Below are 57,671 nucleotides of genomic sequence, written 5' to 3'. Positions count from 1 at the left end.
AGCGCCACGTGGCGGCACGGCGTGAGCGACAACCTGACCTTGGAGACTCACGCCGAGGCGGGCGACGGACGCGGTACGGCCGGCGTGGGCGCCGTATGGAATCCCGCAGGGGCCAGCGTACTCAATGCGTCGCTTGCGGCTGCCCGGGGTGGCGGTTCACAGTACGGGTTCGGCTACGCGTGGACCGGCCGTTACGTGAATGCGTCGCTGGACACCTTGCGCGGCGACGCGAGCTACCGTGACGTCGCATCCAACTATGGGTCGCCGCCACCCCGTGCCAGCGATCGCGCGTTGATCGGCTTCAACGTGCGTGAATCCAGTTTCGGGGCGAACTTCGTCCGGCTGCGCTATGCGGGGCAGTCCTCCTCGCGGTATGCGGGGTTGTACGTGCTGCGAAATCTTGGGCGCGGCGTAACGGTCAACCTCAGCTACAACCAGAACCTCGACCAATCCAGTGACCGAAGCATCTTCCTCGGTGTCACCGTGTCGCTCGATCCGCGCACGACGTGGAGTGTCGCGGTCCAGCGCGATCGTGACCAGACCTTTGCCACCGTGGACGCGAGCCGGCCGATCGACGGCGATGGTGGTTTCGGCTGGCACGTGCAGGGACGCAGCGGGAGTGATGGAGGGGGTCTTGGCGAACTGGGCTGGCTCGGAAATCGCGGGCAGCTGACCGTGGGCGCAAGCAACGTCGGGCCCTCGTCGTATGCGTATGCGGACGCGAACGGCGCCGTCGTGCTGATGGGTGGCCACGCCTTTGCCGCGCGTCGCATCGACGACGCCTTCGCCCTGGTCAGCACCGAAGGGTCGGCGGATATCCCGGTGCTGCTGGAGAACCGGCGCACGGGAGTCACCGACAGCAACGGACTACTCCTGGTGTCGCGGCTCAACGCCTATCAGGACAACCGTCTCGCCATCGATCCGCTCGATCTGCCCGCCGACGATCGCGTGCAGCGCGTGGAGAGCATCGTCGCGCCTTCCGACCGCTCGGGCGTGGTCGTACGCTTTCCGGTGAAGCGCGTGCAAGCGGCTTCCGCGATCCTGGTCGACGAGAAAGGCGCACCGTTGCCCGTGGGCTCGCTGGTCGACACCGGTAACGGTCCGCCCGCCTATGTCGGTTACGACGGCATGGTCTACCTCGACAATCTCCATGGGAGCACGGCGCTGCAGGTCAGTCTCCCCGACGGCCGTCACTGCGGCACGTCGCTCACCTACCCTGCCAGCGCGCGCAATCTTCCGCAGATCGGTCCCCTGGTCTGCCGGACGACGGAACCATGAAATGGCTGGCACTCTTGTTCATGACCCTGGCCGCGCTGTGCGGAGCGCCACGCGCGCAAGCAACAACGACGTGCACGGTGACCAGCATCACCAACGTGGCCTTCGGCACCGTCGACCCGACGGGAACCTTTGTCGATACCACGGCGACGCTCAACTACAGCTGCACGTACAACGGGCTGCTGGGTGCGCTCTTCGGAACGTATGTCACCGCCTGCGCGAGTCTTGGCGCGGACGATCTCGGCAGTCTCTCGCCGCGCACGATGATCGACCCAAGTGGCGATCGCATGCAGTACCAGCTCTACAAGGACTCGACGCACACGACAGCCTGGGGCACGATTGCCAATGCCACGTATACCGCGCGAACCTTCAACATGACCATTGGCATTCTCTCCAACGGCGCGGCGGTATCCGGCAACCTGACCATTTATGGCCGCGTACCGGCCCTGCAATCCAACCTCTCGCCCGGCAGCTACGCCGCGACCCTGGCAAGTTCACTCACGAGTAACGCGCTGACCTACAGCTACAACGAGGCCTTGCTGAGCATTGGCGTAGCGCCGGCGACCTGCCAGTCCGGTGGCACAGGGGGCCCGATCACGGTGGCCGCGTCCTCCGTGGGCGTCACAGCCTCCGTGGCCGCGAAGTGCACGGTGGGCACGGCGACCGACCTGGACTTTGGCAGCGTGCCCGGGTTACTGAAGACAGCCACCGATAAGACGTCCCTTGTGCGCATGACCTGCACCAACCGCGCGGCGTATCAGGTCGGGCTGGATGACGGACAGAACGCATCGGGCGGCACACGACGAATGTCGTCCGGTACCGGGTTTGTCTCCTACGACCTCTATCGTGACTCTCAGCGCACGCTTCACTGGGGAAGCACGCTGAACACCGACACGGCAACAGGCACCGGCTCCGGTAGCGAACAGACGATGACGGTCTACGGCCGCGTTCCGGCGCAGGCCGCCGTCAAGGCGGCCACCTATAGCGATATCATCATGGTGACCGTCACCTACTGACCGGTCACCTCCCCTAGCCCCTCCTCAGAACTGGTAGATCACGCCGGCGCGGGCGCCCGTGCCGGACTCGCCGCCGCGGCCGAGGCGCGTACGCGCCGTGACATCGATGTACGCCGTGAGGTCGTGGCGAAACTGCAGCGCGGCGCCCGCAGCGAGCTCCGCGGCCCTGCCCGCCTTGCCTGTGGCCAGGCGGACGCCGGACACGTCAATCGATTCGCCCGACCCGCGGGTCACGACGTAGCGCGTGTCCATGTATGGAGACCAGGCGGTGATCACATCGCCACGAGGCTCGAATCGCATGGATGCTCGCGCGCCACCGCGGAAGGTCAGGCGGGCGGGTGCACCCGGGCGAACAAGGAGGCCATCGCGGTCCGTGGCGCTGACGAAGCGCAGGCGCTGCCACAACAGCGAGGCCACGGGTTCGAGAGTGAAACGCTCGACCGGATCCCAGCGAAAGCCGCCACCGACCGAGGCTTCATGGGCATTCGCACGAAACCGACCGAGCACCTCGCCGTGCAGGAGCGTGTTCACGTCGATGCGATAGTGCGTGTAGCCATACGACACATTCGCATGCCAGCCGCCTCCGGTATTCAACACGTAGGTCGCCGCCACGCCGCGTGCGTCGGCCTTTGCGCGACTCACGCCATCGATGGCGCGCGGTGCGACGCGCATCGAGCCGGTGGATAGACCCAGCCCCGCACGCATGGTCGTCGCGCCCGAGGACCAGGCCAGCAGGTCGCCAGCCACCTGCAGGCCACGGTCCGATCGTGTGTAATCCACGGCGTAGCGCTGGAAAGGCAGGTCGCTTCGGTAGATCGCGTTGCCACCGAACGTGCGGACACGCCATGCGGGATCCCGCGCAGCGGCCGGTTCCAGCGGATGCCACGCGTCCATCGACGCTCGCCCATAACCGAACAGTGCATTGGCAAGTACGAGGTAGGCAGGCGCCTGAGGCACCAGCCGGGCCCGCGTCGGTGCCGCCCGTTCACGCGTCGCAACATCGTCGTTCACGCGCTTGCCGGATGCATCGGTGCGATTGCTCTGCAGGCGATAGTCCCAGTGGTCGTTGCCTTCGCCGTCGAGCAATCGCTGCCCGGCGTCGGACGAGCCCGGTGCGTAGGCGACCAGGCTGTACTGCCACGGACCTGCGGCCAGATACCCGCCCGCAAGATGGAACGAGTCAGCGTGTGCACTCCCACCGACCTGCACGACGCTGATACCGTCGCCTGCCTGCGGTTCGCGCGTGAGGGGCGAGGTGTCCGCACCCGCACCACCGGTGTTGACGATGTCCAGGCGGGTGGATCCGATGACGTCGCCAGCAACAAGCAGTCGGTCCGTGGACTGGCTGTTGGGCGGTCCACCGGCATCCAGCCGGCTCCTCAACGTTATGCCGCCCTCTCCGCCCGGGTTGACGAATGTACCGACGTGGAAGCTGCCGGGGAGCGCGTTTTCATCGAAGGCAATCTGACCACGCCCGAGCAATGTGAGGTGTTGCACCGAACTGTCACCCATTGCCTTCCAGGAGCCATCGGCGACGACGAGCTCGGTAACGCGCTCGCCACGGCCGCGCCAGGACGCGTTATCCAGCCGGATGCGCAGCGGGCCGCTTCCGGTGCTCACGATATCTCCATGCACGCTGCTGTTCTGCGCGGAGAAGGTCAGGAGCTGATCCGCGTTCTCGATGCGACCGGTGATCGTCGCGCCACCGCTCACCTTTACCGCGACGTCTCCCGGGCTCCCCTTCACGGCGCGGATCGCGTGGCCGGCACCACGTACTTCACCGCCGTCGATGCTCACAACGCCACCGGCAAGGGCGATAGCAGATGCACCGTCGCCTTGGGCAACGATGCGCGTGTCGCCTGCGGTGAATGTCGAGGTGACACCCTGGATCGATACCGCATCTACGCCGGGCTGCTCCGACAGCAGAGAGCTTTTGTTAAGCTCGACATTCGCGCCGCCACTGATGGCCATGGCTTCGGCGACATCAAATGCCGCACCCACATCGCTGTGCTTTCCCGCATGGACGATCGAGAGTTCCGAACCGACGATGCGACTGTCCGTGCCTGCGGCAATGACACCGATGGAGTTCTCGCCGTCCACGCGCAAGGTGACGTTGTTCGTTGTGACCCGGCTGCCCGATCGCGAAGAGATGCCGATGCTGTCGGCCGCACTCATACCCAGCGTGACGTTCTGGAGGGTGACCCTGGAAACGTCCTGGGCATGTACACCGATTGACCTCGCGCCACTGCCGACGATGCGGCTGTCGCCGACGAGGGCACTCGCCTCGCCAAAGGCGAGCAGCCCGTAGGCGTGGCGCGTCCGGTTGCCCGAACTGCGATTGACGATGTCCACGCCGTATGCGTCGAACGAACCGCGCTTCCTTACCTCGACAGCGCGCCCGACACCGGGCCCGGCGATCGTGATCCTGTCGCCACGGTCCAGCGAGAAGGCGCCACCGGCATCGACGAGGATGCTATGGGGATAATCGGTGCCCTGCGCCGGAACGGCCAGGGTGCCGAACAACGCCAGGGCGAGCGCGCTGCGCCCGTACGAACACACAGCCATGATGCCTTCCTCGTTTCGTCGATGAGGAACGCACGTTAGTTATCGGCTGGGGCTACGTATGTCGGGACTCGTCGCGCCGGGAGTCAGCTGTCGCCGCGACGCCACTCGCCACGCTTCGGCTTGGCGACGGGCTTCGGCCCCGCCTTGCGTTTCAGGCGTGCTTCCAGCGTGGCGGCCTGCTCTTCGCGCTCGTCGTGCAGCTTGAGGTAGTTGCGCCAGCGCTGCGGCGAAAGTTCACCGGAAGACAACGCGGCCTGGATGGCGCATCCGGGTTCGTTGCTGTGTCCGCAATCGGCGAATCGACACTGCGAGGCCAGTGTTTCGATGTCGGCGAACAGATCGAGGTTCTCTTCGCCGGTGAGTTTCAGCTCGCGCATTCCCGGCGTATCGATCAGACATCCGCCCGTTGGCAAGCTGAGCAATGCCCGGTGTGTCGTTGTATGCCTGCCGCGGCTGTCGTGCGTGCGCACCGCGGCGGTGGCCATGCGATCTTCGCCAAGCAGGGTATTGGTCAGCGTCGACTTGCCCGCGCCGGACGAACCCACCAGCACGGCGCTCGATCCTGGCCCGAGGTATCCGGCCAGGAGGGCGACCGTGCTCGGGTCTTTTGCGTTGATCGCATGCACCGCCGCCTCATCGGGCAGCCTTGCGCGCAGGGCGTTGACGGCTCCCTCGACATCCACTTCAGTGTCGGCCTTGCTCAACAACACGACCGGCCGCGCGCCAGAGCCTTCGACAAGCGTGAGGTAGCGTTCGATTCGCGACGGGTTGAAGTCACCGTCCAGGCCGGTGATCACCAGCACGTAGTCGATGTTGGTGGCGATGATCTGGCGCTCGTAACGCTCACCGGCCGCGGCGCGCGTCAGGACGGAACGCCGCGGCAGCACCTCTTCGATCACCGGATGGTTGGCATGGTCGAGGAGGACGAAGTCGCCCACCGATGGCCGCAGCGAAGGATCGAGGCCACGCTTGAGGAAGTGTCCGGCGGGCTGCGCATTGAACGCGACCGAGCCGTCGTGCACCTCGTAGCCGGCACGATGCTGTGCCACGACGCGGGCGAGGCGGCGTGGATCGTCGGGCAGGGCGGGGTCGCGCCAGCCGATATGGCGCAGGCGCGCCAGGTCCGATGAGTCGGTCATGGCCGCGATTATGCCCGCTTCCGTGCCGCTTTCCGCCTCGCGAGGCCCTTCGTACGCTGTTACGATCGGATGACGACCGCCGGGAACGCGCCCGGCGGCATGCACCGGAAGTCCTGCACGTGTCCTCGATCAAGCCCAGCGCGCACCTGGCGGAAGTGCGCTACGAAATCCGCGGCGCCCTCACCCGGCGTGCCCGCGACATGGAAGCGGCCGGCCAGCCGATCATCAAGCTCAACATCGGCAACCCGGGCCGCTACGGCTTCGCCACCCCATCGCACCTGCGCGAGGCGATCGGCGCCCACCTGACCGATAGCGAGGCTTACGGCCACGAACAGGGCCTGGAAGAGGCCCGCGAGACCATCGTCGCCCAGCAGAAAGCCCGTGGTTCGGTCGGCATCGACGTGGAGCGCGTGTTCATCGGCAACGGCGTGAGCGAGCTCATCGACATTTCCCTGCGCGCCCTGCTCCAGCCCGGTGACGAGGTGCTGCTGCCCAGCCCGGACTACCCGCTGTGGAGCGCCGCGACCATCCTCAACGACGGCAGCCCACGCTACTACCGCTGCCTGGCCGAGAACGCTCACCTGCCCGACCCGGACGAAATCGAGGCCCTGATCGGCTCGCGCACCCGCGCCCTGGTGTTGATCAATCCGAACAACCCCACGGGTGCCGTCTATCCGAAGGCCCTCCTGGAACGCATCGTCGACGTGGCCCGGCGCCACGGCCTGCTACTGCTCTGCGACGAGATCTACGACGAGATCCTGTACGACGACACCCCGTTCCAGCCGCTGGCGGCCATCGCCGGTGACCATCCTTGCGTGAGCTTTGGCGGACTGTCGAAAGTGCACCGGGCCTGCGGCTATCGCGTTGGCTGGATGAGCCTCTCGGGCGACCCGCGTCGCACCGCGGAGTATCGCGATGCCCTCCAGCTGCTCGCCGCCTTGCGCCTGTGCGCCAACGTGACCGCGCAGTGGGCCGTGCGCCCCGCCTTGCTCGACAAACCGACCATCGGCGCCCTTACCTCGCCTGGCGGGCGGCTATACCAGGCGCGGCAGACGGTGCTCGACTGTGTCGCCGCCAGCCCCTTCCTCGACGTGGTCGCCCCCGGCGGTGCGATCTACGCCTTCCCGCAGATCCGTGCGGATGCGATCGCGCATTTCGACGACACCGCCTTCGCCCTCCGCCTGCTCGAGGAAGAGAGCGTGCTCGTCGTTCCCGGCACCAGCTTCAATCTCTCGGCAAGTCGTCACCTGCGCCTGACGCTCTTGCCCGAACCGGCCCAGCTCGCCGAAGTGTTCGTCCGCATGGACCGCGTACTCACCCGGATGGCCGACGAGGCCGCTCCCGCGACCAGCGCGGTCGCCTGAGCCATGGCGGAAGCCACCTACCTCGCCCTCGGCGACTCGTACACCATCGGCGAAGGCGTGCCGGTGGAGGGACGGTGGCCTGTGCAACTGGTCGCGCGCCTGCGCGAGCGCGGGGTCACGGTCGGCGATCCGCGGATCATCGCCACCACCGGCTGGACGACCGACGAATTGTCCGCCGCGATGGACGAGGCGCGCCTGCACGGCAACTTCGGCCTGGTGACCCTGCTGATCGGGGTGAACAACCAGTATCGCGGCCGTTCCGCCAGCGAGTATCGCGAGCAGTTCCTCGCGCTGCTCGAGCGCGCTATCGCGCTGGCCGGCGATTCACGCCGGGTCATCGTGGTGTCGATTCCCGACTGGGGGATCACCGCCTTTGCCAAGGGTCGTGACCACGCGGCGATCGGCAGCGAAATCGACACCTTCAACGCCGTTGCGCATGACGAAGCGGTCCGCGCCCATGCGCGATGGGCTGACGTGACGCCGGCCTCGCGGGTAGCTGGTGCGCGGCCTGAGATGCTGGTCGATGACGGGCTGCACCCGTCCGCCGCACAGTATGCGATGTGGGTGGACGTGATCTTGCCTGAGGCACAGGCGGCGTTGAGGGAACTTCATCGCTGATCGCCGATGAATCGGCTCCCACAAAGAGCCCGCCGCCTCGCCCTGCTTTGTGTGGGAGCCGATTCATCGGCGATCCGGTGCGCCAGCACCGGCCAACCCGGCCCCGGACCGCAACACACCTGAAACACCCCCGCCACGGCCCGGTTACCTGCCAGGCCGACACTGACATCCCGGGACAACCCGGGAAACCGACGTCATGGCCAAGCTCTCGTGCCGCAGCGCTTTCATCTCCGACGTGCATCTGGGCACGCCGGACTGCAAGGCCGCCTATCTCCTCGACTTCCTCAAGCACCTGGATTGCGAGCGGCTTTACCTGGTCGGCGATATCGTCGACCTGGAGGCGCTCGCCAAACGCCACTGGTGGCATGCCGACCACAGTGCGGTCATCGCTGAGCTCATCGCGATGGCTGCGAAAGGCATCGAGGTGATCTACCTTCCGGGCAACCACGACTTTCAGATGCGCGGCCTCGCCGGCTCGACCATCGCGGGCATCCGGGTCGAGCTGGACGCGGTCCACGAAGGTGCCGACGGCCGCCGCTACCGGGTAAGCCACGGCGACGAATACGATCCCGAGCACATCGGCCGCAGTTGGATAGCCTGGCTGGGCGACAACCTGCATCGCTTCATCTGCTGGGCGAACCGTCGTGTGCATGCCGTGCGCAAGCGCCTCGAGCTACCGTACATGCCGCTGTCGATCATCCTGAAGTCGCACGTAGGCGCCGCTCTGGCATACATCCGGGACTACGAACAGCGGGTGGCTTCCGACGCCCGTGAGCGCGGCTTCGATGGGCACATCTGCGGTCACATCCATTTCGGCCACATCCGTTCGCTGGACGGCATCCTGTACATGAACGACGGTGACTGGGTAGAGCACTGCACCGCACTGGTCGAGGATGCCAGCGGCGCCATGGAGCTGATCCACTGGACCGAACGCTGCACCCACCTGGGTCGCGCCAGCCGTGAGACCGTGATGCCCTCGCCAGAAGCCGTACTGGGCTTCGCTCCACTGGCCGATTGCCGGGCCGATCTCACGGAATTGACGGCGGAAGTGTCGCTAGCGGGTTGAAACGGACTCAAGGGGGGCCCATGTGCCACGGATGCCGGTAAAATGGCCCCCTCTCTTTCCGCGGTGACCCCATGGCCCTCGACACACCCACCCGCGAGCGCATCGAAACCCTCCTCGCCGAGCACCAGGTGGTGCTCTTCATGAAGGGCACGCGCCAGCAGCCGATGTGCGGCTTCTCGGCCGCGGCGACGAACACGCTCAACGACATCATCCCGACCTACCACACGGTCAACGTGCTGGAAGATCCGGAAATCCGCGAGGGCATCAAGGAATACGGCCAGTGGCCGACCATTCCGCAGCTCTACGTGAAGGGCGAGCTGGTCGGTGGTTCGGACATCATTCGCCAGATGTACACCAGCGGTGAGCTCTACACCCTGTTCGGCGCCAGCGCGCCGGATCGCACGCCGCCGGAAATCACCATTACCGAGAAGGCTGCCGAAGCCATTCGCGGCGGCATGGCCAATGCCCAGGGCATGGCGCTGCACCTCGAGATCGGCCCGGATCACAGCGCCGGATTCCAGCTTGCCCCCGCCGGCGATTTCGACATCGTCGTGGTTGCCAGCGGCATCGAAGTCCACTTCGATCCGGGTAGCGCCGCGCGCGCCAAGGGCGTGGTCATCGACTGGGTCACCACGGTGCAGGGCGAAGGCCTCAGCCTGAAGTTTCCCGGTGCCGTCGACATCGGCACGCTCAACGTCCATCAGCTGAAGGACCGCCTCGCCGCTGGCGACATCACCCTGGTCGACGTGCGCCCGGCACACGCTCGCGCCATCGCCGCACCGCTCGCCGGTGCGCGCATCCTCGAAGAGGAAGGCTACGAAGCACTGGCCCAGCTGCCGAAGGACGCCCCCATCGCCTTCATCTGCCACCACGGCGTTTCCAGCCGCGCCGCCGCCGATCGCTTCGCCGCACACGGCTTCACGCAGCTGTTCAATGTCGAAGGCGGCATGGACGCATGGTCGCGCGAAGTAGATCCCACCGTACCGCGTTACTGATAACTGCTTTATGTAGGAGCCGCTTCAGCGGCGATAACCAGGTTGCCTCAACCCCATCACCGGCATAGCCGGCTCCCACACCATGCTCAGGTTTCCAATCAGTTCGACAAGACGGCGCCTTCGGGCGCCGTCTTCGTTTGCGAGTCCCGCCAACGCAGGAAAGGTCGCTCCACGGCGTAGTGGAGGACTGCCCCACCCGCCAGCGTCGCTGCGGCGTAAATGGCGAAGCGCAACAGCCCATGCTCCGCCAACCGCCCGACGAGCGCCGCCTGCACCAGCATGAACACGCCCTTGTGGCTGAGATAAATGCTGTACGACGCCGATGCCAGCCAGCCCGCACCGGGGACCTTCAGGCGGGCAAACCACGTGCCACCGCTACCGGCGGCGACGAAGGCCATCATCGCCAGGGCGACCAGCGGGTAGCCGACCACGCAGGGCCAGAAGTCGCTGCGCGCGCCGTCCATGAAGAAAACGATGGCAACAGCCAATAGCGTGACGCCCGAGGCCAGCAGCAGGTTCGCCCGCGCGCGGACCCACGCAAACCACGCGGGACGATAAACGCTACAGGCGGCCAGCGTGACGCCTGCAACGAGACCATCGAGCCGCGCCCAGGTCGGATAGTACAAATAGCGCAGGTACCTCAGGCCCCTGTCGTCGTCGGGACCGCCGACCGAGCCACCGTTGGGGCCTACCAGATGGGTCCACAGCCATGCGCGCAACAGCACGCCGCCTACGACGACGGACAACGCCACCGCGGTGAACTTCCACGCGGCCGGCTTGCGCGTCAGCGCGAAGGCGAGGAAGGGGAACACGAGATAGAAATGTTCCTCAACGCAGAGCGACCACACATGCGAGAACGCGTAGTTGTCGTCGTTGTCGTACTGGAGGTTGAACGTGAAGGTGAGGAACTGCCACAGCGGCTGCATGCCTTTCGACTCGGACCATGCGGGCCACAGCTCGTACAGCGCCAGCACGACGAAGAATGCCGGCAGGATACGAATAAAGCGGCGCTGGTAGAACGCAGTGAAGTCGAGCGTCCCCGTCCGGCTCAGGGCCTTGAACACTTGCGTACCGATCAGGTATCCGCTGAGCACGAAGAACAGGTCCACGCCCATCCAGCCGGACCACTGCAGCACGCCATAGCCATCCCCCAGGCCACCGATAAGATAGCTATGGAAAAGGAGCACCCATGAGATGGCGGCGGCGCGGAGGGTGTCGAGTCCGGGGAGGCGGGTCATGCGCGGTCCTTGCGTGGTTCTGCGTGAATGTGCGCGATGGGTGAGCGCCGTGGGAGGCAAGAAGATGGCGAATCGGAGGCACGCTGTTGCCGTGAGCTAGCCGTGCCCGTGGCGCAATGCTGCGAGCAACGCATCGACATAGGTGCGGCTTGCACGCAAGGTGGTGCCGTCACGCAGACGAAGCACCGCATCGCGGTTGGGACGGGGCTGGAACTCGGCCACCTGGTCCACGCGGACGATGGCCGACCGGTGCACCCGGAGAAAGCGCGACGGGTCGAGCTTGCGCGACAGCACCGTCAGGGTTTCGCGCAGCAGATGGCGCTGCCCGTTTACATGCAAGGCAGCGTAATCTCCATCGGCTTCTATCCAGGTGACTTCCGCCGCCTCGACAAAACTCAGGCGCGCACCGATGCGGATACTGAAGCGTTCAGGCCAATGGCTCGCCACCGAACGCCCGAGTTGCCGGCGAGCGCGTTCGATGGACTCGGCGAGACGTTCGTCGTCGATGGGTTTCAGCAGATAGTCGATGGCGTTCAGTTCGAAGGCGCGCAGGGCGAAGCTGTCGTGCGCGGTGAGGAGGATCGCGAGCGGACGCTCTGCCACGGGGATCGTCGCCAGCGCGTCGAGCCCACTCATGCCCGGCATCTGTACGTCGACGAAGGCCACATCGACGGCGTCGTTGCGTAGCGTCGCCAGGGCGTGACCATCGCAGCATTCGGCGACGACGGTGACGTCGGGCTCGGCGCGCAGGCGCGTAAGCACGCCGCTGCGCGCCAGCGGCTCATCATCGACCACGGCTACGCGAATCATTCTTTCCCCTTCGCCTGCGACGCTAACCGCCAGGGCAGCTCGACCGTCACGCGCCATTGCGCATCGACAGGCCCGGCGTCGAACCGGTGGGCTTCCGGATACAACGCATGCAGGCGAGCGCGAACATTGGCCAGACCCACGCCCTGGCCTTCGCTCATGACACCATCGATCCTGTCGTTCACGACCTCGACACGCAGGGTATCGGTTTCACGCTGCACGCGGATCGACACCGTACCGCCCTCCCCACGCGGCGCGATGCCATGGCGAATCGCATTCTCCACCAACGGTTGAAGCAGCAGGTGGGGCACGAGCGCGTCGAGCGTTTCCGGCCCGGTATGGATGTCGATACGCAGGCGGTCGCCGAGCCTCGCCTTCTCGATGTCCAGGTAGGCGGAGGTGAACACCACCTCGTCGCCGACGGTTACTTCATGACCGCGCGTCTCTTCCAGCGTGGTGCGAAGAAAGTCGCCAAGGCGCGCGATCATGCGACTGGCATCGCGCTTGCGATCGTCGTTGACCAGCGCGGAGATCGCATTGAGCGTGTTGAACAGAAAATGAGGCTGCAACTGGTATTTCAGCGCGCGCAACTCGGCATCGCGCGTCGCCTGCGCGGCAAGCACGAGGCGCGCGCCCTCGGCACGCAAAGCGGCGCGATGCAACACCATGGCCTGTAGCCCGCAGAACGCAATGAGGGCCAGCCAGCAGCCGTCAAGACCACCGAAGATCCAGACCCATGTGACCTTCGCACGCATCTCAGGGCTGGCCAGGTTCTCCAGCGCGATGACCGCATTGAGCACCGACATGGCGTAACTCACCGGCAGGAGCACCGCCGCCATCGTCCACCAGCTGGCGCCGCTTCGCCACAGCAGGCGTTGCAGCCAGCCCAACGGGACGATCCACGCAAGATACGACAAGGTGTAGAACAGGCGGAACACCAGCGCCTTCGGGTCGGTGAACGAGGGAAACCCCATCACCAGCATGCAACCGAAAATCGGCAGGCCCGCGACCCAGGCCATGCCCGGCGACACCGTGACGCTACGATCTTCCCGCATGAGAACCCTTCGTCAAAGTCAGCCGATGCTATCGGTCAGAAATTCGACGAGTAGAGCATGGCGGCGATCTTCCAGCCATTGTCCGTGCGGACGAGACGACATCGGCATGCGGTGAACCGGTTGCAGGAGCCGCCGGCTGGTTGTGGGAGCCGCTTCAGCGGCGAAGAGGTAAATGTAGGAGCCGCTTCAGCGGCGAAAAGCCAACGGAGGGGTGAAGCCGCGAGGCCCATCGCCGATAAATCGGCTCCTACAGAAACAAAAGAAGCCCCGCCGCGAATCCACTCGCGGCGGGGCGTCCATCTATCGCGCGTCGCGGGTTACAGGCAGGCGTTGAGGCCGTCGAAGACGGTCTTGCGGGTCATCGGGAGCTTCACCTCAAGCGGCTCCTTCGAAGACATCAGCGCCTCGTAGAACGATTCCACCGGCGTGTCCTTGGCGAGGGCAAGCTTGCACTTGAACAGCTTGGCATTGACCTGCACGGCCCCGGACTTACCGTTGATCTGCGTATAGCTACCGGCGAAGGTCCACAGGCACTGTTTCATCGTGCCCTTGGTGGAATCCACCGAGCAGCGCAGCTGCATCGGGCGGAGGTTGCCGTAGTCGCCTTCGCAGAAGGTGTCGCCGCAGATGTTGTTGAACGCGCCCGAGAGGTGCTCCGTGAGCTTTTCGAAGCGTTCCATGCCGGCTTCATTCGCCGGCCAGTGGATGGCGTCGACGTAGCGCTCGGCGGCAGGCGCCGGCGCCGGTTTTGGAGTGGTCTCGGTCTGCGCCATGGCGACGGCGGGAACGAACAGCAGGGCGGCGACAAGGGTGTTTCGAAGCATCGTGGTGTCTCCTTGGTTGGGGAGCACACATGACACCGTGTTTGCGCATGGGCGTCTGTCCATCGACGCCCATGCCGTTTCGTAGTCTTACAACCAACGTCCGTAGCGGCGGATGTAGATCGTCTTCATCAGCTGCGTGAGTATGCAGTAGCTCACCAGGGTCACCGCCAGCCAGGCGAAGTAGATGCCGGGCAGCGGCACCATGCCGATGCGTTGGCCCAGGCCCGAGTAGGGAATCAACATGCCGATGATCATGATCGCGCCGGTGAGCGCCAGCACCGGTGCGGAGGCTACGCTCTGCAGGAACGGGACACGCCGCGTGCGGATCATGTGCACGACGAGGGTCTGCGACAGCAGCCCTTCGATGAACCAGCCCGACTGGAACAGCGACTGGTGGGCGACATCGTTGGCACCGAAGTAATGCCACATCAGCCAGAACGTGGTGATGTCGAACACCGAGCTGACCGGTCCGATCCAGACCATGAAGCGACCGATATCGCCCGCATCCCATTTGCGCGGCTGGCGCAGGTATTCCTCGTCCATGCGGTCGAACGGGATCGATAGCTGGGACAGGTCGTACAACAGGTTCTGCACGAGGATCTGCAGCGGCAGCATTGGCAGGAACGGCAGGAAGGCACTGGCTACCAGCACACTGAACACGTTGCCGAAGTTCGAACTGGCGGTCATCTTGATGTACTTCATGATGTTGCCGAAGGTGACGCGACCCTCGAGCACACCCTCCTCCAGCACCATCAGGTTCTTCTCGAGCAGGATGATATCCGCCGATTCCTTGGCGATATCCGTCGCCGTATCGACCGAAATACCGACATCCGCCTCGCGCAGCGCGGGTGCGTCGTTGATGCCGTCGCCGAGGAACCCAACGGTGTGGCCACGACGCTGCAGTGCCTTGACCACGCGGGCCTTCTGCACCGGCGACATCTTCGCGAACACCGTGGTCTTCTCGACCATCGCGTCGAGTGCGTCGTCGTCGAGCTGCTCGATGTCACGACCCAGGGCTGACGCGGTGACGTCGAGACCGACCTCGGTGCAGATCTTGCGTGTGACGGCTTCGTTGTCGCCCGTGATGACCTTCACCGCCACTCCGTGGTGATGCAGCGCACGAATAGCCGTGGCAGCGGAGTCCTTCGGCGGATCGAGGAAGGCCAGGCAACCGACCGCGGTCAGGCCGGTTTCGTCGGCCACACCGTAAGCCCGCTCGCCCGCCGGATCGCGACGAATCGCGACGACGAGCACGCGCAGACCATCTTCGTTGAGCTCGCGCGTCATGGCGCGGATCTCGGCACGCTTCTCCGCCGTCATGGGCTCGACCACGTCACCAATGCGCGCCTCGCTGCAGATCTGCAGCATTTCCTCCACGGCGCCCTTGCAGACCAGCAGCTGCTCGCCACGACCATCCGATACCACCACCGACATGCGCCGACGCTGGAAGTCGAACGGAATCTCGTCGACCACGTGGAAGCGCGAAGCAATCGGCTCGAGATCGCGATGCGTGAGTACCGCCTTGTCCATCAGGTTGCGCAGGCCGGTCTGGAAGCGGCTGTTGAGGTAGCCGTATTCCAGGGCGTCGTCCGAGTCGTCACCGTTGAGGTCTACGTGGCGCTCGAGCACGATCTTGTCCAGCGTGAGCGTGCCGGTTTTGTCCGTGCAAAGCACGTCCATCGCGCCGAAGTTCTGGATCGCGTTGAGCCGCTTCACCACCACCTTGCGCTTCGACATGGCGATGGCGCCCTTGCCGAGGTTGGCGGTGACGATCAGCGGCAACATTTCCGGCGTCAGTCCCACGGCGACCGACAGGCCGAACATGAAGGCTTCGAGCCAATCGTGCTTGTCGAACCCGTTGATCACAAAAACGATCGGCACCATCACCGCCATGAAGCGGATCAGCAGCCAGCTCACCGAGGAAATGCCGCGGTCGAAGCTGGTCTGCACGCGCTCACCCGACAGTGTGTGCGCGAGCGAGCCGAGGTAGGTGCGCGAGCCGGTGGACAGCACCACGGCCGTCGCCGTACCGGAGACCACGTTGGTGCCCATGTAGCAGACGGTGGGCAGGTCCAGCGGACCGTCGGCGGAACCGGGGCCGGTGGTCGCGTTCGGTGCGGCCTTCTCCACCGGCAAGGACTCGCCCGTGAGGATGGCCTGGCTGATGAACAGGTCCTTGGCCGCGAGCAGGCGCAAGTCGGCCGGCACCATGTCGCCGGCGCCGAGGTGGACGATGTCGCCCACCACCAGCTCCTCGACCGGTACTTCGATGCGCTCGGCGTGGCCATCCTCGGCACGGCGGGTCACCGTGGAGGTATTCCGGACCATGGCCTTGAGCTTCTCGGCCGCGCGCGACGAGCGGAACTCCTGGGTGAACGAGAGCAGGACACTGATGCCGACCATCACGGCGATGATCACCGGGCCGGTGAAGTCATCCGGCTCGGTGACGATCTGGACCACCGCAAGCACCAGCAACACGATGATGAAGGGGTTGCGGAACGCGTGCAGCAGCTGGATGGACCAGTGCGGCGGCTTCTCGTGACCAACTTCGTTGATACCGTCGCGGTCAAGCCGCTCGGCGATGGCAGCCTCGTCCAGGCCATCGAGTCGCGCGTCCAGCGAGCGCAGGAGCTCATCGGCCGGACGGTAGGCGTCGGCGCTGGCGTTGTTGAAGGCTTTGGCGGCGACGGCCGCCTGCGCGATGTGCTTCTTCATGGCTCACTGCCTTTCCGGACGACCTCTCCGGGGCGGGCGCGAGCGGCTCTCAGCTGGCAGCTGAAGGCGTGCGCGCCGGCGCGGAGCCGACGTTCGGTTTCCGGGTAATCGTGACGGCGGACGGCGAAAGCCGCGCCGTAGAGTCTATGTCGCTGTTCATGCTTGCGGCAGTTTGCCGTCAACCCGTTTCAAATTGCTTTCAGTCGCGTCGAGCGAGCGCGGAACGGTAATCGTGCGCTTGGCCGGGGAGACCTCGTTGGCACGACGACGGGCAAGAGCGAAAGCGAGACGGCGGCCGAACATCAGCGGACCGGTCTTTTCGAGCTGGATGTACATGGCTCAATCCTCGAATAACGGAAGCTCGCGAGCTTCCGACGAGGAGAGCCGGACTTTCCCTAGCGGAGGAAAGCGCCGGCCGACCGGGTACGGTCGCCGCGGGCGATGAGTTTTGCCAGCGCCGGGCTCCGATGCAAGCGGAAGCCGGCGCGTCGACTAGGGTAGACGTCCATAAGCCTGGATAAGCTAAGAAGGGTGCCACCGCACGAGAAGTGCTGAGCGGTAGCCCGGGAATTGTCGCGCCGCAGCGAGCGCCGGTCAAGCACCCAGTAGGAGCCGATTCATCGGCGATAACCAGGTTGCCGCGAATCCTATCGCCGATGAATCGGCTCCTACAGAAGGTTCAGGCGACGCCGGCCGTGATCCCTGCCTCGTATTCCCGGGCCTCGCCCAGCAACCAGTCACGGAAGCGAGCCACTCCACTGTGCGATTCCGACCGCTTGGGATACACCAGGTAATACGCCTCGGCAACCCGCAGCCGCTCCTTGCACAGCACCGTAAGCGCCCCGCATTCGATCAGCGAGCGGGCCATGACGAGGCGGCCCAGGGCCACGCCCATGCCTTCCAGCACGGCGCGTTGCAGGTGCTCGGTGTTGTCGAAGCGGGCGACGTAGCGCGACGGCAACGGCATGCCGAAGGCTTCGGCCCAGTCGTTCCAGCGGCCGGACGGATCGCCGAGCAGCGGCCAGCCAGCGAGCGAAGTGTCGGGCAAGCCACCCATCTTGCGCACCAGCGAAGGACTGGCGATGGGGACGATGTATTCGCCGAACAGTCGATCGGCCTTGGTCCGTGGCCAGGACCCCAGTCCATAGCGGAAAGCAACGTCGATGGTCGGCTCGCGGTCGAAGTCGACTACGGAGACCGACGAAGACAGGCTGAGCTCTAGGTCCGGATGAGCGCCGACCAGTCGGGGCAGACGCGGGACCAGCCAGCTCGACGCGACCGAGGGCAGCACGCTCAGGGTCACGGTGTCCTGGTGACGGCTCGCATAGCGATTGAGAGCGTGCTCGATGCCGTCGAAGTGATGGCCGATCGAATCCAGCAGGTTGTTGCCGTCGGCGGTGAGCGTGACACCGCGCGGACCGCGCTCGAACAGCGAGCGATCAAGCCGTTCCTCGAGGTTACGGATCTGATGACTGAGGGCGCTGACCGTGAGGTTGAGCTGCTCGGCGGCGAGCGACAGCTTGCCGGTCCGGGCGACCAGGACAAACCCCTGAAGCTGACCGAGCGGCAGGCGAGACATGTGAAAAATCCTCAAGTCCAGGTTGCAAACATATCGCTTTTTGGCGGGCTGCGGAACAGGCACCCTTAACTACACCGATAGTCGCAAGGGGTTGCGGCTTCACACGCAAGGAGTACGTCATGGCTTCGATCTTTACCGGCCTCGCCTTCATGCACGGGCACATCGTCGACCGCGAACTCATCTTCCGCCTTGGCCGCGAGGAACTCGCAGCCGACCATGGCGCGGGCTCAGCGAAAGCCGCGCCGACGCCCCGCATGGTAGAGCGCAAGGCATCGCACGAGGTTCCCGCCCGCCCGGCCTGCGCCACCTGCTGACGGATACATTGCCTGAACTTCGTGTGCCTCAAAATGGGGGTTTCCGCCCTCCCCGGAGAGACGCATGAAGCTTCGCCCCCTCGGTCGTTCGCCTTTGCAGATCGCCCCGCTCGCCTTTGGCGGCAACGTGTTCGGGTGGAGCGCGGACGAGCCACGCTCGTTCGAGCTCCTTGACGCATTTGTCGATCACGGCTTCAACCTGATCGACACGGCAGACGTATACGAAGCCTGGGTACCGGGTAACGAAGGTGGCGAATCCGAAACCATCATCGGTAACTGGCTGAAGAAGGGCGGCAAGCGTGACCGCGTCGTCATCGCGACCAAGGTCGGCAAGTGGGCGCGTTACCCGGGTCTGGCGCCCACCAACATCAAGGAGGCGGTGGACGATTCGCTGCGCCGCCTGAAAACCGACTACATCGACCTTTACCAGTCGCACGAGGACGACGCAAGGGTACCGCTCGAAGAGACACTGCGTGCGTTCGACGACCTGGTGAAAGCAGGCAAGGTGCGCGTGATCGGCGCCTCCAACTACAGCACCAATCGCCTCGCCGACGCGCTCACCACGAGCGCATCGAAATCGTTGTCGCGCTACGAATCGTTGCAGCCCGAATACAACCTGATGGACCGCGCAGGCTTCGAAGAAAGCATGCAGTCGCTGTGCGCGAAGGAGGGTGTTGGCGTCATCAGCTACTACTCCCTGGCTAGTGGCTTCCTCAGCGGCAAGTACCGTAGCGAAACGGACCTGGACAAGAGCAAGGCACGCGGTGGCAAGGTGAAGAAGTATCTCGATGCGCGTGGCTATCGAGTGCTCGATGCGCTGGACGTGGTTGCCCGGACGCATGGCGCAAAGCCCGCGCAGGTGGCGCTGGCGTGGGTAATGGCGCAGCCTGCCATCAGCGCAGCGATCGCCAGCGCAACCACCGTGGCGCAACTTGACGAACTCGCGAAGTCGGTGTCGCTCACACTCAGCGACGATGAGCTAACGACGCTCAGCGATGCCAGCGCCGCGTGATCCGCGAGTAAGGACGGCACCGCCGATCTTCGACCGATAGCGTCTAGGATTAGAGACTAGAAAAGCGAAGGAGAACGCCGACGCTTTCGTCAGCTATGGCCGACATTCAGGGAAATGGCGTAGGGGCACGATGTCGTTGTTGGAAGCAGCGCTTCCGGCATCCCACCCCTACAGGAGTTCCCCATGTCCCCGATTGGACGCGCCTTTGCTTACGCAGCCAGTTGCGCTCTTGCCGGCTTTGCCCTTGTATCGCACGCCGCACCGTCGGCATCCGCCGTACAGGGCGGCCCTTTCAGCGAGATCAATACTGGCGTACGTTGCCACTATCGCCTGAAGTCGGATCCCACCGGCGTGGCAACCGGCTTCGTCGCCGCCGACCACATCCTTCGCGGTCAGTGGCACAACGCATCGATCCTGAAGTCACGCAGCATGTTCTTCACCGACGCAGCACCCGCGACATTGCGCGCCGCTTGCATGAAGAAGATTTCCACGGTGCCCGACTCGAACGGTCTCGCCATGATCGGCGCCGCGGACAACGCGCAAAGTTACAACTACGAAATCTGGTACAACGGCGACCTCGCAAAGGGCAAGCCGATCGAGCGTATCGTGTCGTTCGGCGACAGCCTTAGCGACACCGGCAACATGTTCAATGAATCGCAGTGGAAGCTGCCCGGCGCCTCCTGGTACCTGGGTCGCTTCAGCAACGGCCCGACGTGGATCGAGCACCTGGCCGCTCGCACCGGCCTCGCCCTGAACAACTGGGCGATCGGCGGCGCACAGACGAAGGATGCGAAGTTCGGCATCATTCACGGTGTCGGCCGGCAGATCGACGGCTTCTTCAACTACGCGGCCAAGGCGAAGGGCTATGACCCCTCGCGAACGTTATTCACCTTCCTGATCAGCGGCAACGACTTCGTCAACGACACCAAGACCGCTCCGAAGATCGTAGAAGATCAGGAGCTCGCCTTGCGCCGCCTCGTCGACCATGGAGCCCGCAAGATCCTTGTCGTCAATCTTCCCGACATATCCGTGGCCCCGGTCTTCCGCCTGGGTCGAACCGATGCGGGTACCATCCTCGGCAAGGTGGAGTATTACAACCATCACATCGCACAGGTTGTCGAGCGCGTGAACGCCACCACGCCCGCCGAAGTGCGCCTGGTCAACGCACGGGCCTACTTCGACGATGTATTGAAGGCGCCTGGACGCTTCGGCATCGCCAACACGAAGGACTCCTGTCTGGCGATCGACTCGCCGAGTTCAACGTCGTATATCAAGGCACAAAAGCGTCGACCGGACTGCACCGACCCATCGAAGTACGTGTTCTGGGATACGCTGCATCCCACCACGCGGGTGCATGAGCTGATGGCCCAGTGGGCGATCGAGGCTGCACCGGTGGCGTGGGGGCTGCGTAAGTAGGCTGTCTTGCCCTGTGGGAGCCGGCTACGCCGGCGAAGGAGTCGCCGCCATCGGGCTATCGCCGCTGAAGCGGCTCCCACAGTCAGCTTGCATCAACGCGATGCAAGCAGCGTTGCGATGGCCTCGTTGAACGTGGCGCTGGGACGCATCGCTGCGCTGACCAGGGCCATGTCCGGATGGTAATAGCCACCGATTTCCACGGCCTTGCCCTGCGCGCCATTGAGTTCGCCGATGATCTTCTCTTCGTTGCCGGCCAGTTCCTTCGCGACCGCCGTGAACCTTGCCTTCAGGTCGGCATCGTCGTCCTGCGCAGCGAGTGCCTCGGCCCAGTACATCGCCAGGTAGAAGTGGCTGCCACGATTGTCGATTTCACCCACCTTGCGGGCCGGCGACTTGTTGCTGTCGAGGAAGCGGCCGTTGGCGATGTCCAGGGTTTTCGCCAGCACGCGGGCGTGCTTGTTGTCGTAGCGCTCGCCGAGATGCTCGAGCGATGCTGCCAGCGCAAGGAACTCGCCGAGCGAATCCCAGCGCAGGTAATCCTCTTCGACGAACTGCTGCACGTGCTTCGGTGCCGAACCGCCGGCACCGGTTTCGAAAAGGCCACCGCCCGCCATCAGCGGCACGATGGAGAGCATCTTCGCCGAAGTGCCCAGTTCCATGATCGGGAACAGGTCGGTCAGGTAGTCGCGCAGCACGTTGCCGGTGACCGAGATGGTGTCTTCGCCCTTGCGAATGCGATCGAGCGACAGCTTCGTCGCAGCGACAGGATCGAGAATGCGGATGTCCAGGCCACTGGTGTCGTGGTCCTTGAGATAGCGTTCGACCTTGGCGATCACCTGCGCGTCATGGGCGCGATTCTTGTCCAGCCAGAACACGGCCGGCGTGGCCGAGAGGCGCGCGCGCTGCACGGCGAGCTTCACCCAATCCTGGATCGGGGCATCCTTGGTCTGGCACATGCGCCAGATATCACCGGCTTCGACGGCGTGCTCGAAGACGACACTACCGTCGTCGGCGAGGACGCGTACCTTGCCGTCTGCCGGGATCTGGAAGGTCTTGTCGTGCGAACCGTACTCTTCGGCCTTCTGCGCCATCAGGCCGACATTGGGGACGCTGCCCATGGTCGCCGGATCGAAGGCACCATGCGCGATGCAGTCCTCGATTACCACCTGATAGACACCGGCGTAGGAGCGATCCGGGATCACCGCCTTGGCATCCTGCAGTTTGCCTTCGCCGTTCCACATGCCGCCCGAATCACGGATCATCGCCGGCATGGAGGCATCAACGATGATATCGCTGGGCACATGCAGGTTGGTGATGCCCTTGTCGGAGTTGACCATGGCCAGCGCCGGACGGTGGGCGTACTCGGCCTTGAGGTCGGCTTCGATGGCCGAGCGCGTGGCCGCGTCGAGTTTGTCGAGGCGGGCGTAGAGGTCGCCGATACCGTTGTTGGCATCGAAACCGACCTGCTTCAGCGCATCGGCATGCTTGCCCAGTACGTCCTTGTAGAACTCGCGCACGACGATACCGAACATGATCGGGTCGGACACCTTCATCATGGTGGCCTTCAGGTGCAGCGAGAAGAGCACGCCCCTGGCCTTCGCGTCCGCGATCTGCGCGTCGATGAAGCTGGCGAGCGCTTTCTTGCTCATCACGGCGGCGTCGACGATCTCGCCGGCCTTCACGGCAACCTTGTCCTTGAGCACCTTCACGCTGCCATCGGCGGCGGTGAATTCGATGCGCAGGCTACCGGCCTTATCAAGCGTGGCCGACTTCTCGCTGCCGTAGAAATCGCCGCCGTCCATATGCGACACGTGCGACTTCGATTCGCTCGACCACTTGCCCATGCGGTGCGGGTGCTTGCGAGCGAAGTTCTTCACCGAAAGCGGCGCGCGACGATCGGAATTGCCCTCGCGCAACACCGGGTTCACGGCGCTGCCCATGGCCTTGCCGTAGCGTGCGTTGGTGTCTTTCTGTTCGTCAGTGGCGGGCGCGTCGACGTAGTCGGGCAGTTTGTAGCCCTGCGCCTGGAGCTCACGGATGACGGCCTTCATCTGCGGCACGGAGGCGCTGATGTTCGGCAGCTTGATGATGTTCGCGTCCGGCGTGGTCGCCAGGGTGCCGAGCTCGGCCAGGTGGTCGCCGATCTTCTGCGCATCGGTGAGGTAATCCGGAAACTGCGAGAGGACGCGGCCGGCGAGCGAAATGTCGCGGGTCTCGACAGCTACACCGGCGGTGCCGGCAAAGGCCTCGATGATCGGCAGGAACGAAGCGGTCGCGAGGAAGGGCGCCTCGTCGGTGAGCGTGTAGATGATCTTGGGCGAGCTGGACATGATTCGGCGAGCCTTATGCTTGAGTGGGCCAGGTCATGGGGCCCGCCGGCGCAAGCCTCAAGGGCGCGCCGGCGAACGGGAAACCGGTCCATTGTGGCGCGGCGGCCTCAAACGGGAAAGCCGCCTTGCAGCAAGGCAGTTATGCCCTGTGAGCACAAGGCTTGCTCAGGCCTTTTGTGGGAGGCCTTTTGTGGGCGGCTTTGTGTGGGAGGCTTTGTCTGAGAGGCTTTGTGTGGGAGCCGATTTATCGGCGATTGGCCTTCCGGCTTCCCCGCCCCGTTGGCTTTTCGCCGCTGAAGCGGCTCCCACATTTCCTTTTTTGCCGATGAATCGGCTCCTACCGGGTGCTCAGTCGCAGTAGGCGGGCCTCGCGGCGGCGGGCCTTGCGCGCCTTCCAGCGCTCCGACAGGCAGGCGAAGATCACATATAGCGCGGGGGTGGAAAGCAGGGTCAGGCTCTGCGAGATGAGCAGGCCACCGATCATCGCGATACCCAGGGGGCGGCGCAGTTCGGAGCCTTCGCCCAGGCCGATGGCCAGCGGCAGGGCGGCGAGGATCGCCACCATGGTGGTCATCATGATCGGGCGGAAACGGACCAGGCAGGCCTCGCGGATCGCTTCCTTCGAGCTCAGGTGATGTTCGCGCTCGGCGACCAGCGCGAAGTCGATCATCATGATCGCGTTCTTCTTCACGATGCCGATGAGCAGGACCAGGGCGATCATCGCCACCACGGACAGTTCGGTATCGGTGATGACCAGCGCCGCCAGCGCGCCGACACCGGCCGCGGGCAGCGTGGAAAGAATCGTCACCGGATGGATCAGGCTCTCGTAAAGCATGCCCATGAGCAGGTAGACGACGATAATGGCGGCCAGGATCAACAGCGGCATGTCGCTCTGCGACTGCTGGAAGCGCCGGAAATCACTGCCGGCGTCGAGACGGATGTCACCCGGCATGCGCATGCCGCTGATGGTTTTCTGGATGATTTCCATCGCCTCGCCCATGCTTACGCCGGGCGCGAGGTTGAAGCTCACACCCATGCTCGTGTACTGGTCCTCATGCACGATCTGGGTCGGCGCCAGGCCAGGCACCTGCTTGGTCACCGCCGACATCGGCACCATCGCACCGGAATCCGCTTTCACATAGATCTGGTTCAACGACTCCGGTGTGGCCGCCATCTGCGGCAGGGCATTGACGATGACGCGGTATTGGTTGATATCGGAGTAGATCGTGGACACCGCGCGCTGGCCGAAGGCGTTGTAGAGCGCACCGTCGATATTGCCGATGGACACGCCCAGGCGCCCGGCCGTGTCGCGGTCGATCACGATGTTCTGGCGCAGGCCAGCGGCATCGATATCGCTGCCGACGTCCTTGAGCATCTTGTTCTTCTTCAGCGCATCGACCAGCTTGGGCAGCCATTCCTGCAGTTCGGCGACGTCGTTGCCCTTGAGCGACACCGAGTACTGGCCGCCCTGCGAGCTACCGCCACCGCCTCCGGTGGGCAGGTCCTGGATGGGACGCAGGCGCAGGTTGAGATCGGGATACTTGTTGGCCTTGGCGGAAATACGGTCGAGTGCGTCGAAGGTGGTGTCCTCGCGGCCATCCGCCACGGTCTTCAGCTCGATATTGAACGAGCCGGTCGAGCCGGTACGGCTGGTGCCGAGGCGGGAACCGACGGACTTCACGTCCGGGTCGGCGAGCAGCATCTCGGTGAGGCGTGCCTGGCGGATTTTCATCTCACCGAACGAAACAGTGGAACTGGCCGTGGCACGCGCGGCCATCAGTCCGGTGTCCTGCGGCGGGAAGAAGCCGCCCTTGACCATGCCGGCCAGCACGAAGGTGATGCCCACCAGCACCAACGGCGTAAGCGCCATCAGCAGCGCGTGGCGCAGCGACCAGTCCAGCGCACGGCGATAGACGCCGACCAGGCGTTCCTGCCCGCGCTCCAGCGCGCGGCCGAACTTCGACTCCGGCTTGTCGTTCTTGTGCGCGGTGAGGAAGTGGCCGCAAAGCGACGGGGTGAGGGTCAGCGAGACCAGGGCCGACACGACGATCGCGGCGACCAGGGTGACGGTGAACTCCTTGAAGAACATGCCGGTGATGCCACCGGCGAACAGCAACGGGATGAACACCGCGATCAACGAGGCGGTAATCGAGACGATGGTGAAACCGATCTCGCGTGCACCGAGCAGGGCCGCCTCGAATCGGGAAATACCTTCATCCATATGCCGGATAACGTTCTCGATAACCACGATGGCATCGTCGACGACGAAGCCGATGGCGATCACCAGCGCCAGCAGGGTCAGGTTGTTCAGCGTGTATCCGAAGCAATACATGACCACGAACGCGCCGGCCAGCGACAGCGGCACGGCAAGGCCGGCGATCAGGGTGGGCGCGAGGCGGCGCAGGAACAGCGCCATCGTCATGATCACCATGCCCAGGCTGATCAACAAAGTCGCCTGCACTTCGTGCAACGAGGCACGAATGGTCGGTGTGCCGTCGAAGAACGAATGCAGTTTGACGCCCGCCGGCAACCAGGCCTGCATGGTCGGGATCTGTGCCTTGATACGATCGACGGTTTCGATGACGTTCGCGTCCGACTTGCGGTACACGTACATCAGGATGCCGGGCCTGCCGTTGAACCAGGCTGCCTGGTAGGCGTCCTGCTGGCCATCGTACACATGCGCGATATCCGACAGGCGAATCGGCACGCTGTTCTTGACGGCGATGACCAGCCTGCCGAACTCTTCGGCCGTATGCAGGGAATCAGTCGCCGTGACGGCGATATTGCTGTAACCGTCGGTGAGGAAGCCCTGGGGCGAGGTGACGTTGGCCGCGGTGAGCGCGTTGCGCAGCTGGTCGGGCGACAGGCCCATCGCGTTGAGCGCGCGCAGGTTCACGTCCACGCGGATGGCCGGCGTGGCGCTACCGGCGATGTCGACCGAAGCGATGCCTTCCTGCTGACGCAGGCGCTGCGCGAGGATCGAGTCGGCGACGTTGTAGAGCTCGGTGGGCGCGACCGTGTCCGAGGTCAGCGCCAGCACGATCACCGGGTCGTCGTTGGGGTTGGCCTTCTGGTACGAGGGCGCGTTGAGCAGCCCGGCAGGGAGATCGGGTTGCGCCGCGTTGATCGCCGACTGCACGTCGCGCGCGGCGGCGTCGATATTCGTCCCGTTCTGGAAGAACAGCAGCACGAAGGTACTGCCTTCGGAACTGTTCGAGCGCATCGACTCCACGCCGGGCACCTGGCCGAGGTGGCGCTCCAGCGGTGCGGCCACGGTAGAGGCCATCGTGCTCGCGTCGGCACCGGACTGCTGCGCCTGGACGAAGATCGCGGGGAACTGGATGTTCGGCAACGCGGCGACACCGAGCAGCGCGTAACAGATCATGCCGATGACGAAAAGGCCAATGGCAAGCAACGACGTGCCGATGGGTCGGCGAATAAACGGGCCGGAAATATTCATGCAGTGGGACGGCTTTTCTCGTGCTGGATCGCGCGGATCATCCGTGTACTAACGCGTATCCCGGAAAAAGGTTTCGCCGGGCGGCGAACCGTCCGGCGAATGAGGGTGGTGCGATCTCCCCCGGCGGCGCTTCCCATCAGGAAGCGGGCCGGGCATCGGCTAGCAATAGTTCTCGTCGCGCCTTGCGCTCGGCAAGCCAGTCGGAGAATCGCTCCATGTAGAGATAGATCACCGGTGTCGTGTAGAGGGTGACCAGCTGCGAGAGCAGCAGGCCGCCAACGATGGATACGCCAAGCGGCTTGCGCAGCTCCGAGCCGATGCCATTGCCGAGCGCCAGGGGCAAGGCACCGAGCAAGGCGGCCGCGGTGGTCATCATGATCGGGCGGAAGCGCAACAGGCACGCACGGCGGATCGCTTCCTGCGCGTTCAGCCCGGTACGTTTCGCCTCGATCGCAAAGTCGATCATCATGATCGCGTTCTTCTTCACGATACCGATCAGCAGCACGATGCCGACGATGCCATCCACCGACAGGGTCATGCCGCACATCAGCAGCGCAAGCAATGCGCCCACGCCGGCCGGAGGCAAGGTGGAGATGATCGTCAGCGGGTGGATGTAGCTCTCATAGAGCACGCCCAGCACGATATAGATCACGATGATCGAGGCCAGCAGCAGAAGCACTTCGTCGCCGACCGACGAGGAGAACTCCGCGGCCTTGCCGATGAACTGCCCACGTACCTGCGGCGGGAAGTTGAGCTGCTGTTCCACTTCGTGGATGGCCGAGACCGCCTCGGAAAGCGACTTGCCCTGGGCCAGGTTGAACGAGATCGTTACCGCCGGAAGCTGCTGCAGATGAGTGACCACGAGTGGTGCGCTGGTGACCACGGAGCTGGCCAGCGCGGCGATGGGAATCGTGCCACCCCCACCCACCTGGAAGCCGACGTTACCGGTGTTGCCGATACCGGCCGGGGTTGCCGAATTGCTCGAGGCCAGCTGGCCGAAGCTGGTGGCGTTCGAGCCGGTGAGCGCGCCGTTGCCGTTGCCGCGCACGGTCAGCTTGTTCAGCAGGTCGGAGCTGGTGCGGAACTCAGGCGCTACCTCCATCACCACGCGGTACTGGTTCAACTGCGTGAAGATGGTCGAGATCTGACGCTGGCCGAACGCGTCGTACAAGGTGTCGTCGATGGTCTGCACCGGCACGCCGAGGCGGCTGGCACTGTCACGGTCGATGGTGAGCTTCAGCGCCGTGCCCTGGTCGGCCAGGTTGTTGTCCACGTCCGACAGTTCCTTGCGCTTGCGCAGCGCGGAGGTCATCTGCTGGGCGTAGCCGGCGAGCTCGGCGGAGTTCACGTCGGACAGCGAGTACTGGTATTCGGTCGCCGAGACCTGGCTGTCGAGCGTGACGTCCTGCACGGGCTTCAGGTACAGCGCGACGCCGGCGATGTTCGCCACAGCCTTCTGCAGGCGCGGCAGGAGGTCGTCGAGCGAGGCGCGGTCGCTGCGATCCTTCAGAACGAGCGAAAGCTGGCCCTGGTTGAGCGTGGGATTGATCGCGCCCGCACCGATGAAGGCGGCGACGCCGGCGACGGCCGGATCCTTCGCCAGCGCATCGGCTACGGCCTTGGTGCGCTGTTCCATCTGCGGAAAGGCTACGTTCTGGTCGGCCTGCACGACAGCCGTGATCAGGCCCGTGTCCTGCTCGGGCAGCAGGCCCTTGGGGATGACGATGTAGAGCACCACGGTCAATGCCACGGTGAGTGCGGCGACGACCATGGTCAGCGGACGGTGGTCGAGCACCCAGTCCAGGCTGCTGCCGTAGCCATCGACGATGCGCGACCAGGTGGTGTGCTTGCCCGAGGCCGAAGCGTGCTCGTGCGCGTCGTCCGCGTCCGGCAGCTCGTCAGCCTTAAGCAGATAGGCGCACATCATCGGCGTGAGGGTCAGCGAGACCAGCATGGAAATGGCGACGGCGATCGTCAGCACCCAGGCGAACTCGTGGAACAGGCGGCCGGTCACGCCGGGCATCAGCAGCAGCGGCAGGAACACCGCGATCAGCGACACGGTCAGCGACAGGACGGTGAAGCCGATTTCCTTTGCGCCGATTTCCGCGGCGGTCTTGGCGTCGTGACCCTGCTCGATGTAGCGGACGATGTTCTCGATCATCACGATCGCGTCGTCGACGACGAAGCCCGTGGCGACCGCGAGCGCCATCAACGAGAGGTTATCCAGCGACATGCCGGCGAAGGCCATGACGCCGAAGGTGCCGACCAGCGACAGCGGCACGGCGACCGACGGAATCACCGTGGCCCACAGGCGGCGCAGGAAGACGAAGATCACCGCGACGACGAGGAAGATCGTCAGGATCAGGGTGAACTGGACGTCTTCGACCGAGGCGCGGATGGTGATCGTGCGGTCCGAGAACACCTTCAGGTGGACGTCGGCCGGGAGTACCTTCTGCAGGTCGGGAATGGTCTGGCGGATCTGCTGCACCGTCTGCACGATGTTCGCGCCGGGCTGGCGGCGGATGTCGAGCAGCACGGCGGGCTTGCCATTCGCCCAGGCGGCGAGCTGATCGTTCTCGACACCGTCGATCACATTGGCCACATCGGAAAGACGCACGGGTGCGCCGTTCTTGTAGGCGATGATGGTGCCTTTGTACTCGGCGGCGTCGACCAGCTGGTCGTTGGTGCCGATGCTGTAGGACTGGGTCTTGCCGTTGAGCGTGCCCTTGGGCGCGTTGACGTTGGCCTGCGTGAGCGAGCTGCGCACGTCTTCCATGGTCAGGCCGAGGTTGGCCAGCTGCGCGGGATTGATCTGGATGCGCACGGCCGGACGCACGTTGCCGGCAATCGACACAAGGCCCACGCCCTGCACCTGCGCCAGCTTCTGCGCGATGATCGAGTCGGCGAAGTTGTTCACGTCGCGCAGCGGCAGGCTGTCCGAGGTGAGCATCAGCGTCATGATCGGCGCGTCCGCCGGGTTCACGCGGTTATAGACGGGCGGATAAGGCAGGTTGTTCGGCAGCGTGCCGCGTGCCTGGTTGATCTCCGCTTGCACGTCCTGCGCGGCGATGTCGATATCGCGATCCATGGCGAACTGCAGCACGATCGTCGAAAGGCCTGCCGAGGAGTCCGAGCTCATCGAGGTCAGGCCGGAAATCTGGCCGAAGTTACGCTCCAGCGGCGTCGTGACCAGGGCTGCCATCGTCGTGGCGCTGGCACCCGGGTACTGCGTGGTGACGACCATGCTCGGCGCACTGATCTCCGGCAGCGCCGACACCGGTAGCTGGCGGTAGCCGAGGATACCGAGCAACAGCACCGCCACCATCAGCAGCGAGGTCGCGATCGGTCGGCGAATGAAGAGTGTCGAAAAACCCACGTTTGTGTCCTGGTGTCGGGACCTTGCGGTCCGTGGTCGGCGCGTCCGTCATGGACGCGCCACGCGCTCTGTCAACCGCCGCGCTTGCCGCCCTGGCGACCCTGCTTGCCAGCCTGCTGCGATTTCTGCAGCTCGTCGGCCGTGGGTGCGGCAGGCACCTGGCCCGGCGCCAGCGGCTGGATTTTCGAACCCGGCTTGAGACGGAACTGGCCCTCGGTGACGACCTTGTCGCCGACCTTCACGCCCTTGGTGAGCATGACGTGGCTGTCGCCGACCTCGGTGGCGGTTTCCACCGCCTGCATCTTGACCGTGTTGTCGCCCTGCACGAGGTACACGTAGTCGCCGTCCGGACCGCGCTGCACCGCCTGCGCGGGCACCACGAGACCGTTCTTCACCGTGCGCACCTTGAGCTGCACGTTGACGAACTGGCCCGGCCACAGCTGGGTCTTCTCGTTGTCGAACAGCGAGCGCAGGCGGAACGTGCCGGTGCTGGTGTCGATGGTGTTGTCGAGCACGTCCAGGTGGCCCGTGGCGATGGCGTGCGAATCGACCCGGTCGAGTGCGGAAACTTCCAGGGCGGACAGCGAGCCATCCGTCGTCGAGCCGCGGACCAGGTCGAGGTTTTTTTCCGGCAGGAAGAACATGACGTAGATCGGGTGCAGCTCGGTGAGCGTCACGATCGCATCGGTGGTGGCGACGATGTTGCCGGCGTCCACCGAGCGGATGCCGGCGAGGCCGTCGATCGGCGCGATGACCTTGGTGAAGCCCAGCTGCACCTGCGCCGCACGGATCGCGGCCTGGTCGGCGTTGGCGGTGGCCACGGCCTGGTCGAGGCTGTTCTTCAGGTTGTCCAGGTCCTGCTTGGACACGTACTGCTGGCCACCCTTGCTGACCAGGTTCGTCGAACGGTCGAGGTTGTTCTTCGCCGTGGCCGCGAGGGCCTGGTCCTGCTTGAGCTTGGCGACAGACTGGTCGTACTGGGACTGGATCGTGCGGGGATCGATTTCCGCGATGACGTCGCCCTTCTTCACTTCCTGGCCTTCCTGGAAGTTCAGCTTCATCAGCTGGCCGCCCACCTGCGGGCGCACGGTGACCGTGTTACGTGCCTGCACGGTGCCGAGGGCCGTGAGATAGACCGGCACGTCCTGGCTGGCCACGGGAACGACCGTGACCGGCACCGGCGGCTGGTCCTTGCCCTGCCCCTCTCCATTGGCCTGAGCGCCCGCCGCAGCGTCGCCTGCTTTGCCATGGTGCCTGACGATGAAGAAGCCCGCGACCAGCACGACAACAATGACGGCCAGCGCGATTTTCCAGAAACGCGACATGTAAAACTCCTAGATGGATAACCGCTCGGAGGCCCCGCTCCGACCGGGCGCGCCGTGCGCCAAGGGGGTTATACCCCCAGAAGGTTAAGGATCGACGGCGCCAATGTTAGGTGTTGGGGAACGGAATTGAACAATGCCGGTTGACAGGGGTACACCATGACTGACGACATGTCTCCCCTGCCACCCGACCCTTTGCGACGCCGATCTCAAGACCGCTGACTCGCGCGAGGGTTCCGTTATACTCGCCCGGTTCGACGCCGCATCGCGGCCGCAGGCACGCCGGATCCCGGGGAGGGGACGGCACACCCAATTTCAGTGGAGTCAATGCGTGAGCGGTTCTCCGAGCAAGTCCGACCAGAACTTCCTGCGTCAGTTCTCAATGCTGAGCGCCGGTCTCAGTGTCCTGACCGTCCTGTTGATGGTCCTGGCCTACGTCATCTACAGCAACATCCCGAAAGACCAGGACCCCGCCGTCGCCAAGCGGACCGAGGCCCGGATCGCCCCCGTCGGCGCCGTGTACGCCGGTGACACCGGGCGCGCCGCCATGCTGGCCGCCCAGGAAGCCGCGGCCAAGCTCGCTGCTTCACAGGTGGCTTACGGCGGCAGCACCGACGGCAAGACCATCTACGACAACCTCTGCCACAGCTGCCACACCGCTGGCGTGGCCGGCGCACCGAAGGTCGGCGACAAATCCGCCTGGGGTGCCCGTATCGCCGAAGGCATCGCCACGCTGACCAAGCACGCGATCGAGGGCTATACCGGCCCGGACGGCAATCACATGCCGCCCAAGGGTGGCAATCCCTCCCTGACCGACGAGCAGGTCGGCAATACGGTGAAGTGGATGGTTGATCAGGCGAAGTAAGCCCGGTCCGCCTGGTTCATCGAAACGCCGCCCCGGGGCGGCGTTTTTTGTGGCTCTGTGGGGGCCGGCTATGCCGGCGACGGGGCTGAGGGAGCCGGGCTATCGCCGCTGAAGCGGCTCCCACACCACTCGCGGGCGAATTCCCTCAGCTGCGGGAAGAACCGCTCGAAGGTGCCACGGAGCATCGTGTCCTCCGAGAGCAGCAATGGCATGGCGTCGGCGACGGGATTGGCGCGCGACAACCGCTGGGAAATCCCGCGCAGGGCCTTGCCGATCGCCTCGGACTGGAGGTAGCCGGCCGGCAGGTCGTTGGCGTCCATGTAGCCGAGGAAGCGCTTGAGCGTGTCGGGAAGGATCGGCATGGCCGCATGCATCTCGTCGCGCAATCCGGTCGAAAAATCAGCCAGGGGTCGAGCAGACCAGTTGCCAAAATCCCTTGCCAGGCAATGGTCGAACCACATGTCCAGCAGGATCCCCGCGTAACGGCGGAAGGGTGCCGGGAGGCGCTCACGAGCGGCGCGCACTTCATCATGGCTGTCGGTGAAGACATCGATCGCCCGATGCAGGTAAATCCCGTCGCGTACTCGTGGCGGCAAGGCCACATCGGGCGTGCCACGGACGAAATCGCCCATCACACCGCCCAGCCGCAGGGCCGCGTCATCGCCCGCCAGCAGGGCGTGGGCCAGGATGTTCATGGCGCGGGTATCATGAAGGGCATGAGCGAACATTTATCTGAAGCGCCGGAGCATTTTCCGGACGAGACCGCCAGCTTCGCGCTCGCGGGCCCCGCGGGCAAGCTGGAATGCGAGGCCCGCGCAGCCAGCCCCGATGTCGCCCGTGACGCTATCGCCGTCATCTGTCATCCCCTGTCCACCGACGGCGGCAGCATGCGCAACAAGGTGGTGACGATGATCGAGCGCTCGCTGCGCGAAGCCGGTGTCGACACGATCATCTTCAACTTCCGCAGCGTCGGTGGCTCCGAAGGCGAGTTCGACAGCGGCAACGGCGAAAGCGACGACCTCGCCGCCGTGGTGGCCTGGGCGCGCAGGACCCGCCCCGGCGCGGCGCTTTGGCTCGCCGGCTTCTCGTTCGGCAGCTACGTGACGCTGCGTAACGCCGTGAGCCTCCATGCCGACGCGCTCATCAGCGTTGCCCCGCCCGCGGCGGGTCGCGGCTGGGACTTCGGTCCGCTGGACCTTCCCACCTGCCCATGGCTGGTGGTGATGGGCGACGCCGACGAGATCGTCGAACCCAAGGCCGTCTACGACTGGATCGAGAGCCTGCCAGAAGAGCGGCGGCCGCAGCTGGTCCGGATGGAAGACACCAGCCACTTCTTCCATCGCCGCCTGATGGACCTGCGCGGGGCGATCAAGAACGCCGTGAAGGGGTGGCTGCCGGGACCGCGTGCCGCATGAACTGCACGGAATCGACACCGGGCGAACGCTACCAGGACGGCATCGCGGGCCACCGCTGGGAATCCGATCCCGCGCAGTTGCCCGTCATCGCGGAATTCGACCGCCTCCACGCGGCGCTCTGCGCACCGGAGCCCGCGGCCAGCGGCCTTTTCGGGCGCCTGCGCAACATCCTCGGCAGCGAGCCGCGCAAGGCCGTGCGCGGCCTGTACCTGTGGGGAAGCGTCGGTCGTGGCAAGACCTTCCTGATGGACCTGTTCGTGTCCAGTCTCGCACCGGGGCTGGCACTGCGCCGCCACTTCCATCGCTTCATGCTCGAGGTTCACGCGATGATGCGCGAGCTCGGTGAGCGGCAGAACCCGCTCGACGAAGTCGCCGAGCGCCTCGCCGCCAAGTGCCGCGTGCTCTGCCTGGACGAGTTCCTCGTTTCCGACATCGGCGACGCGATGATCCTCGCCGGCCTGCTCGATGGGTTGTTCGCCCGCGGGGTGACCCTGGTCACCACGTCCAACACGCCGCCGTCGGGCCTTTACAAGGGCGGCCTGCAGCGCGCCCGTTTCCTGCCGGCGATCGCCGCGATCGAAGCGCAGTGCGTGGTGCACGAGATGATCTCGCCCCGCGACTGGCGCCTGCGCGCGCTCAGCCAGGCCTCGGTGTACATGGTCCCCCCGGGTGCGGAAGCCGAGCGCTCGCTTGCCCGCATATTCACCGGCCAGGCCCAGGGCGAGACCATGGATGGCGGCTCGATCCTGCTGAACAACCGCGAGATTCCGGTGCGCAAGCGCGCCGAGAACATCGTCTGGTTCGACTTCGCCGCCCTGTGCGAAGGTCCGCGTGCCGTCGCCGACTACATCGCACTGGCGCGGATGTATCCCGCCGTCATCGTTTCCAACGTGCCGCAGTTCACCGTTTACTCCGAGAACGAGGCCAAGCGGTTCGTGCTGCTGGTGGATGAATTCTACGATCGTCACGTCAAGCTCGTGCTTTCCGCCGCCGCGCCGATCACCGACCTGTACGATGGCAACAAAGTCCGCGCCGAGTTCGGACGCACCGAATCTCGTCTCATCGAGATGCAGAGTGAGGACTACCTTGGCCGTGACCATAAACCCTGATTCGGCGCGGACGCGGACGGCTGTTCGCTCGCGGTGCGCCACCTTCATGCTTTGCGGGCGGGTCTCCCGCGCCACCTGACGAGGACAGCCATGGAACATTGCGAACTGGTTCCCGGTCGCGGCATCCGCCGCGACACCACCGATATCTTCTTCGGCATGCCACGCAAGAAGCTTCGCGACGCGCTCGGCTGGAAGGCCGGCGGCGAGAACATGTGGGACGACGAAGACGAGTACAGCACGCCCGCCGGCGACGACTGGCTCCGCCTGCGCTTCCTCGACGACAAGCTCTGCGACATCGAAGTCATGGGCGGCAACCTCGTCCATGAAGGCGTCGAGCTGGTCGCCACCACCCTGCCCGCATTGCGTGTTGCCCTGAAGAAGGCCGGCATGGCACTGGAGAAAACCCAGTGGCTGTCCGAAGGACACGATTGCGTCGACCTGCAGATTGTCGTCGCGTCGAAGGAAGACGCCGGCGATGTCGGTGAGGAAATCGAGTGGGTCATCACCAGTTCCGACTTCCGCGTCGAATGAAACACCAGGCTGCCACCGTCGCCAGGCCACCGCGCCTCGCGGTGGTGGCCCTGTTCCTCCTGCTACTGGCAGGTTGCGCCACGACGCCCGCCGTCGCGCCGCAACGCAGCGCGCTCGCGCACTGGACACCATCGCCCAATTTCAACGTACGCAAGGCGCAGCTGATCGTGCTGCATCACACCTCCATCGGTGACGCCACGGCGGCACTGCGGGTGCTGAGCACACGCAACAGCGAAGGCCCGGTCAGCGCGCATTACCTGGTCGAAGCGGACGGCCGCATCGACCAGCTCGTGGACGACAACGCACGCGCCTGGCACGCCGGCGCCTCGCGTTGGGCTGGCATGACCGACATCAACTCCTCATCCATCGGCATCGAGATCGACAACGACGGCAACTCGCCGTTCACCCAGCCGCAGATCCAGGCGTTGGTGAACCTTCTCGCGGATATCACCTCGCGACTGGGCATTCCGCGCGAAGCGGTGGTCGGCCATGGCGATATCGCGCCGGGGCGAAAGAACGATCCCAGCGTGCAGTTCCCCTGGGCAACGCTGGCCCGTTATGGATTCGGGCTGTGGCCGGATGCCGTGCTCATACCTGCGCCGCCGAGCTTTGACAGCCTCGCGGCGATGCGTCTGGTGGGTTACGACGTGAGCGATCCGCGTAACGCGATCATCGCCTTCCATCGGCACTACCGCGCGATGGAAAGCGATGCCCTCGATGCAACCGACGCCGCGATCCTGTATTCGCTGCAACGTAAGCTGATGGCGCCGCGGTAGTACAGCGCCGCACTGATTCCTTTGACCCTTCGAGTATTCCGGGGCGGGCTCGCCAGTAATGCAAGACGAACTTCTCTTTCGTCAGAACGAGAACGACGAAAACGCGGCGATCGTTTTCTCGACGGCGGCATCGTCGATATCCAGGTGCGTCACCAACCGGATCGACGGCAGGTAACCGATGCTCAAGCGCACGCCGGCCTTTGTCATGTGCGCGGCGAGGTCCTTCAGGCGCGCCGCCGGCGCATCGAGGAACACCATGTTGGTGTGGCAGGCCGTCACGTTCAGCCCATCGATCCGACGAAGGCCTTCGGCCAGACGGCTTGCGCGCGCATGGTCGTCGGCGAGCCGTTCCACGTGATGATCCAGCGCGTGCATCGCCGCGGCGGCGAGCATGCCTGCCTGGCGCCAGCCGCCGCCGGTGACTTTCTTCCAGCGACGGGCCCGTTCAATGAAAGGAGAAGAGCCGAGCAACACCGAGCCCACGGGCGCACCCAACCCCTTCGAAAGGCAAACCGAGACGCTGTCGAAGCCGGCGGCGACCTCGCGCGCCGGGCGACCGTAGGCGATGGCGGCGTTGTAAAGGCGAGCGCCATCGAGATGCAACCCAAGGCCACGACGAGTCGCCAATTCACGGGCCTTCGCCATATAGCCAAATTCCAGCGTACGGCCGTGCCAGGTGTTCTCGAGTGCAAGCAGTCGTGACCGGGCGAAATGGGGATCGACCGGCTTGATCGCGGCCTCGACCTTGTCCAGCGGCAGGCTGCCGTCGGCATCCTGCGGAATCGGCTGCGGCTGGATGGAACCGAGGACGGCAGCGCCACCGCCTTCGAAGCGATAGGTGTGCGCATCCGCGCCGACGATGTACTCGTCGCCACGTTCGCAATGGGCCATCAGACCGATCAGATTGCTTTGCGTGCCTGTCGGAACGAAGAGCGCGGCGGCAAAACCCAACTCGCCGGCGAGACGCTCCTGTAATGCATTGACCGTCGGGTCTTCGCCATAGACATCGTCGCCGACCGGCGCGCGCAGCATCGCTTCGCGCATGGCGTCGGTGGGCTGGGTGACGGTGTCGCTGCGCAGGTCGATCGTTTCCATGGGGGCATGTCGTTGGGGAACCAGCGTCGGATAGTACGCCTTGTGGGAGCCGCTTCAGCGGCGATGCGGGTGCTCGCCGGAGCTTCGCCGCTGAAGCGGCTCCCACACCTGGCTTCCATACCTGGCTCCCACACTTCACGAATCCTCAGCCAGAACTGCGGCATCATGGGCGCCATGATCACCATCGTCATGGGCGTTTCCGGTAGCGGCAAGAGCACGATCGGCGAAGGCCTGGCGACCCGGCTGGGCCAGCACTTCATCGACGGCGACAGCCTGCATCCCCCTGCAAACCGCGAGAAAATGGCGCACGGCATTCCTCTTGACGATGCGGATCGCCAGCCCTGGCTGGAAGCGATCGTGGCGGAGATGGATCGGCACCGCGAGCGCGGCGAGTCGCTGGTACTGGCATGTTCGGCGCTGAAGCAGCGGTACCGCGATTTTTTGCGAGGCGGACACGATGACGTGCGCTTTGTCTATCTCCATGCGTCACGCGACCTTCTTGCCGAACGTCTCGGCCATCGAAGCGGACACTTCTTCGACCCACACCTCCTCGACAGTCAGCTTGCGACGCTGGAGGAACCGTCGCCGGACGAGGCGCAGCGCGTTGACGTTGGCCTTGCACCTGCGGAAGCCATCGAGTGCATCATCCGGGCGGATTGCCCGCAGGGGACGGCCGCGACGAACGCGCCGGGAGTCTGAGGTCACGAAGCGGCCTCACGGCCGATAATGACTCGGCGACTTTCCGAGGACACGGCGGAACATCGTCGAGAAACTCGTCGGGCTTTCATAGCCGAGGTCCAGTGCCACGGTGGTCACTGCTTCACCGGCAGCCAGCCGCGGTAGTGCGACGAGCAGGCAGGCCTGTTGCCGCCACTGCGCGAAGCTCGTGCCCGTTTCACGGCGGAACAGTCGGGTGAAACGACGGCGATGCATGCCGAGCCCGGCCGCCCAGTCGTCGATGGTCTCGCTCATGCGCGGTTGCTCGAGAAAGGCGGCACAACGCGCGGCGAGCGGCGGGTATGTGGGCAAGGGCAACGCCAGGGGAATCGTCGGCGCGCGGGCGATCTCCTCGACCACCAGGGACATCAGCAGCCCATCGCGTCCTTCCTGGTCATATTCACGCGGCACGTCTACGGCGGCGACGAGCAAGGCGCGTAGCAAGGGTGCCACCGCCAGCACGCGGCAATGCTCGCCGAGCGCGGCGCTGGCAGCCTGTTCGATATAGACGCTACGCGTGCTTACGCTTCCGACCATGCGCACCGAATGCGGCGTGCCGCCGGGTATCCACACCGCTCGCTCGGGCGGCGCGATCCACGCACCTTCCGGCGTCGTCACCGCGACCGTTCCGGACGCCGCGTATAACAGCTGACCACGACGGTGCTGGTGCGTGGCCAGTTCGAAGGAGGTGGGGTATTCGTGGCCGCGCGACACCACGGGCCGGGGCACGGCTTCGAACGCCACGGGGTCATACTTCACGATCATTGTCCCGATCTCGAACGTGTGTGACCCATATCCTAGCGCGGGACGCATGAAGGCGTGGTCTCATAGGCCTCCCCCGATCCCCAGGACGACTCCATGCAAGCGCCAGCCAGCGTGACGGTGGATGCACCGCGCGCGGACCCGACAGTATTCGGTGTGATCTTCGCGATCAGCTTCTGCCACCTGCTCAACGACATGATGCAATCGCTGCTGCCTGCGATTTATCCGGGCTTGAAAGAAGGCTTTCATCTCGACTTCGGCCAGATCGGCCTGATCACGCTGACCTACCAGATCACCGCCTCGATCCTGCAACCGCTGGTCGGTCTGTACGCGGATCGCCGGCCGACGCCGCTGGCCCTTCCCGGTGGCACGCTGTTCTCGCTGGCGGGCCTGCTGGTGCTGTCCATCGCGCACACCTATCCGATGTTGCTCGTCGGCGCCTCGCTGCTCGGCATGGGTTCGTCGGTGTTTCATCCGGAATCCTCGCGCGTGGCACGCATGGCCTCAGGCGGCCGGCACGGTCTGGCGCAGTCGTTATTCCAGGTAGGTGGCAATGCGGGCCAGGCACTCGGACCGCTGGCCGCCGCTGTCGTCGTCGTGCGCTGGGGCCAGTCGAGCCTGGCCTTCTTTGCCTTGCTGGCCTTGCTCTCCGGCGCCATCCTCTGGAACGTCGGCCAGTGGTACAAGCACCACGGCCTGCCGCGACTGACAGCAAGCGCCGCGAAGCAACCCGCCGTGACGCATACCAGCGCCGAGGCCAAGCGCGGCATCGCCGTGCTGCTCGCGCTGATCTTCTCCAAGTACGTTTACCTGGCCAGCCTGACCAGCTACTTCACGTTCTACCTGATCCACCGCTTCAACGTGTCGGTGGAGAGCGCGCAGTTGCATCTGTTCGTGTTCCTTGGCGCGGTCGCAGTCGGCACGATCCTCGGCGGGCCCGTTGGCGATCGATTCGGCCGCAAGCGGGTGATCTGGTTCTCGATCCTCGGCACCCTGCCCTTCACCCTGCTGTTGCCATATGCCAGCCTTTTCTGGACCGCGCCGCTCACGGTGGCGATCGGCCTGATCCTGGCATCGGCGTTTCCCGCCATCGTGGTGTTTGCGCAGGAACTGGTGCCCGGCAAGGTCGGCATGATCTCCGGCCTGTTCTTCGGCTTCTCGTTCGGCATGGGCGGACTGGGTGCGGCCATTCTTGGCGAGCTCGCCGATCACATCGGGATCGAGGCGGTTTACCAGATATGCGCGTTCTTGCCGCTGATCGGGTTGCTGGCGGCGTTGTTGCCTGATACCAAGAAGAGCCGGTGAGGCATCGCCGCTGAAGCGGCTCCCACAGGGGTCAAGAGCATCGCCGCTGAAGCGGCTCCCACAGGGGGGCAAGGGCATCGCCGCTGAAGCGGCTCCCACATTGGCCGTGCATCTGCGCAGGCTTTGTGTGGGAGCCGATTCATCGGCGATGCTTCCACTTCGCGCTAGATCAGCCGGGCGACCACGTCGTCGACGCCGGTGGCACCTTTCACCGAGGTCCCTTCGAAGTCGATCCAGCCTTCGTTGAAGCCATCGAGCATCCGCATCCGCGGAGTGGGATTCTTCATACCCTGGGCGACGAAACGCGATTCCCACTCGGCGCGCGGCACGATGCGCGCGGTGACATCGCGCCCCAACGCCCTGGCGAAGGCGGCGGCGATGTCGTTCGGGCTGGTTCGCTGTGAGCTTTCCAGTTCCACCACGCGCACACCGGTGGAGGTCTCGCCGAGCAGTTTCGCGGCCAGCTCGCCGATGTCCTTCGTGGCGACCATGGGAACCTTGCGATCGAGCGGGTAGAGATAGCTGTCGATGACACCCGTGTCGCGGGCCGAGGAGACATCCCACTGGGCGTTCTCGAAAAACCAGCCGGCGCGCAGGAAGGTCACGGGCATGGGCAACTGGCCGAGCACCTCTTCCATCCGGCCCAGCTGCGAGAGCAGGTTTTCCTCGGCGGCGTGAGCACCGACGGTCGACAGCACGACTACGCGGTCCGGCCGGGCGGCGAGCAGGGCATCGCGGATAGACGCAATGCTGCGGTTGGATTCCGGGTAGCCAGGTGAGGGATCGAACAGCGGCGGCAACAGGATGAAGATGGCCTCCGCGCCTTCGAAGGCGCGGGTCAGTGCCGGTGTGTCGTCGATCTCAGCGATGGCAAGCTCGGCACCGCGATCGGCAAAGTTCTTGCCCTTCGCGGCATCGCGAACGACAGCTCGCAGTGGTTTGCCCGCGGCGAACAGGGCGTTGGCCAGGGCGGTACCGACCTGGCCGGTGATTCCCGTGATGGCGTACATGGTGCTTTCTCCTCGTTTCGATAGGGACGAGGAGAACGATAGGCCGGCGCCACTAATGACTGAAGCGACTTATTTGCAGGTCTTTAGTGATCTTTTGTCACCTCAGGCGAACTCCGCCCAGGCGTCGGCGCCCTTCTTCACCGTGGCGGACTGACCGAAGGTAACGTCGTGGGCAGCCCGTTCCGCAGCGGAGGCGCGCGCCATCGGCTCGGCACGACCGCCGCCGTCGACGATGAAAAACGCTACCTGGTCGGTGAGCGAGTGAGCCTGGTCCTGCATCGACTTGGCCGCGGCGGCCGCCTCTTCCACCAGCGCGGCATTCTCCTGAGTTACCTGGTCGATCTGCGCGATCGCCAGGTTGACCTGGTCGACACCCGCCGACTGCTCGGCGCTGGCCGCCGCGATTTCGGCAACGATGTCGGTCACCTTCTTCACGCTGGCGACGATGTCCCGCAGAGCGACCGAGGACTGCTCGACCAGGGACGCGCCGACTTCCACGCGCTCGCCACTTTCGGCGATCAGGCCCTTGATCTCGCGCGACGCCGCGGCGCTGGACTGGGCCAGTCGACGCACTTCCGCGGCGACGACCGCGAAGCCCCTGCCCTGTTCACCGGCGCGCGCCGCTTCCACGGCGGCATTGAGGGCGAGCAGGTTAGTCTGGAACGCAATTTCGTCGATCAGGCCGACGATGTCACCGATGCGCCGGCTGGAATCACCGATGGCACGCATCGCTTCCATGGCCTCGCCGACGACAGCGCCGCCTTTCTCCGCTTCGCCACTCGCATGACGAGAGAGACGATCGGCGGCCGTGGCGTTCTCTGCATTCTGTTTCACCGTGGCGGTCATCTCTTCCATCGACGCCGCGGTTTCCTCGAGGCTGGATGCCTGCTCTTGCGTACGCTGGGAAAGATCGTCGTTGCCGCGAGCGATCTCGGCAGACGTCGTCGAGACCACGTGCGCACCTTCCTGCACTTCGGACACGATGGAAGACAGCGTGCTACGCATGCGCTCAAGCGCGCCGAGCAGGCTGGCCGACGCATACTCGCCGCCGTCGCTGCGCAGGTCGCCACCGGCAATGCGGCCGGCAATGTGCACGGCGTCGCGCGGCTCGCCACCGACGGTGGTGCGGATGCTGCTCATCGAAAGCCAGACCATCAGCAGCGCCAGCGCAGCGATGGCCCCGGACCTGAGCAGGTCCCGTCCGAGCTGGGCGCGGAACGCCGCGTCGATGTCATCGAAATAGGCACCCGAGATGAAATGCAGATCCCAGGGCTTGTACCAGCTGGAGTAGCTGATCTTGTCCTTGAGTTCGTTGGTCTTGGGCATGATCTGCGTGTAGCGCGTCATGCCGTGGCCATCTTTCGTATCGGCCTCGAGCATGGCCACGTACTGGTGGAAGCCCTTGCCGTCGGCATCGTCACGGATGTTCTTGCCAATATCGGCCGAGCGCAACGGATGCATGCGCATGGTCAGCGCCGAATCGAAGGCGAAGACGTAGCCGGTGTTGTTCGACCAACGCATCGCCTGGATGTCGTCGAGCGCGGCGACGCGTGCCTCGAGATCGCTCGTCAGGCCTTTGGCGGCGCGCGCGTGATATGCGTCCGCAATCGCGATCGCGGCCGTTACGTGCTGCTCCAGCGTGTTGGCCAGTACCGCCATCTGCACACGACGGCTTTCAATGCCTGACATGACGGTCTGACCGATCAGGCCGAGCACCACCACGGTCATGACCATCCAGACACGCGTATTCAGTGTCGTGCGGCCGAACCAGTTCTTCAATGCGGACATTTACCGTCACCCTGTTTCTACTACCCCGTGTATGAATTAACGGCCGGGGATCGCGAGGCTTTACGACGGTTTTGTGAAGAAGAGCATCGCCGCTGAAGCGGCTCCCACAGAAGACCTTTCCTGTGTGAGAGGGCCCCAAGCCCAGTGTGGGAGGCCCCCAAGCCCAGTGTGGGAAGGCCCCAAGCCCTGCGTGGGAGCCGCTTCAGCCCTGTGTGGGAGCCGCTTCAGCGGCGATGCTTCTGTCTGGCAGGAGCCGATGCATCGGCGATAGCTAAGGAGCGCTCAAATGATGATCGCCCGGCCCAATGACCGTATCGGAGTGCCCGGGCAGCCCCACCACCGCCTCCGCCCCCACCGGCACATGCACATCAAGCTCAACCCGCCCGCCCGTCTTGCGCCAGGCGACCGAAGCCTTCCCATAAGGCGTCATCACCGCAGCCGAAGCGTGATCAAGCCACGCGGTCACCGCGGGCCGTACCTCGATACGCTGCCAGCCGGGCGCCAGGGGACGCAGACCTGCCACATCGCCGAACAGCCAGTCGTCCACCGTGCCGAGGAAGTAATGGCCGCGCGAGCGCGATGCCAGCTTCCAGTGTTCCCACAAGCTGGTCGCGCCGTTCTCGCGCCAGAAGCCCCAGCTCGGGAAGGTAATCTGCGTGGCGATACGCCACGCCTCGTCGGCATGGCCGGTACCGGTGAGCACGGGCAGGATGACCTTGGTGGCCAGGGCACCGGTGTCGAGATGGTCACCGCGAGCTTTCGCATCGGCCGCCACGCCAGCGGCCACTCGATCGCGCAGGTCGTCGGGCACCAGGCCGAAGGCCAGCGCCAGCAGGTTGTGCGCCTGTCGGTAACCCTGGTCGCCGTCGCCTCGATAGCGACCCGCCGCGCGGTCGAGGAAGTGCGCATTGAAGGCATCGCGTACGGCGTCCGCCTGGGCATCGAAGACCGCTGCCCGCGTCGTGTCGCCAACCAGGCGCAGCATGTCCGCGGTCACGCGCTGCATGCGGTACAGATAAGCCGTGGCAGCGACATGTTTGTCCTCGGGCGCATTCTCCCCGCCCGGATCGGTTTCCGGACTCACCCAATCGCCCAGTTCGGTGTCGGCGATACCACCGGGAGAACGCGCATTCTCCATCGTCACGTAACGCGCGATGCCATCGATGTGTTCGTCGATGGGACGACGGTCGCCGGCGTTCATCCATAGCGACCAGGGAACCAGCACATAGGCGGCGTGCCAGGTCGGCGCGCGGACGTCGCCCCAACCCGGGTTCGGAGCGATCAGCAAGGGCGAACCATCCGCTTTGCGTGTGTCGGCGATATCGCGGACCCACTTCGCCAGCAGCCGATCGGCGTCGACGTTGCGCAGGAACATGTCGGCGCCGAGCATACCGTCACCGGTCCAGCCGTTCTTTTCATACATCGGCGTGTCGGTAGGGATGCCGTACAAGTTATTGAGCATGGTGTCGACCGCGGCACGGTGAATCCAGTCGAGCAGCGGGTTGGCGCTCTCGAAGCGGCCGGTCACGGCGGCGTCGGTGTGAACGACCTGCGCGGTGACGGCATCGAGCGCGGGCTTTCCACCGGGCCAGCCTTCCACCTGCACGTAGCGAAATCCCTTGTACGAAAACCGCGGATGCCAACGTTCGTGCCCGCCGGCGAGCGTCAGCCGATCGGTCTGGAATCCCGCCTTGAAATAGTGGTGTTCGTCGCGCGCGTCCACCGTGCCGTCGGGCATGAGCTTCTCGCCGTAATGCGCCGTGATCGTCGTTCCCGCCGGGCCCGTGGTGTCGAACGTGGCCCAGCCTGCGATGACACGCGCGAACGCGAAAACGAAGACACCGGGCTTCGGCTCGGTCACCGAGGTGGCATGCAGCGTATCGAGCACGCGAATCGGTTGTTCCGTCTGTGCAACGAGCTTGCCTCGCGGCGCGGGTAGCACGGACGCTGGCATCCATGTAGCCGGCGTCGCGTCGCGGGCATCGTAGCTTTCGCCACCGTAGAGATCGTCAAGACGCGTGGGGCCGTCCGCGATGCGCCAGCTGCTGTCGCTGACGATGTCCTGCACGTGTCCATCGTCGTAGCGAATGCGCAGCATGGCGCGCAGACGCGGCTGTCCGTGCCAGGGCGCGCGCTCCCAATGCCATACGTTGGGATTGGTCATGCCGTAGAAGCCACGGCCGAGTTCGGCGCCGAGGAGGTGATCGCCCGGCGTCAGCACCATGTCTGTCGCGACCACTTCCACGCGCTTGTCGTAGTCGGTGAAGCCGGGTGAGAGCACCGCGTCGCTCACGGGCCGCCCATCGATAGAAAGATCCGCGTAGCCACCGGCCGCCACGTAAAGCGTCGCGCACGCGGCGTGTGCATCGACATGAAAGGTCTTGCGCAGCAGCGGTGCGGGCAAGCTTGCCGCATCGGCCTTGCCGATCCATTGCGCGCCATGCCAGCCGGTTTCGTCGAGCGCGGTATCGAAGTGCGATGCCACGCTGCCGTCGCCGTTCGAGGTATGCACGGCCGCGAGCCATTCGTAGCGTTGGCCCGGTTGCAGTGCGGGGCCCGCATAGTCGATATCGAAGGAACGCGATGAGTGCACCTCGCCGGTGTCCCATAGCGTCTTGCCGTCGTGGGTTACGACGATGCGGTAGCCGGTCTGTCGTGTTTCGTTGACGGTGGAGTTGATGAGCCAGGAGAAGCGGGGGGTTTCGGTATCGACGTAAGTCGGTGTGTCGGTGCGTTCTACCTGTGGGGTGTGAATGGTGATGCCATCGCGAGCACCCATCGCCGCTGAAGCGGCTCCCACAGGATCCTTCACCGCTGAAGCGGCTCCTACGGGGGTGGTGAACGCCGGGGTGGTGAGGAACAGGGTGGCTAGGACGAGGGGGCGGATGCGTGGCAAGGCCAGGACCTGTCGGGGGATGAAACGTCCGAGCATAACCGGCAGAAAGGCGGTGTGGTCGTTGCCGCATACATCCATCTAACGTACGAAGGTTTATCCCTTGCGGACCTCGAAACCCCGGAGCCAACGTCATGAAGACCGTCCTCGCCGGTATAGCCCTCACCCTCGCCCTGGCATCTGGCGTCACGTCCGCCATGCAACTCGACAGCCTGAAGGGCCTGGCGGGCGGATCGAGCAGCAGCTCACTCATGTCCGGCAGCATGGGAAATGCGGCCGGCATCCTGCAGTACTGCGTCACCAACAACTACCTTGGCGGCGCTAGCGGTGCCTCCGGCGTGAAGGATCAGCTGCTGGGCAAGCTGGGCGGACAGTCCTCTTCGACCGCCGCCGCTCCCACGCAGGACCCGGGCTACCTCGATGGCGCCAAGGGCCTGCTCAAGTCCAAGGACGGCAAAACCCTGGACCTCGGCGGCGCCGCCGGCGCCGACAGCTCGCCCATGGGCGACATGAAGGCCAAGATGACGAAGAAGGCCTGCGACGTCGTACTCAAGCAGGGCAAGGGCATGCTCGGCGGCATGGGCAAATGACATGACGTGGACGGGACATGGACGTCCCTGCCCGTAAACCGGGAGACCTCTCCACCGCGAGGATCTCCCCATGGCGAAGCACGCCGCGTTCGACCCCTATGCCATGCGCGATCCGCGCACGCAGTATCCGCAGCCGGACTTTTCCAAGCAGCCGCAGCCTGCTCCCGGCCTGGCCAGGGAGATGGTGCCGAAACCCGATCACGGCGAGACCAGCTATCGGGGCAACGGCCGGCTGAAGGATCGCAAGGCGCTGGTCACCGGCGGCGACTCCGGCATCGGCCGTGCGGCAGCGATCGCTTTCGCGCGTGAAGGCGCCAGCGTGATAATCAATTACCTGCCCTCGGAACAGAAAGACGCCGACGAGGTGATCGCACTGCTCACCGGCGAAGGCCATACCGTGATCGGCATGCCCGGCGACCTGAAAGACGAAGCCTTCTGCAAGCAACTGGTCGCGAAGGCCGTGAAGGAATTGGGTGGCCTGGACATCCTCGCCAATGTCGCCGGACGCCAGCAGTTTGCCAAGTCCATCGACAAACTGGACAGCGCGGCGTTCCAGCAGACCTTCCAGACCAACGTATTCGCACTGTTCTGGCTGTGCAAGGCGGCCCTGCCGCACATGCCGCCGGGTGCAGCGATCGTGAACACGGCTTCGATCCAGGCCTACGAGCCGTCGGACATCCTGCTCGATTACGCCCCCACGAAGGCGGCGATCGTCGCCTTCACTAAGGCGCTGGCCAAACAGGCAGCGCAGAAAGGCATCCGCGTGAACGCGGTCGCGCCGGGTCCGGTGTGGACGCCGTTGCAGCCAAGCGGTGGCCAGCCGCAGGAGAAGCTGGTGGAGTTCGGCAAGAACGTGCCGTTGAAGCGACCGGGACAGCCGGTGGAGTGCGCGCCGGTTTATGTGTTGCTGGCTTCGCAGGAGGCTAGCTTCATTACCGGCGAGACGTATGGGGTGACCGGGGGGCATATGTTGCCGTGAGGTTTGGGCTGGCACCCATCGCCGATGAATCAGCTCCCACATAGAGCTCTTTGTGGGAGCTCTTTGTGGGAGCTCTTTCTGGGAGCTCTTTGTGGGAGCCGCTTCAGCGGCGATGCTCTCGCGACGGCCGCGTAATCCGCCCGATCGCGTCAACCAGGTCCGCCACCCCATACGGCTTCACGATAACCGCCGTGCGTGCGTCGCGTTGCACGCCGTTGGCGTTCTGGTCGCCCGTGGCGAAGAGCACCGGCAGCGACGGCTGCGACTCACGCATGCGCTCGGCCACCTCAACGCCGTTCATCCCGGGCAGCCCGACATCGGTAAGCAGGATGTCGATGTTCTCGGCGCCATGCCAGCGCATCGCCTTCTCGCCGTCGCCGGCTTCGAAGACGATGTGTCCACGGCTCTCCAGCATCTCGGCGATGGACATGCGGATGAGCGCATCGTCCTCGACCACCAGCACACGCAACGACGCCGGCACACCATTCGGCGGCGGCAACGAGGGTGCCGGTGCAGCAGCCGGACTAACAGGCGTGCGCGGCACGCGGCCGGCGAGCACGTGGCGGATCTTCCGCGCCAGCGCCTCACGCGAGTACGGTTTGCTCAGCAGTTCCACACCTTCGTCCAACCGTCCGCCGTGCACGATGGCGTTCTCGGTGTAGCCGGAGGTGAACAGCACACCGATGCCGGGCTGACGCTCGACCGCCTTGCGCGCCAGCTCCGGGCTGCGCAGGGAACCCGGCATGACCACATCGGTAAACAGCAGGTCGATCGCGATGCCGCTTTCGATGATCGACAACGCGCTTTCCGCGTCGCGTGCCTTCAACACGCGGTATCCCAGGTCGGCGAGCAGGCCGACCACGGTCTCGCGTACGGCCTCATCGTCCTCGGCCACTAGAATGGTTTCATCGCCGCCGCGCACGATATCTTCATCAAGATCGACCACACGATCCTCACCCTGCGTCGAGCGCGGCAGGTAGATCTTCACCGTGGTGCCCTCACCCGGTTCGCTGTAGATCTTCACGTGCCCACCGGACTGCTTCACGAAGCCGTAGACCATGGACAGGCCAAGGCCTGTGCCACGGCCCTCCGGCTTGGTGGTGAAGAAGGGCTCGAACACCTGGTCAAGGATCTCCTGGTCCATGCCGATGCCGGTATCGGTCACCGCAAGCATCACGTACTGGCCCGGGCGTAAATCGCCGTGCGCCTTGGCGTAGGTATCGTCCAGCAGTGCGTTCCCGGCTTCCACCGTAAGACGGCCCTGGCCATTCATGGCATCGCGCGCGTTGATCGCGAGGTTGAGCAGTGCGTTCTCCACGTTCGAGGGATCCACCAGCGTGTTCCACAATCCGCCAGCGATGACGGTTTCCACTTCGATCGCTTCGCCCAGGGCGCGTCGCAGCAGTTCGTCCATGTCACGGACGAAGCGGCCGATGTTGACGACCTTGGGTGCCAGTGGCTGGCGGCGACCGAAGGCGAGCAGCTGGGCAGCGAGTTTGGAACCGCGAGTAACACCGGCCATCGCATTCGCGACGCGGCGCTCCGCCCGCTCGTTGCCGGATACATCGGCGCCAAGCAGTTGCAGGTTGCCGCTGATCACCTGGAGCAGGTTGTTAAAGTCGTGGGCCACGCCACCGGTGAGATTGCCGATCGCGTCCATCTTCTGCGCCTGGCGCAATTGTTCTTGCGCCACATCCAGCGCCGCTTCGCGCTCACGCTCCACCGAGACATCCCGCGCCACGGCGAAAATCAGGCCATCGCTCGGCACCGCGCGCCATGAAAGCGTGCGCAGGCCGCCACCGGAAGTGCGATAGCGGTTCTCGAAGCGGAGCGTCGCCTCGCCGTCGGCGAGATGGCCGGTTTCGTCCTGCGTACGGGACACATCGTCCGGATGGACGAAGTCGAGGTAGGAGCGGCCGACCGTGTCGCGCTCGCTCCAGCCCAGGATGGCCGTCCACGCCGGATTGACTGAGAGCAGGCGCGTGTCGGTGTCGGCCACGACCAGGATGTCGCTGGACAGGGTCCAGACCCGGTCACGCTCGTAGGTCCGCTCGACCACCTGGCGCTCAAGGTCCCTGGCGAGCAACCGGAGCTCGTGTTCCGCCCGGCGCCGTTCGACGGCAACTCGCGTGCGGCTGGCCACTTCACTCACGAAGCTGATTTCTTCCTCGGTCCACTCGCGAGGGTATCGGTGGTTGAGGTACAGGAGGGCGACGAAGCCGCCGCGCTCGGTCACCGGCATGTTGATGAAGGATAAAGCGGTGATCCCGGCCAGGGCATCGGCGGTGTCCGCCGTCCGTGGATCCGTCCTGGCGTCCGAGATTACCGTGGTCACGCCGCGCTTGAGTTCATCGATATAACTGCCGTAGTCGCGAAAACGCAGCACGCCGGCGAGCGTCTCGATGCCCGGCGCATTCCAGTCCCGCTCCACCGTGATCGTTTCAGCCACCGGGTCGATCGTGCCGTAGCCGGCCCGGCTCACCTTCAGCGTGCGGCCGAGTACTTCGGCGACCCGGTAAGCGATTTCGGCCGGATCTTCCAGGTCACGCACCAGGTTGCCCACTTCGATCAGGGCCAGGCGGCGATCTTCGGCGGCGTCCAGATCGTTACCCTCCGAGCGGATCGTCACCACCACTGCCGCCGGAAGGCCCGGGCGAGCTTCGAGCGATACCCGTACATGGGTGCCGCCTACCATGCCCAGAGCGAGCTCGCGCACGCCGTTGCCCGGGACAGCCAGCGGCAGGGCGACGGCCAGGCGCTCCCGGCTGTCGGCATCCCACAGGCCGAGGAAGCCCGATGGCTCGTGCTCGCGCAGGTGCGCCGTCACCCAGGCATTCGCGTAAAGCAGCTCACCGGAAGCCGACACCGCGGCGAAGCCGAACGGCAGGGCATCGAGCGCATGGGAAAGGAGGGCTTGGTCCTGCAATGCGAACGATGAGGGCATCTGTCGAGCAAACGTGGATGGGAGTGGGGCGCGATCTTATCGGTTCCGCGTGGTCCGCTTTGTGTAGAGGGCCTTCACACGATCGTCATGCGTGAGGTCCCGAAAACACCTTGACAAACCAGAGCTCCCAGCCGATCAACGACCTAGGTCAAACACCCTACATCTTGTGTTGACGCACCCCGCCACCAGCTATATCGTGTGTCCCGTTGGTGTCCGGAGAGGCGCGACTGCCCGTCGGACTTAATAGGGAATACCGGTGTGAATCCGGAACTGCCCCGCAGCGGTAAGTGGAAACGATCCCGTTCAATGCACTGGCCCTCCGGGGGCTGGGAAGCGACGGGTAGGCGGGCCGCAAGGTCCACGTCCACGAGTCCGAAGACCTGCCAGCGATCGGAGCCCGAGCGGCCTCGATAGTGGTGACGGCTTCCGCGGGGAAGCACGTCGCGGACCGGAGCCCTTCGGAGGCGCTCCGTCCCCGGCATTTCCGCGTTTTGCCCCCATCGCGTCGAGCCTGGCCCTCGGGACGGAGGTTTGACCAAGGCCATGGGGCTAGCCAAGACAATGACGACGATGGATTCCGCAGCGCGCGAGCGCACCGAGACGGCCGACGCGGCCGCCACCCCCTCCGCAGCAACCGACAAGGCGCCCGCCGCCGGTTACAAGAACGACGCGCCGCCGGCCTTCACGCTGACGCCGCCGCACAACCCCGGGCAGATGCGCGTGACCAAGCGCAACGGCGGCCACGAAGTGGTCGACGTGAACAAGATCGTGCGCGCGGTGACGCGCAGCGCCGATGGCCTGTTTGCGGTCGATCCGATGCGCGTGGCGCTGAAGACGATCGGCGGCCTCTACGACGGCGCCACCACCCAGGAGCTCGACCAGCTGTCGATCCGCACCTCGGCGGCGCTGACCGCCGAAGAACCGGAATACGGCCAGCTCGCCGCGCGCCTGCTCGCCGCCTTCGTCGACAAGGAAGTGTCCGGCCAGGACATCCAGTCGTTCTCGCAGTCGATCTCCACCGGCTTCGACCTCGGCATCCTTAACGAGCGCCTGCGCGACTTCGTGCAGATCAACGCGCGCAAGCTCAACGACGCGATCGACACCGCCGGCTCGCGCCGCTTCGAATACTTCGGCCTGCGCACGGTGTACGACCGTTACCTGCTGCGCCACCCGACCAAGCGCTTCGTCATCGAAACGCCGCAGTACTTCTTCATGCGCATCGCCTGCGCGCTCGGTGGCAACGATGTCGCCGAGACGCTCGAGCTGTACCGCATGCTCTCGTCGCTGGAGTACCTGGCCAGCTCGCCGACCCTGTTCAACGCTGGTACGGCGCATGAGCAGCTGTCGTCGTGCTTCCTGCTCGACTCCCCGCAGGACGCGCTGGAGTCTATTTACGCCAAGTACGGCGACGTGGCCCAATTGTCGAAGTTCGCCGGCGGTATCGGCCTTGCCTACTCACGCATCCGCTCGCGCGGCTCGCTGATCAAGGGCACCAACGGCCATTCGAACGGCCTCGTGCCCTGGCTGAAGACGCTCGACGCCTCGGTCGCCGCGGTCAACCAGGGTGGCAAGCGCAAGGGCGCGGCCTGCGTGTACCTGGAATCCTGGCACGCGGATATCGAGGAGTTCCTCGAGCTGCGAGAGAACACCGGCGACGACGCGCGCCGCACACACAACCTCAACCTGGCCAACTGGGTGCCGGACCTCTTCATGCGCCGCGTGGAGATCGACGGTGACTGGTCGCTGTTCGACCCGAAGATCGTCCCGCACTTCGTCGACACCTGGGGTGCCACGTTCGACGCCGCCTATGAAAAGGCCGAAGCCGAAGGCCTCGCGTCGAAGTCGATCAAGGCACGCGAGCTCTATGCCCGCATGCTGCGTTCGCTGGCTCAGACCGGCAACGGCTGGATGACCTTCAAGGATCGCTCCAACGCGACCAGCAACCAGACCGCGTTGCCCCAGAACGTCATCCACCTGTCGAACCTGTGCACCGAAATCCTCGAAGTCACCTCGGAAGGTGAGACGGCCGTGTGCAACCTCGGCTCGGTGAACCTCTCCCGCCACGTGGTGGACGGCCATTTCGACTACGACAAGCTCGCCACCACGGTGCGCACCGCCGTACGCCAGCTCAACCGCGTCATTGACCTCAACTTCTACCCGATCGCCACGGCGAAGACGGCGAACGTGAAGTGGCGCCCGGTCGGTCTCGGCGTGATGGGCCTGCAGGACGTCTTCTTCAAGCTGCGCCTGCCGTTCGATTCGGAAGAAGCCCGCAAGCTGTCCACGCGTATCCAGGAAGAGATCTACTTCCACGCGCTGTCCATGTCCAACGAGATCGCCGAGCGCGATGGTCCGCTGCCGGGCTTCGAAGAAACCCGTTCGGCCAACGGCGAGATGCAGTTCGACTACTGGCCGGCCGCGACGCCGACCGACCTCGACGGCCGCTGGGCCGAGCTGCGCGAGAAGATCAAGGCCAAGGGCCTGCGCAACTCGCTGCTCATCGCCATCGCGCCGACCGCGACCATCGCCTCGATTGCCGGTTGCTATGAGTGCATCGAGCCGCAGGTCTCCAACCTGTTCAAGCGCGAGACGCTCTCGGGCGACTTCCTCGTGGTCAATCGTTACCTGGTCGACGAGCTGAAGACCCTTGGCCTGTGGACCGCTGAAGTGCGCGACCAGATCAAGCTTGCCGAAGGTTCGGTGCAGGGCATCACCGCCATCCCGGCACGGTTGCGCGAGGTTTACCGCACCACGTGGGAGCTGCCGCAGAAGGCCCTGATCGACCTCGCCGCTTCGCGCGGTGCGTATATCGACCAGAGCCAGTCGCTGAACCTGTTCATGGAGAACCCGAACATCGGCCAGCTCTCCTCCATGTACATGTACGCGTGGAAGTCGGGCGTCAAGACGACTTACTACCTGCGCTCGCGTCCTGCCACCCGTATCGCCAAGACCACGGTCAGCTCGTCGTCGGCCGCCCTGCCGACGCCCGCCGCCCCGGTCGTCGATGCACAGGAACAGGCCGAAGCCGCGGTGTTCTGCTCGCTCGAAAACCCCGAGTACTGCGAAGCCTGCCAGTAAGACCGCACCAATGTAGGAGCCGATTCATCGGCGATGGGACTGCCGAAAACCTGTGGGAGCCGGCTGTTGCCGGCGATCCCGCGGCAGCGGGCCAGACCGAGGCAAGCACCCATCGCCGCTGAAGCGGCTCCCACAAAAGCCGCTCATTCTTTCCAGAGGTACCCGATGTCCGCTGCACCCATCACCCGCGACTCCAACATCCTCGACCCCGGCTTCGAACTGACGCTGCGGCCGATGAAGTATCCGCAGTTCTACGAGATGTACCGCTCCGCCATCCGCAATACCTGGACGGTGGAAGAAGTGGACTTCTCGCTGGACACCTCGGACCTGAAGTCGAAGATGTCGGACGCGGATCGCCACCTGATCCATCGCCTCGTGGCTTTCTTTGCCACGGGCGACACGATCGTGTCGAACAACCTGGTGCTGAATCTCTACCAGCACATCAATTCGCCCGAAGCGCGCATGTACCTCTCGCGCCAGCTGTATGAAGAAGCACTGCACGTGCAGTTCTACCTCACGCTGCTCGATACCTATATTCCGGAACCGTCGGAGCGCAACAAGGCATTCGCGGCGATCGAGAGCATCCCGTCGATCGCAGCGAAGGGCGAGTTCTGCTTCAAGTGGATCGACTCTATCCAGGACCTCAACCGTCTGGAAACGCGCGAGCACCGCCGCCAGTTCCTGCTCAACCTGATCTGCTTCGCCGCCTGCATCGAAGGCCTGTTCTTCTTCGCCGCCTTTGCCTACGTGTACTACCTGCGTTCGCGCGGCCTGCTGCACGGCCTGGCCTCGGGCACCAACTGGGTGTTCCGCGACGAGTCCGGCCACATGGCATTCGCCTTCGAAGTGGTCCGCACCGTGCGCGAGCAGGAGCCGGACCTCTTCGACGACGAGATGCGCATGCAGGTCGAAGCGATGCTCGAAGACGCCATCGCCTGCGAAACGCTGTTCGCCCAGGACGTGCTCTCGGGCGGCGTCGCCGGCTTGTCGGTCACCGACATGCGGCAGTACCTCGAGTACTGCGCCGACCAGCGCCTCGTGCAGCTGGACATGCCGAAGAAGTACGGCTCGAAGAATCCGTTCGACTTCATGGACCTGCAGGACGTGCAGGAACTGACCAACTTCTTCGAGCGCCGCGTCTCGTCCTACCAGGTCGGCGTGGAAGGCGAAGTCGCCTTCGACCAGTCGTTCTGATGTAAGTGTGGGAGCCGGCTATGCCGGCGATCCCGCGGCAGCGGGCCAGCTTGCCGCAAGCACCCATCGCCGCTGAAGCGGCTCCCACCGTGAGGCGGCTCCTGAGGTGAGGCGGGTCCTGAGGTGACGCGGTATGATGCATGTTGCAATGCAACAGGACTCATCCTTGTGACCGACATCGCCCGCCCCACCGAGGCCCGCCTCCTCGAAATCGTCTTCCCCGACCACACCAACCACCTCGGCACGCTGTTCGGCGGCCAGGCACTGGCGTGGATGGACAAGGCGGCCTTCCTGGCCGCCTCGCGTTACTCCCGCCAGATCGTCGTCACCGCCCGCTCGGAGCAGGTCGACTTCCACGTACCGGTACGCAAAGGCCAGATGGTCGAGTTGATCGCCACCGTGGTTTCGGTGGGCCGCACATCGATGAAGATCGACGTGGCCATGTACACCGAAGACCTCCTCACCGGCGCTCGCGAGCTGTGCACGCGTGGCACGTTCACCATGATCGCGCTCGACGCCGGGCATAAGCCGACCGCGGTGCAGCCCCTCCCCGTCTGACGCTGCCCCTGTGGGAGCCGATTCATCGGCGATTGGGTGCTCGCGGCTAACTGGCCCGCTGCCGCGGGATCGCCGATGAATCGGCTCCTACAACGGCATCCCCTTTGTTGACTTAGAGTGCACTCGAAGGCGTACGCTTCTCGAATGCCCAATTCGATGACCATTGCCGAGGCCGCTCTCGCCACCGGCCTCACCACGCATACGCTGCGCTATTACGAGCAGATCGGCCTGATCGATCCGGTGCCGCGGCGGAGCGGACAACGCGTCTACGGCGAGGCCGAGATGCGCTTCATCCACTTCGTGCTCAAGCTGCGCGCCACCGGCATGCCGATGCGGGTGATCCAGGAATATGCCGAGCTGCGACGCCAGGGCGAGACGCCCGAGAGCATCCGCCTGCGCGGCGATCTCCTGGCCCGCCATGCCGCCACGCTACGCGAGGAGCTGGTCACGCTCACCGAGACCATCGGACGTCTGGACGACAAGATCGCCCTGTACCGCTCGATGTACGTCGAAAACGGTGCCCCTTCCCCTGCCGAAGCACCGACGCCTCCTGCGCCGGTGCCGGCCGCCCTCCCCTCGAAACGAAGGAGAAACGCATGAAGACCCGCCAACTCGGAACGCACGGCCCCCAGGTGTCGATGCTCGGCCTTGGCTGCATGGGCATGAGCGAGTTTTACGGTCCCGGTGACGAGAAGGAATCCATCGCCACCCTCGAGCGCGCGCTCGAACTCGGCATCACCTTCTGGGACACCTCCGACGCCTACGGCCCGCACACCAACGAAGAGCTGCTCGGCCGCACGCTCGCCGGCCGCCGTGACAAGGTCTTTCTGGCCACGAAGTTCGGCATCGTGCGTGATCCGAGCGATCCGACCAAGCGCGGCATCAGCGGCCGGCCGGAGTACGTGCGCCAGTCCGTCGAAGGCAGCCTGCGCCGCCTGAAGACCGACTACATCGACCTCTACTACCAACACCGTGTCGACCAGACCGTGCCGATCGAAGAGACCGTCGGCGCCATGGCGCGCCTGGTCGAGGAAGGCAAGGTACGTCACCTCGGCCTGTCCGAGGCTTCGGCCGAGTCCATCCGCAAGGCCGCGAGCGTGCACCAGATCGCCGCGCTGCAGAGCGAATATTCGCTGTGGACGCGCGACCCGGAGACCACCGGCACCCTGGCCGCCTGCCGCGAACACGGCATCGCCCTGATCGCCTATAGCCCACTGGGTCGTGGCTTCCTCACCGGTGCGATCACCCGGCCGGAGGACTTCGCCGAGGACGACTACCGCCGTCTCAACCCGCGCTTCGTCGGCGAGAACTTCCAGAAGAATGTGGCCATTGTCGACAAGGTGAAGAAATTCGCCGCCGACAAGGGTTGCACGCCGGGCCAGTTGGCCCTGGCCTGGGTGCTGGCCAAGGGCGAGGACATCGTGCCGATCCCGGGAACCAAGCGCCGCACCTACCTGGACGAGAACGCCGGCGCCGTGGACGTGCCGCTGAGCACCGCGGAAGTGGCTGAGATCGACGCTATCTTCCCGCCGGACTCGGCCGTAGGCGAGCGTTACCAGGCCAACATGATGGGCTTCATCAACGCCTGATCCGTGAACGGAAGCCCCGCCCCCGGTTAACGGGCGTGGGGCTTCCCTCCCTATAATGGGCGGATGTCATCTCCCGATCATTCGCCGCTGGGCAAGGCCACCGTCTACGCCGACCGCTACGACGCCGGGCTGCTCTACCCCATTCCCCGTAAGGGCAAACGCGACGAGATCGGCGTCTCTGCCGATGCGCTGCCCTTCCACGGCGTGGACGTCTGGAACGGCTACGAGCTTTCCTGGCTCGACCTTCGTGGCAAGCCCGTGGTGGCCGTGGCGGAATTCCGTTTCCCGGCGACCACGCCGAACATCGTCGAATCCAAGTCCTTCAAGCTTTACCTGAACAGCTTTGCCCAGGAACGCCTGGCCGATGCGGACGCCGTGCGCGCGATCCTCGCTCGCGACCTGTCGGCGGCAGCCGGGGGGATCTCCGAGGTCATCCTGCGCGCACCGGGCGAGCTCGACGGCACGCCGATCGGCGAGCCCGAAGGTGCTCTTCTGGATGCCCAGGAGCTGGATTTCGACAGTTATGGACCGCCCCGTCCGGATTTTCTCGGCACCCACGCCGGCGATGCCCGCGAAGTGCTGGTGTCGCACCTGCTGCGCTCCAACTGCCCGGTCACCGGCCAGCCGGACTGGGGCAGCGTGCAGATCGCCTATACCGGCGCGCCGATGGACCGCGCAGGCCTGCTGCGCTATCTCGTCTCGTTCCGCAGTCACACCGAATTCCACGAGCAGTGCGTCGAGCGCATCTTCATGGACATCCGCGAACGCTGCACGCCGCGCGAGCTGGCGGTCTATGCGCGTTACACGCGCCGTGGCGGCCTGGATATCAATCCGTTCCGCAGCACGGACCCGGCCGCCGTGCCCGGCAATCCACGCGGCGCGCGCCAATAATGAATGCTTCGTTCATGCGTTCTTCATTGGTCTTGCCTTTAGTTGTGTAGCCTGTAACCTGCCGCGGCCAAGGGGATTGGTCCCTGTGCCTCGTCC

Annotated in this window: 44 protein-coding genes and 1 riboswitch (1 of these 45 cut by a window edge); of the genes, 24 read left to right on the top strand and 20 right to left on the bottom strand. The window is 64.9% G+C overall.

The annotated features are described in order from the left end of the window. Both C8J98_RS18230 and C8J98_RS18225 read left to right on the top strand, forming a co-directional pair. Positions 1–1,278, top strand: partial view of a fimbria/pilus outer membrane usher protein gene (locus C8J98_RS18230; RefSeq protein WP_107914658.1) — the 3' portion only. The gene continues 1,080 nt to the left of window position 1, outside the view; 1,278 of the gene's 2,358 nt are visible here — the last part of the coding sequence; its start codon lies off the left edge, out of view; the stop codon is at positions 1,276–1,278. Next, positions 1,275–2,291, top strand: coding sequence for a spore coat U domain-containing protein (locus C8J98_RS18225; protein WP_107914656.1), 1,017 nt, complete (start codon positions 1,275–1,277; stop codon positions 2,289–2,291). Before C8J98_RS18230 ends, C8J98_RS18225 begins: the two co-directional genes overlap by 4 nt. Positions 2,292–2,315: 24 nt before the next feature. Here C8J98_RS18225 and C8J98_RS18220 read toward each other — a convergent pair whose 3' ends face one another. Together C8J98_RS18220 and rsgA are read right to left on the bottom strand one after the other, a co-directional pair. Further along, positions 2,316–4,856: an autotransporter outer membrane beta-barrel domain-containing protein gene (locus C8J98_RS18220; RefSeq protein ID WP_107914654.1), complete on the bottom strand. Its 2,541-nt coding sequence runs from the start codon at positions 4,854–4,856 to the stop codon at positions 2,316–2,318. Positions 4,857–4,939: 83 nt separating this feature from the next. After that, positions 4,940–5,995: a ribosome small subunit-dependent GTPase A gene (rsgA, locus tag C8J98_RS18215; protein ID WP_107914733.1), complete on the bottom strand. Its 1,056-nt coding sequence runs from the start codon at positions 5,993–5,995 to the stop codon at positions 4,940–4,942. A 119-nt stretch (positions 5,996–6,114) separates the two neighbouring features. Between rsgA and C8J98_RS18210 the strand changes: the two genes are divergently transcribed. From C8J98_RS18210 to grxD, 4 genes are all read left to right on the top strand, one after another. Then, the gene (locus C8J98_RS18210) at positions 6,115–7,359 is read left to right on the top strand and encodes an aminotransferase class I/II-fold pyridoxal phosphate-dependent enzyme (RefSeq protein ID WP_107914652.1); all 1,245 of its coding nucleotides are present in this window, start codon (positions 6,115–6,117) and stop codon (positions 7,357–7,359) included. 3 nt (positions 7,360–7,362) lie between these two features. Next, the gene (locus C8J98_RS18205; protein ID WP_107914650.1) at positions 7,363–7,977 is read left to right on the top strand and encodes an SGNH/GDSL hydrolase family protein; all 615 of its coding nucleotides are present in this window, start codon (positions 7,363–7,365) and stop codon (positions 7,975–7,977) included. 196 nt (positions 7,978–8,173) lie between these two features. Further along, complete coding sequence (locus C8J98_RS18200; protein ID WP_107914648.1) at positions 8,174–9,043, top strand: UDP-2,3-diacylglucosamine diphosphatase; 870 nt, start codon at positions 8,174–8,176, stop codon at positions 9,041–9,043. A 71-nt stretch (positions 9,044–9,114) separates the two neighbouring features. Further along, on the top strand, positions 9,115–10,038 hold the full coding sequence (gene grxD, locus C8J98_RS18195) for a Grx4 family monothiol glutaredoxin (RefSeq protein ID WP_107914647.1): 924 nt from the start codon (positions 9,115–9,117) through the stop codon (positions 10,036–10,038). 98 nt (positions 10,039–10,136) lie between these two features. Here the strand turns inward: grxD and C8J98_RS18190 are convergent, their stop codons facing one another. The 7 genes from C8J98_RS18190 to C8J98_RS18160 all read right to left on the bottom strand — a co-directional run bounded on the left by C8J98_RS18190 (position 10,137) and on the right by C8J98_RS18160 (position 18,256). Further along, complete coding sequence (locus C8J98_RS18190) at positions 10,137–11,276, bottom strand: acyltransferase (protein ID WP_107914645.1); 1,140 nt, start codon at positions 11,274–11,276, stop codon at positions 10,137–10,139. A 96-nt stretch (positions 11,277–11,372) separates the two neighbouring features. Continuing rightward, positions 11,373–12,086: a LytTR family DNA-binding domain-containing protein gene (locus C8J98_RS18185; RefSeq protein WP_107914643.1), complete on the bottom strand. Its 714-nt coding sequence runs from the start codon at positions 12,084–12,086 to the stop codon at positions 11,373–11,375. Further along, on the bottom strand, positions 12,083–13,138 hold the full coding sequence (locus C8J98_RS18180) for a histidine kinase (protein ID WP_107914641.1): 1,056 nt from the start codon (positions 13,136–13,138) through the stop codon (positions 12,083–12,085). The genes C8J98_RS18185 and C8J98_RS18180 overlap by 4 nt, the downstream gene beginning before the upstream one ends. Positions 13,139–13,455: 317 nt before the next feature. Further along, a complete protein-coding gene (locus C8J98_RS18175) occupies positions 13,456–13,962 on the bottom strand; it encodes a hypothetical protein (RefSeq protein ID WP_107914639.1) in 507 nt (168 codons plus the stop codon). Positions 13,963–14,049: 87 nt separating this feature from the next. After that, positions 14,050–16,677 carry a magnesium-translocating P-type ATPase gene (gene mgtA / locus C8J98_RS18170; protein WP_107914637.1) on the bottom strand — a complete coding sequence of 876 codons (2,628 nt, stop codon included), beginning with the start codon at positions 16,675–16,677 and terminating at the stop codon, positions 14,050–14,052. A gap of 156 nt (positions 16,678–16,833) precedes the next feature. Next, a complete protein-coding gene (locus C8J98_RS18165) occupies positions 16,834–17,013 on the bottom strand; it encodes a hypothetical protein (protein ID WP_107914635.1) in 180 nt (59 codons plus the stop codon). Between the two features lie 343 nt (positions 17,014–17,356). After that, entirely contained in the window at positions 17,357–18,256 is a 900-nt protein-coding gene (locus C8J98_RS18160) for a LysR substrate-binding domain-containing protein (protein ID WP_107914633.1), read from the bottom strand. Positions 18,257–18,375: 119 nt separating this feature from the next. On the opposite strand from C8J98_RS18160, the gene C8J98_RS18155 reads away from it, so the two are divergent. The 3 genes from C8J98_RS18155 to C8J98_RS18145 all read left to right on the top strand — a co-directional run bounded on the left by C8J98_RS18155 (position 18,376) and on the right by C8J98_RS18145 (position 20,998). Then, the gene (locus tag C8J98_RS18155; protein WP_107914631.1) at positions 18,376–18,570 is read left to right on the top strand and encodes a hypothetical protein; all 195 of its coding nucleotides are present in this window, start codon (positions 18,376–18,378) and stop codon (positions 18,568–18,570) included. 64 nt (positions 18,571–18,634) lie between these two features. After that, entirely contained in the window at positions 18,635–19,582 is a 948-nt protein-coding gene (locus C8J98_RS18150; RefSeq protein ID WP_107914629.1) for an aldo/keto reductase, read from the top strand. 183 nt (positions 19,583–19,765) lie between these two features. Beyond that, a complete protein-coding gene (locus C8J98_RS18145; RefSeq protein WP_107914627.1) occupies positions 19,766–20,998 on the top strand; it encodes an SGNH/GDSL hydrolase family protein in 1,233 nt (410 codons plus the stop codon). Positions 20,999–21,090: 92 nt separating this feature from the next. Here C8J98_RS18145 and C8J98_RS18140 read toward each other — a convergent pair whose 3' ends face one another. The 4 genes from C8J98_RS18140 to C8J98_RS18125 all read right to left on the bottom strand — a co-directional run bounded on the left by C8J98_RS18140 (position 21,091) and on the right by C8J98_RS18125 (position 31,489). Beyond that, a complete protein-coding gene (locus tag C8J98_RS18140; protein ID WP_107914625.1) occupies positions 21,091–23,328 on the bottom strand; it encodes an NADP-dependent isocitrate dehydrogenase in 2,238 nt (745 codons plus the stop codon). A 337-nt stretch (positions 23,329–23,665) separates the two neighbouring features. Continuing rightward, complete coding sequence (locus C8J98_RS18135) at positions 23,666–26,788, bottom strand: efflux RND transporter permease subunit (protein ID WP_107914623.1); 3,123 nt, start codon at positions 26,786–26,788, stop codon at positions 23,666–23,668. 136 nt (positions 26,789–26,924) lie between these two features. Continuing rightward, the gene (locus C8J98_RS18130) at positions 26,925–30,164 is read right to left on the bottom strand and encodes an efflux RND transporter permease subunit (RefSeq protein WP_107914621.1); all 3,240 of its coding nucleotides are present in this window, start codon (positions 30,162–30,164) and stop codon (positions 26,925–26,927) included. Between the two features lie 71 nt (positions 30,165–30,235). Next, positions 30,236–31,489, bottom strand: a complete 1,254-nt coding sequence (locus C8J98_RS18125) for an efflux RND transporter periplasmic adaptor subunit (protein WP_107914619.1) — start codon at positions 31,487–31,489, stop codon at positions 30,236–30,238. A 379-nt stretch (positions 31,490–31,868) separates the two neighbouring features. Between C8J98_RS18125 and C8J98_RS18120 the strand changes: the two genes are divergently transcribed. Further along, a complete protein-coding gene (locus tag C8J98_RS18120) occupies positions 31,869–32,351 on the top strand; it encodes a c-type cytochrome (RefSeq protein WP_107914731.1) in 483 nt (160 codons plus the stop codon). A 68-nt stretch (positions 32,352–32,419) separates the two neighbouring features. On the opposite strand, the gene C8J98_RS18115 is transcribed toward C8J98_RS18120, so the two are convergent. Continuing rightward, positions 32,420–33,046: an ACP phosphodiesterase gene (locus C8J98_RS18115; RefSeq protein ID WP_107914617.1), complete on the bottom strand. Its 627-nt coding sequence runs from the start codon at positions 33,044–33,046 to the stop codon at positions 32,420–32,422. Between the two features lie 21 nt (positions 33,047–33,067). On the opposite strand from C8J98_RS18115, the gene C8J98_RS18110 reads away from it, so the two are divergent. The 4 genes from C8J98_RS18110 (at position 33,068) to C8J98_RS18095 (ending at position 36,182) form a co-directional block, all read left to right on the top strand. Next, the gene (locus tag C8J98_RS18110) at positions 33,068–33,766 is read left to right on the top strand and encodes an alpha/beta hydrolase (protein WP_107914729.1); all 699 of its coding nucleotides are present in this window, start codon (positions 33,068–33,070) and stop codon (positions 33,764–33,766) included. Beyond that, positions 33,763–34,875 (top strand): cell division protein ZapE, encoded by a 1,113-nt coding sequence (gene zapE, locus C8J98_RS18105; RefSeq protein ID WP_107914615.1) that lies wholly within the window; start codon positions 33,763–33,765, stop codon positions 34,873–34,875. Before C8J98_RS18110 ends, zapE begins: the two co-directional genes overlap by 4 nt. 90 nt (positions 34,876–34,965) lie before the next feature. Beyond that, entirely contained in the window at positions 34,966–35,406 is a 441-nt protein-coding gene (locus C8J98_RS18100) for a hypothetical protein (RefSeq protein ID WP_107914613.1), read from the top strand. Continuing rightward, entirely contained in the window at positions 35,403–36,182 is a 780-nt protein-coding gene (locus tag C8J98_RS18095) for an N-acetylmuramoyl-L-alanine amidase (protein WP_107914611.1), read from the top strand. Before C8J98_RS18100 ends, C8J98_RS18095 begins: the two co-directional genes overlap by 4 nt. An 81-nt stretch (positions 36,183–36,263) precedes the next feature. On the opposite strand, the gene ltaE is transcribed toward C8J98_RS18095, so the two are convergent. After that, positions 36,264–37,277, bottom strand: coding sequence for a low-specificity L-threonine aldolase (gene ltaE, locus C8J98_RS18090; RefSeq protein WP_107914609.1), 1,014 nt, complete (start codon positions 37,275–37,277; stop codon positions 36,264–36,266). Between the two features lie 165 nt (positions 37,278–37,442). On the opposite strand from ltaE, the gene C8J98_RS18085 reads away from it, so the two are divergent. Continuing rightward, on the top strand, positions 37,443–37,976 hold the full coding sequence (locus tag C8J98_RS18085; RefSeq protein ID WP_233260280.1) for a gluconokinase: 534 nt from the start codon (positions 37,443–37,445) through the stop codon (positions 37,974–37,976). Between the two features lie 15 nt (positions 37,977–37,991). Here C8J98_RS18085 and C8J98_RS18080 read toward each other — a convergent pair whose 3' ends face one another. Continuing rightward, positions 37,992–38,753, bottom strand: coding sequence for a helix-turn-helix transcriptional regulator (locus C8J98_RS18080; RefSeq protein WP_233260279.1), 762 nt, complete (start codon positions 38,751–38,753; stop codon positions 37,992–37,994). 99 nt (positions 38,754–38,852) lie between these two features. Between C8J98_RS18080 and C8J98_RS18075 the strand changes: the two genes are divergently transcribed. Then, positions 38,853–40,061, top strand: a complete 1,209-nt coding sequence (locus tag C8J98_RS18075; RefSeq protein WP_107914605.1) for an MFS transporter — start codon at positions 38,853–38,855, stop codon at positions 40,059–40,061. Positions 40,062–40,225: 164 nt separating this feature from the next. Here the strand turns inward: C8J98_RS18075 and C8J98_RS18070 are convergent, their stop codons facing one another. The 3 genes from C8J98_RS18070 to C8J98_RS18060 form a co-directional block, all read right to left on the bottom strand. Continuing rightward, complete coding sequence (locus C8J98_RS18070) at positions 40,226–41,071, bottom strand: NmrA family NAD(P)-binding protein (RefSeq protein WP_107914603.1); 846 nt, start codon at positions 41,069–41,071, stop codon at positions 40,226–40,228. Between the two features lie 102 nt (positions 41,072–41,173). Then, positions 41,174–42,859 (bottom strand): methyl-accepting chemotaxis protein, encoded by a 1,686-nt coding sequence (locus C8J98_RS18065; RefSeq protein WP_107914601.1) that lies wholly within the window; start codon positions 42,857–42,859, stop codon positions 41,174–41,176. 271 nt (positions 42,860–43,130) lie between these two features. Next, on the bottom strand, positions 43,131–45,755 hold the full coding sequence (locus tag C8J98_RS18060) for an alpha-L-rhamnosidase (RefSeq protein ID WP_158272752.1): 2,625 nt from the start codon (positions 45,753–45,755) through the stop codon (positions 43,131–43,133). Between the two features lie 131 nt (positions 45,756–45,886). Between C8J98_RS18060 and C8J98_RS18055 the strand changes: the two genes are divergently transcribed. Together C8J98_RS18055 and C8J98_RS18050 are read left to right on the top strand one after the other, a co-directional pair. Then, positions 45,887–46,342 carry a DUF2501 domain-containing protein gene (locus tag C8J98_RS18055; protein ID WP_107914596.1) on the top strand — a complete coding sequence of 152 codons (456 nt, stop codon included), beginning with the start codon at positions 45,887–45,889 and terminating at the stop codon, positions 46,340–46,342. 70 nt (positions 46,343–46,412) lie between these two features. Next, positions 46,413–47,321: an SDR family oxidoreductase gene (locus C8J98_RS18050; protein WP_107914594.1), complete on the top strand. Its 909-nt coding sequence runs from the start codon at positions 46,413–46,415 to the stop codon at positions 47,319–47,321. 103 nt (positions 47,322–47,424) lie between these two features. Here C8J98_RS18050 and C8J98_RS18045 read toward each other — a convergent pair whose 3' ends face one another. Continuing rightward, on the bottom strand, positions 47,425–50,265 hold the full coding sequence (locus tag C8J98_RS18045; protein ID WP_107914592.1) for a response regulator: 2,841 nt from the start codon (positions 50,263–50,265) through the stop codon (positions 47,425–47,427). A gap of 190 nt (positions 50,266–50,455) precedes the next feature. Then, positions 50,456–50,668: riboswitch (cobalamin riboswitch) on the top strand. Between the two features lie 158 nt (positions 50,669–50,826). Between C8J98_RS18045 and C8J98_RS18040 the strand changes: the two genes are divergently transcribed. The 6 genes from C8J98_RS18040 to queF all read left to right on the top strand — a co-directional run bounded on the left by C8J98_RS18040 (position 50,827) and on the right by queF (position 57,575). Then, positions 50,827–53,343 (top strand): ribonucleoside-diphosphate reductase subunit alpha, encoded by a 2,517-nt coding sequence (locus C8J98_RS18040; protein ID WP_107914590.1) that lies wholly within the window; start codon positions 50,827–50,829, stop codon positions 53,341–53,343. A gap of 165 nt (positions 53,344–53,508) precedes the next feature. Then, the gene (locus C8J98_RS18035; RefSeq protein WP_107914588.1) at positions 53,509–54,537 is read left to right on the top strand and encodes a ribonucleotide-diphosphate reductase subunit beta; all 1,029 of its coding nucleotides are present in this window, start codon (positions 53,509–53,511) and stop codon (positions 54,535–54,537) included. 168 nt (positions 54,538–54,705) lie between these two features. Then, entirely contained in the window at positions 54,706–55,095 is a 390-nt protein-coding gene (locus C8J98_RS18030) for an acyl-CoA thioesterase (protein WP_233260278.1), read from the top strand. Between the two features lie 156 nt (positions 55,096–55,251). Next, positions 55,252–55,695 (top strand): MerR family transcriptional regulator, encoded by a 444-nt coding sequence (locus C8J98_RS18025; RefSeq protein ID WP_199229950.1) that lies wholly within the window; start codon positions 55,252–55,254, stop codon positions 55,693–55,695. Continuing rightward, the gene (locus C8J98_RS18020; RefSeq protein WP_107914583.1) at positions 55,692–56,684 is read left to right on the top strand and encodes an aldo/keto reductase; all 993 of its coding nucleotides are present in this window, start codon (positions 55,692–55,694) and stop codon (positions 56,682–56,684) included. Before C8J98_RS18025 ends, C8J98_RS18020 begins: the two co-directional genes overlap by 4 nt. Before the next feature lie 63 nt (positions 56,685–56,747). Continuing rightward, entirely contained in the window at positions 56,748–57,575 is an 828-nt protein-coding gene (queF, locus tag C8J98_RS18015; RefSeq protein ID WP_107914581.1) for an NADPH-dependent 7-cyano-7-deazaguanine reductase QueF, read from the top strand. The last annotated feature ends 96 nt before the right edge of the window (positions 57,576–57,671 follow it).

It is taken from the genome of Luteibacter sp. OK325 (assembly GCF_003050935.1).
Classification (GTDB): Bacteria; Pseudomonadota; Gammaproteobacteria; order Xanthomonadales; family Rhodanobacteraceae; genus Luteibacter.
The sequence above is the reverse complement of the archived record's forward strand: the minus strand, read 5'-3'. Positions and strand labels throughout refer to the sequence as shown.

What these genes read in the sequence shown, in the direction of transcription:
- C8J98_RS18100 (WP_107914613.1), top strand. Translation starts at nt 34,966, where the DNA reads ATGGAACATTGCGAACTGGTTCCCGGTCGCGGCATCCGCCGCGACACC.
- C8J98_RS18135 (WP_107914623.1), bottom strand. Translation starts at nt 26,788, where the DNA reads ATGAATATTTCCGGCCCGTTTATTCGCCGACCCATCGGCACGTCGTTG.
- C8J98_RS18085 (WP_233260280.1), top strand. Translation starts at nt 37,443, where the DNA reads ATGGGCGCCATGATCACCATCGTCATGGGCGTTTCCGGTAGCGGCAAG.
- queF (WP_107914581.1), top strand. Translation starts at nt 56,748, where the DNA reads ATGTCATCTCCCGATCATTCGCCGCTGGGCAAGGCCACCGTCTACGCC.
- C8J98_RS18225 (WP_107914656.1), top strand. Translation starts at nt 1,275, where the DNA reads ATGAAATGGCTGGCACTCTTGTTCATGACCCTGGCCGCGCTGTGCGGA.
- C8J98_RS18120 (WP_107914731.1), top strand. Translation starts at nt 31,869, where the DNA reads ATGCTGAGCGCCGGTCTCAGTGTCCTGACCGTCCTGTTGATGGTCCTG.
- C8J98_RS18155 (WP_107914631.1), top strand. Translation starts at nt 18,376, where the DNA reads ATGGCTTCGATCTTTACCGGCCTCGCCTTCATGCACGGGCACATCGTC.
- C8J98_RS18125 (WP_107914619.1), bottom strand. Translation starts at nt 31,489, where the DNA reads ATGTCGCGTTTCTGGAAAATCGCGCTGGCCGTCATTGTTGTCGTGCTG.
- C8J98_RS18055 (WP_107914596.1), top strand. Translation starts at nt 45,887, where the DNA reads ATGAAGACCGTCCTCGCCGGTATAGCCCTCACCCTCGCCCTGGCATCT.
- C8J98_RS18165 (WP_107914635.1), bottom strand. Translation starts at nt 17,013, where the DNA reads ATGTACATCCAGCTCGAAAAGACCGGTCCGCTGATGTTCGGCCGCCGT.
- C8J98_RS18205 (WP_107914650.1), top strand. Translation starts at nt 7,363, where the DNA reads ATGGCGGAAGCCACCTACCTCGCCCTCGGCGACTCGTACACCATCGGC.
- rsgA (WP_107914733.1), bottom strand. Translation starts at nt 5,995, where the DNA reads ATGACCGACTCATCGGACCTGGCGCGCCTGCGCCATATCGGCTGGCGC.
- C8J98_RS18115 (WP_107914617.1), bottom strand. Translation starts at nt 33,046, where the DNA reads ATGAACATCCTGGCCCACGCCCTGCTGGCGGGCGATGACGCGGCCCTG.
- C8J98_RS18070 (WP_107914603.1), bottom strand. Translation starts at nt 41,071, where the DNA reads ATGTACGCCATCACGGGAATCACCGGCCAGGTCGGTACCGCCCTGGCC.
- C8J98_RS18025 (WP_199229950.1), top strand. Translation starts at nt 55,252, where the DNA reads ATGACCATTGCCGAGGCCGCTCTCGCCACCGGCCTCACCACGCATACG.
- C8J98_RS18200 (WP_107914648.1), top strand. Translation starts at nt 8,174, where the DNA reads ATGGCCAAGCTCTCGTGCCGCAGCGCTTTCATCTCCGACGTGCATCTG.
- C8J98_RS18220 (WP_107914654.1), bottom strand. Translation starts at nt 4,856, where the DNA reads ATGGCTGTGTGTTCGTACGGGCGCAGCGCGCTCGCCCTGGCGTTGTTC.
- C8J98_RS18150 (WP_107914629.1), top strand. Translation starts at nt 18,635, where the DNA reads ATGAAGCTTCGCCCCCTCGGTCGTTCGCCTTTGCAGATCGCCCCGCTC.
- C8J98_RS18110 (WP_107914729.1), top strand. Translation starts at nt 33,068, where the DNA reads ATGAGCGAACATTTATCTGAAGCGCCGGAGCATTTTCCGGACGAGACC.
- mgtA (WP_107914637.1), bottom strand. Translation starts at nt 16,677, where the DNA reads ATGAAGAAGCACATCGCGCAGGCGGCCGTCGCCGCCAAAGCCTTCAAC.
- C8J98_RS18075 (WP_107914605.1), top strand. Translation starts at nt 38,853, where the DNA reads ATGCAAGCGCCAGCCAGCGTGACGGTGGATGCACCGCGCGCGGACCCG.
- C8J98_RS18045 (WP_107914592.1), bottom strand. Translation starts at nt 50,265, where the DNA reads ATGCCCTCATCGTTCGCATTGCAGGACCAAGCCCTCCTTTCCCATGCG.
- C8J98_RS18145 (WP_107914627.1), top strand. Translation starts at nt 19,766, where the DNA reads ATGTCCCCGATTGGACGCGCCTTTGCTTACGCAGCCAGTTGCGCTCTT.
- C8J98_RS18140 (WP_107914625.1), bottom strand. Translation starts at nt 23,328, where the DNA reads ATGTCCAGCTCGCCCAAGATCATCTACACGCTCACCGACGAGGCGCCC.
- zapE (WP_107914615.1), top strand. Translation starts at nt 33,763, where the DNA reads ATGAACTGCACGGAATCGACACCGGGCGAACGCTACCAGGACGGCATC.
- C8J98_RS18020 (WP_107914583.1), top strand. Translation starts at nt 55,692, where the DNA reads ATGAAGACCCGCCAACTCGGAACGCACGGCCCCCAGGTGTCGATGCTC.
- C8J98_RS18180 (WP_107914641.1), bottom strand. Translation starts at nt 13,138, where the DNA reads ATGCGGGAAGATCGTAGCGTCACGGTGTCGCCGGGCATGGCCTGGGTC.
- C8J98_RS18160 (WP_107914633.1), bottom strand. Translation starts at nt 18,256, where the DNA reads ATGTCTCGCCTGCCGCTCGGTCAGCTTCAGGGGTTTGTCCTGGTCGCC.
- C8J98_RS18095 (WP_107914611.1), top strand. Translation starts at nt 35,403, where the DNA reads ATGAAACACCAGGCTGCCACCGTCGCCAGGCCACCGCGCCTCGCGGTG.
- ltaE (WP_107914609.1), bottom strand. Translation starts at nt 37,277, where the DNA reads ATGGAAACGATCGACCTGCGCAGCGACACCGTCACCCAGCCCACCGAC.
- C8J98_RS18175 (WP_107914639.1), bottom strand. Translation starts at nt 13,962, where the DNA reads ATGCTTCGAAACACCCTTGTCGCCGCCCTGCTGTTCGTTCCCGCCGTC.
- C8J98_RS18040 (WP_107914590.1), top strand. Translation starts at nt 50,827, where the DNA reads ATGACGACGATGGATTCCGCAGCGCGCGAGCGCACCGAGACGGCCGAC.
- C8J98_RS18050 (WP_107914594.1), top strand. Translation starts at nt 46,413, where the DNA reads ATGGCGAAGCACGCCGCGTTCGACCCCTATGCCATGCGCGATCCGCGC.
- C8J98_RS18185 (WP_107914643.1), bottom strand. Translation starts at nt 12,086, where the DNA reads ATGATTCGCGTAGCCGTGGTCGATGATGAGCCGCTGGCGCGCAGCGGC.
- C8J98_RS18190 (WP_107914645.1), bottom strand. Translation starts at nt 11,276, where the DNA reads ATGACCCGCCTCCCCGGACTCGACACCCTCCGCGCCGCCGCCATCTCA.
- C8J98_RS18065 (WP_107914601.1), bottom strand. Translation starts at nt 42,859, where the DNA reads ATGTCCGCATTGAAGAACTGGTTCGGCCGCACGACACTGAATACGCGT.
- grxD (WP_107914647.1), top strand. Translation starts at nt 9,115, where the DNA reads ATGGCCCTCGACACACCCACCCGCGAGCGCATCGAAACCCTCCTCGCC.
- C8J98_RS18035 (WP_107914588.1), top strand. Translation starts at nt 53,509, where the DNA reads ATGTCCGCTGCACCCATCACCCGCGACTCCAACATCCTCGACCCCGGC.